At 35.2% G+C, this 57,671-nt stretch carries 39 protein-coding genes (2 of these 39 cut by a window edge); 19 read left to right on the top strand and 20 right to left on the bottom strand.

Going from position 1 to position 57,671, the window contains the following annotated elements:
- Window positions 1-332, top strand: partial view of a T9SS type A sorting domain-containing protein gene (locus ACHRV3_RS09075; protein WP_395434014.1) — the final stretch only. The gene continues 757 nt to the left of window position 1, outside the view; only the last 332 of its 1,089 coding nucleotides appear in the window; its start codon lies off the left edge, out of view; it ends in the stop codon at window positions 330-332.
- 1,243 nt (window positions 333-1,575) lie between these two features.
- Here the strand turns inward: ACHRV3_RS09075 and ACHRV3_RS09070 are convergent.
- From ACHRV3_RS09070 to ACHRV3_RS09055, 4 genes are all read right to left on the bottom strand, one after another.
- Window positions 1,576-2,478, bottom strand: coding sequence for a glycerophosphodiester phosphodiesterase family protein (locus ACHRV3_RS09070; RefSeq protein ID WP_395434013.1), 903 nt, complete (start codon window positions 2,476-2,478; stop codon window positions 1,576-1,578).
- Window positions 2,479-2,584: 106 nt separating this feature from the next.
- The gene (locus ACHRV3_RS09065) at window positions 2,585-3,982 is read right to left on the bottom strand and encodes a RagB/SusD family nutrient uptake outer membrane protein (RefSeq protein WP_395434012.1); all 1,398 of its coding nucleotides are present in this window, start codon (window positions 3,980-3,982) and stop codon (window positions 2,585-2,587) included.
- 11 nt (window positions 3,983-3,993) lie between these two features.
- Window positions 3,994-7,269, bottom strand: coding sequence for a SusC/RagA family TonB-linked outer membrane protein (locus tag ACHRV3_RS09060; RefSeq protein ID WP_395434011.1), 3,276 nt, complete (start codon window positions 7,267-7,269; stop codon window positions 3,994-3,996).
- Window positions 7,270-8,168: 899 nt separating this feature from the next.
- Entirely contained in the window at window positions 8,169-8,897 is a 729-nt protein-coding gene (locus ACHRV3_RS09055) for a hypothetical protein (protein WP_395434010.1), read from the bottom strand.
- A 333-nt stretch (window positions 8,898-9,230) separates the two neighbouring features.
- Between ACHRV3_RS09055 and lysS the strand changes: the two genes are divergently transcribed.
- Window positions 9,231-10,934 (top strand): lysine--tRNA ligase, encoded by a 1,704-nt coding sequence (lysS, locus tag ACHRV3_RS09050; RefSeq protein WP_047777948.1) that lies wholly within the window; start codon window positions 9,231-9,233, stop codon window positions 10,932-10,934.
- Between the two features lie 91 nt (window positions 10,935-11,025).
- Here the strand turns inward: lysS and ACHRV3_RS09045 are convergent, their stop codons facing one another.
- A complete protein-coding gene (locus ACHRV3_RS09045; protein WP_395434009.1) occupies window positions 11,026-11,628 on the bottom strand; it encodes a hypothetical protein in 603 nt (200 codons plus the stop codon).
- A 53-nt stretch (window positions 11,629-11,681) separates the two neighbouring features.
- Window positions 11,682-12,701: a 2-hydroxyacid dehydrogenase gene (locus ACHRV3_RS09040; protein ID WP_395434008.1), complete on the bottom strand. Its 1,020-nt coding sequence runs from the start codon at window positions 12,699-12,701 to the stop codon at window positions 11,682-11,684.
- Between the two features lie 195 nt (window positions 12,702-12,896).
- Here ACHRV3_RS09040 and ACHRV3_RS09035 point away from each other — a divergent pair, with 195 nt between their 5' ends.
- Window positions 12,897-13,331, top strand: a complete 435-nt coding sequence (locus ACHRV3_RS09035; RefSeq protein ID WP_047777954.1) for a hypothetical protein — start codon at window positions 12,897-12,899, stop codon at window positions 13,329-13,331.
- A gap of 46 nt (window positions 13,332-13,377) precedes the next feature.
- On the opposite strand, the gene ACHRV3_RS09030 is transcribed toward ACHRV3_RS09035, so the two are convergent.
- The 5 genes from ACHRV3_RS09030 to ACHRV3_RS09010 form a co-directional block, all read right to left on the bottom strand.
- Window positions 13,378-15,852, bottom strand: coding sequence for a zinc-dependent metalloprotease (locus tag ACHRV3_RS09030; protein WP_395434006.1), 2,475 nt, complete (start codon window positions 15,850-15,852; stop codon window positions 13,378-13,380).
- A 180-nt stretch (window positions 15,853-16,032) separates the two neighbouring features.
- On the bottom strand, window positions 16,033-17,319 hold the full coding sequence (gene hemL / locus ACHRV3_RS09025; protein WP_047777958.1) for a glutamate-1-semialdehyde 2,1-aminomutase: 1,287 nt from the start codon (window positions 17,317-17,319) through the stop codon (window positions 16,033-16,035).
- Between the two features lie 91 nt (window positions 17,320-17,410).
- Window positions 17,411-18,310 carry a glucosaminidase domain-containing protein gene (locus ACHRV3_RS09020; RefSeq protein WP_395434005.1) on the bottom strand — a complete coding sequence of 300 codons (900 nt, stop codon included), beginning with the start codon at window positions 18,308-18,310 and terminating at the stop codon, window positions 17,411-17,413.
- On the bottom strand, window positions 18,303-19,199 hold the full coding sequence (locus ACHRV3_RS09015; protein ID WP_395434004.1) for a 1-aminocyclopropane-1-carboxylate deaminase/D-cysteine desulfhydrase: 897 nt from the start codon (window positions 19,197-19,199) through the stop codon (window positions 18,303-18,305). The genes ACHRV3_RS09020 and ACHRV3_RS09015 overlap by 8 nt, the downstream gene beginning before the upstream one ends.
- 3 nt (window positions 19,200-19,202) lie before the next feature.
- Entirely contained in the window at window positions 19,203-19,544 is a 342-nt protein-coding gene (locus tag ACHRV3_RS09010; protein ID WP_395434003.1) for a hypothetical protein, read from the bottom strand.
- A gap of 112 nt (window positions 19,545-19,656) precedes the next feature.
- On the opposite strand from ACHRV3_RS09010, the gene ACHRV3_RS09005 reads away from it, so the two are divergent.
- The 6 genes from ACHRV3_RS09005 (at window position 19,657) to ACHRV3_RS08980 (ending at window position 26,991) form a co-directional block, all read left to right on the top strand.
- Window positions 19,657-19,839: a DUF5522 domain-containing protein gene (locus tag ACHRV3_RS09005; RefSeq protein WP_082210652.1), complete on the top strand. Its 183-nt coding sequence runs from the start codon at window positions 19,657-19,659 to the stop codon at window positions 19,837-19,839.
- Window positions 19,840-20,112: 273 nt separating this feature from the next.
- Window positions 20,113-22,089, top strand: coding sequence for a urocanate hydratase (locus ACHRV3_RS09000; RefSeq protein ID WP_395434002.1), 1,977 nt, complete (start codon window positions 20,113-20,115; stop codon window positions 22,087-22,089).
- Between the two features lie 46 nt (window positions 22,090-22,135).
- Entirely contained in the window at window positions 22,136-22,681 is a 546-nt protein-coding gene (locus ACHRV3_RS08995; protein WP_230004714.1) for a DUF4136 domain-containing protein, read from the top strand.
- A gap of 586 nt (window positions 22,682-23,267) precedes the next feature.
- Window positions 23,268-24,512 carry a threonine ammonia-lyase IlvA gene (gene ilvA, locus ACHRV3_RS08990; protein ID WP_047777968.1) on the top strand — a complete coding sequence of 415 codons (1,245 nt, stop codon included), beginning with the start codon at window positions 23,268-23,270 and terminating at the stop codon, window positions 24,510-24,512.
- Window positions 24,513-24,593: 81 nt separating this feature from the next.
- Window positions 24,594-24,986 carry a group III truncated hemoglobin gene (locus ACHRV3_RS08985; protein ID WP_047778025.1) on the top strand — a complete coding sequence of 131 codons (393 nt, stop codon included), beginning with the start codon at window positions 24,594-24,596 and terminating at the stop codon, window positions 24,984-24,986.
- Between the two features lie 247 nt (window positions 24,987-25,233).
- Window positions 25,234-26,991 (top strand): aromatic amino acid hydroxylase, encoded by a 1,758-nt coding sequence (locus ACHRV3_RS08980; RefSeq protein WP_395434001.1) that lies wholly within the window; start codon window positions 25,234-25,236, stop codon window positions 26,989-26,991.
- A 266-nt stretch (window positions 26,992-27,257) separates the two neighbouring features.
- On the opposite strand, the gene ACHRV3_RS08975 is transcribed toward ACHRV3_RS08980, so the two are convergent.
- The 6 genes from ACHRV3_RS08975 to ACHRV3_RS08950 all read right to left on the bottom strand — a co-directional run bounded on the left by ACHRV3_RS08975 (window position 27,258) and on the right by ACHRV3_RS08950 (window position 39,015).
- Window positions 27,258-27,887 (bottom strand): DUF4230 domain-containing protein, encoded by a 630-nt coding sequence (locus ACHRV3_RS08975; protein ID WP_395434000.1) that lies wholly within the window; start codon window positions 27,885-27,887, stop codon window positions 27,258-27,260.
- Between the two features lie 489 nt (window positions 27,888-28,376).
- The gene (locus tag ACHRV3_RS08970; RefSeq protein ID WP_395433999.1) at window positions 28,377-30,692 is read right to left on the bottom strand and encodes a BamA/TamA family outer membrane protein; all 2,316 of its coding nucleotides are present in this window, start codon (window positions 30,690-30,692) and stop codon (window positions 28,377-28,379) included.
- Complete coding sequence (locus ACHRV3_RS08965) at window positions 30,676-35,793, bottom strand: translocation/assembly module TamB domain-containing protein (RefSeq protein ID WP_395433998.1); 5,118 nt, start codon at window positions 35,791-35,793, stop codon at window positions 30,676-30,678. The genes ACHRV3_RS08970 and ACHRV3_RS08965 overlap by 17 nt, the downstream gene beginning before the upstream one ends.
- 161 nt (window positions 35,794-35,954) lie before the next feature.
- Complete coding sequence (locus ACHRV3_RS08960) at window positions 35,955-36,911, bottom strand: GSCFA domain-containing protein (protein WP_395433997.1); 957 nt, start codon at window positions 36,909-36,911, stop codon at window positions 35,955-35,957.
- 97 nt (window positions 36,912-37,008) lie between these two features.
- Complete coding sequence (locus tag ACHRV3_RS08955; protein WP_395433996.1) at window positions 37,009-37,818, bottom strand: hypothetical protein; 810 nt, start codon at window positions 37,816-37,818, stop codon at window positions 37,009-37,011.
- A 390-nt stretch (window positions 37,819-38,208) separates the two neighbouring features.
- On the bottom strand, window positions 38,209-39,015 hold the full coding sequence (locus ACHRV3_RS08950; RefSeq protein ID WP_395433995.1) for a hypothetical protein: 807 nt from the start codon (window positions 39,013-39,015) through the stop codon (window positions 38,209-38,211).
- A gap of 418 nt (window positions 39,016-39,433) precedes the next feature.
- Here ACHRV3_RS08950 and ACHRV3_RS08945 point away from each other — a divergent pair, with 418 nt between their 5' ends.
- Complete coding sequence (locus ACHRV3_RS08945) at window positions 39,434-41,179, top strand: ABC transporter ATP-binding protein (RefSeq protein ID WP_047777981.1); 1,746 nt, start codon at window positions 39,434-39,436, stop codon at window positions 41,177-41,179.
- 116 nt (window positions 41,180-41,295) lie between these two features.
- On the opposite strand, the gene alaS is transcribed toward ACHRV3_RS08945, so the two are convergent.
- Complete coding sequence (gene alaS, locus ACHRV3_RS08940) at window positions 41,296-43,944, bottom strand: alanine--tRNA ligase (protein ID WP_395433994.1); 2,649 nt, start codon at window positions 43,942-43,944, stop codon at window positions 41,296-41,298.
- Window positions 43,945-44,196: 252 nt separating this feature from the next.
- Between alaS and ACHRV3_RS08935 the strand changes: the two genes are divergently transcribed.
- From ACHRV3_RS08935 to ACHRV3_RS08900, 8 genes are all read left to right on the top strand, one after another.
- Window positions 44,197-45,174: a M23 family metallopeptidase gene (locus tag ACHRV3_RS08935; RefSeq protein ID WP_230004705.1), complete on the top strand. Its 978-nt coding sequence runs from the start codon at window positions 44,197-44,199 to the stop codon at window positions 45,172-45,174.
- Between the two features lie 48 nt (window positions 45,175-45,222).
- Complete coding sequence (locus ACHRV3_RS08930; RefSeq protein ID WP_047777988.1) at window positions 45,223-45,555, top strand: MerR family transcriptional regulator; 333 nt, start codon at window positions 45,223-45,225, stop codon at window positions 45,553-45,555.
- A gap of 41 nt (window positions 45,556-45,596) precedes the next feature.
- Entirely contained in the window at window positions 45,597-46,181 is a 585-nt protein-coding gene (locus tag ACHRV3_RS08925) for a LemA family protein (protein WP_047777989.1), read from the top strand.
- A gap of 81 nt (window positions 46,182-46,262) precedes the next feature.
- Window positions 46,263-46,700, top strand: a complete 438-nt coding sequence (locus ACHRV3_RS08920) for a TPM domain-containing protein (protein WP_395433993.1) — start codon at window positions 46,263-46,265, stop codon at window positions 46,698-46,700.
- A gap of 3 nt (window positions 46,701-46,703) precedes the next feature.
- Window positions 46,704-47,531: a YgcG family protein gene (locus ACHRV3_RS08915; RefSeq protein ID WP_047777992.1), complete on the top strand. Its 828-nt coding sequence runs from the start codon at window positions 46,704-46,706 to the stop codon at window positions 47,529-47,531.
- A 154-nt stretch (window positions 47,532-47,685) separates the two neighbouring features.
- Complete coding sequence (locus ACHRV3_RS08910; protein ID WP_047777994.1) at window positions 47,686-48,099, top strand: Rrf2 family transcriptional regulator; 414 nt, start codon at window positions 47,686-47,688, stop codon at window positions 48,097-48,099.
- 248 nt (window positions 48,100-48,347) lie between these two features.
- Entirely contained in the window at window positions 48,348-50,894 is a 2,547-nt protein-coding gene (locus ACHRV3_RS08905; protein ID WP_395433992.1) for a TonB-dependent receptor, read from the top strand.
- Window positions 50,895-51,122: 228 nt separating this feature from the next.
- Window positions 51,123-51,860: a DUF2490 domain-containing protein gene (locus ACHRV3_RS08900; protein WP_395433991.1), complete on the top strand. Its 738-nt coding sequence runs from the start codon at window positions 51,123-51,125 to the stop codon at window positions 51,858-51,860.
- A gap of 3 nt (window positions 51,861-51,863) precedes the next feature.
- Here ACHRV3_RS08900 and ACHRV3_RS08895 read toward each other — a convergent pair whose 3' ends face one another.
- Window positions 51,864-54,626, bottom strand: a complete 2,763-nt coding sequence (locus ACHRV3_RS08895) for an outer membrane beta-barrel protein (RefSeq protein ID WP_395433990.1) — start codon at window positions 54,624-54,626, stop codon at window positions 51,864-51,866.
- A 257-nt stretch (window positions 54,627-54,883) separates the two neighbouring features.
- On the opposite strand from ACHRV3_RS08895, the gene ACHRV3_RS08890 reads away from it, so the two are divergent.
- Complete coding sequence (locus tag ACHRV3_RS08890; RefSeq protein WP_395433989.1) at window positions 54,884-56,752, top strand: hypothetical protein; 1,869 nt, start codon at window positions 54,884-54,886, stop codon at window positions 56,750-56,752.
- An 84-nt stretch (window positions 56,753-56,836) separates the two neighbouring features.
- Here ACHRV3_RS08890 and der read toward each other — a convergent pair whose 3' ends face one another.
- A protein-coding gene (gene der, locus ACHRV3_RS08885; RefSeq protein ID WP_047778006.1) for a ribosome biogenesis GTPase Der crosses the window boundary here: on the bottom strand, window positions 56,837-57,671 show its 3' portion. 473 nt of this gene lie beyond the right edge of the window; only the last 835 of its 1,308 coding nucleotides appear in the window; the start codon falls outside the window, past its right edge; the stop codon is at window positions 56,837-56,839.

The following is a 57,671-nucleotide window of genomic DNA, read 5'->3' as shown; positions in this document are numbered from 1 at the left end:
CCACACCTAAAACTATTGAAGCTAAGAATAACGAATTAGGGATAGCACAAACAGAGGATTTAGAAACAAATAATGATTTTGAATTTAAAGTGTACCCAAACCCTTCCACAGCATACTTTAACATAGAAATTAATTCAAAAAGCAATAGTGAAATTAAAGTGCAAATTTTTAATATTCACGGTCAGGAATTGTATTCTAAAGCTAAAAATCTAAATTTAGGTTATAACAAAATTACAATAAACTATAGTGATCTTAGGTCGAGTAGCAATGTGATGTTTTTAAAAATAACCGCAAAAGGCAATATTTATTCTTACAAAATACTGCACAACTAATAATTAGGTACATCCACAATAACACAAACTATCGTTTTACAAAATTACCTTGCAAGAAACAAACCCCGAAATCACTCAAAAAGAGCCAAAAACGAGGTTTTTTTCAAAGATATGACGACAAAAATATTAGAAAAAAGCTTTAATCAGATAAAATCTGTAGTAATTCTAGATTTTAAGAAAGTGCGTTCGGGACTTTGACAAAAAGTTCCTAATCTTAAAGACTGCGAGCAAAAAAAGCACAGATTAAAGAATTAAAAATGATTCAATACTATCTGTGTGAATCTTTTTATTTTAATTCTATCTAACTCTTTTTTAAGTTATTAAAACAAGTTGTTTAGATTCCTCGTTTTCATGACCTTCTTAATCATTTTGCCACGAATTTTACCAATTGGCACGAATTATTTTTTTTGCCACTGATCAAAAGGATTTACACAGATTTTGTAAATCCCTTTAATCCTTTAATTCTATCTAATTCTTTTTAAGTTATTAAAAACAAGTTATTTAGACTCATCGTTTTCATGACCTTCTTAATCATTTTGCCACGAATTTCACCAATTGGCACGAATTATTTTTTTTGCCACTGACCAAAAGGATTTACACAGATTTTGTAAATCCTTTTAATCCTTTAATTCTTTTTAAATTATTAAAAACGAACTATTTAGACTCATCGTTTTCATGACCCTCTTCATCATTTTGCCACGAATTTCACCAATTGGCACGAATTATTTTTTTTGCCACTGATCAAAAGGATTTACACAGATTTTGTAAATCCTTTTAATCCTTTAATCCTATCTAATTCTTTTTAAGTTATTAAAAACAAGTTATTTAGACTCATCGTTTTCATGACCTTCTTTCATCATTTTGCCACGAATTTCACCAATTGGCACGAATTATTTTTTTTGCCACTGATCAAAAGGATTTACACAGATTTTGTAAATCCTTTTAATCCTTTAATCTGTGGCTTTCTTTGCTCATAGGCCTGTAAAGTTATCGACTCTTTGTCAAAGTTGTAAACCCACTTTCTTGAAGTCAGTGGCAAAAAAAATAATTAGTGACAAACTGTAATTGCTTCGCCTGTTCACCAAGCACGTGTGGCAAAAGATCAAAAAACACTGAATACAAACGACTTATTTACCAACAAATTAAAAAAAGAGTTATCGAATTAAAGACACTATCCTGAAATTATCGGCAATTTTTTCAACTTACACGCTTTTAGGATAGTATCTTTTCGTCATGAATTCCGCTAATTTAAAGTATGAAGTCTTTTTCTTTTTAGATACTCTAATAATTCTGCCGGCCTGTCGGTTTGTATCATTGTTGCCCCATGCTCTATAACCCATCCCCAATTTTCGTTGGGGGAATCTAAAGCACGTTCATCTTCATGACCGGCACACATTTCGCTCCATAAGGTGTTTACCCAAATTCTTCTTCCTCTTTGTTTTATCTTTTTTATTTGTTCAAACACAGGTGATTTTTCAAAAGAATATAGTATCTCGAAGGCGATAGGACGGGTCTTATTGAGGTACTCATCAACAAAAGCATTTAGGTTTGTTTGTTCTTCTTTGACAATGGGAATGTAAAAAATATCATTTAACAGTGAACCATACTTAGCATTCACTTCAGTATAAGAATCTTCTCCTTTGATTAATGCCTGACGAAGTGTTCCCGTTTTCTTTAATACGTCAACAATCTTATCTATATATTCCCAACTCTTATCAACGTTTATCAGTATCTTCCCTTTTGCCGTAAGCATAAATTCTTCAAAAGTCGGAATTCGTTCATAAGTCTTTCTGTTTAGACCACCGGTAAGATAAAATTTCTGTAATTCAGCATAGGTATAATCGGATAATTTCCCTTTTCCGGTGGTGGTACGATCAATGGTCGTATCGTGCATTAATACTAAAACACTGTCTTTTGTAAATCTGACATCTGTTTCCATTATGTCGACTCCCATCTCAATAGATTTTTTTAACGCTTTTATAGAATTTTCGGGAGCATTCCTCCAATCTCCGCGATGCGCAGCCACAAAAATATATTTGCTCCCGGAATCTTCTAAAATACCAATGAGCTTATCAGAATGAGTTTGAGCCTGAATAATATCGAAGAATAGTATCAGCAATACTATCGCTATGTGTATTTTTTTCATTTTGTACTTTTATATTTGGATTTAAATAAATTTGATGATCAGAAAAAAAACATAATTTTGACACTTTTTACAATTATCATGCTTCTTTCCTGGTGTTTAATAAAACTTAATAACCCGGATTTTGTTTGATAGCCGGATCCGTGTTTATCTCTGTTAAAGGAATAGGCATTAAGAGATTATGGCTATCAATAGTTATCAATATTCCCTCACTTTTAAACCACTGATTCATTACCGTTATTGCCGTGCCTTTGCGAAGTAAATCAAACCATCTATCTCCTTCTCCCACTAATTCAAGTTTTCGTTCCAAATCAACAGCACTTCGCATATCCGTCTGATTTACAGCAAAAATATTCGCAAGCCCTGCCCGGGTTCGTATTAAATTTAAGTAAGTTGCTGCCTCAGCAATATTACCTTGTTCCGTTTCTATTTCCGCCAACATTAAGATAATATCTGCATAACGAATAACGACTACATTACTTCCTCCATCTGCAGGAACTGTACTGCTTTTAGTCAGTTTTAAAGAAAAAGGAACTCCTGATACTGTAAGGCTAACGTATTTACCTTTACGACTATCTGCGGTTGTATACTCATTATACAGATTTTTGGTCGGAAGGTTATGTCCTTTTGCTCCCGATATTGCTCCTGAGGGGCTAAATATTTGATGCATACTACTTCCTTCACTATTACCATTTATACCGGAAGCAAATTGAACTGAAAATAGTATTTCTTTATTTGTTTCCTTGTTACTATCAAAAACATCTGCAATAGGCACTAAATCATGACTATTAGAATCTTTAACTTTTAGTAACCACATTTTAGCTTTTTGCAGATCATGCAGCGTCAAATAGACTTTGCCCAATAAGCCTTGCGCAGCAGTTTTAATAACTTTGCCCGGTTTAGCGGCTTTTACAGGCAAAAGGACTTCGGCTTCTGTAAGGTCTTTTATAATTTGCTCATATACAACCTTAGTAGATACTCTTCCCTGCCCTAAATAACTATTAGGATTTGTTGTTTCCTTAGTAACTAATGGCACATCTCCATACAATCTTACCAAATTGAAATACAAAAGTGCGCGAATAAATTTCATTTCTCCTATTCGATTATCTTTAGTAACGGCAACTTTAAAGGGAATCTTTTCGATTCTGTTTAACACCACATTAGCGCACTGAATTGCGTTGTAAGAATCTCTCCAGGTTTCACCTATTGAACCGACAATACTTGTAACACTAAAATCATCCAACTTGCCGAACGTACCGTCATCATTTAGTGGAACTTCATCATAAGTCGCATCAGAAGGAATCTCTCCCAGAGCTACCATATTTAGTCCATAAAGGCCATTTAATTGCAAACCATTATAAGTACCGTTAACGGCTTCTTCAATTTCGATTTCTGTGCTATAAAATTTAGTAGCCACTTTTGACGTGATAGGATCCTGATATAAATCATCTGTACAGGAAAATTGCATCATCACACAGAAAAAACTTATTATTTTTATTCTTTTCATAATAGCTATGGTTAAAAAGTTAAATTAATTCCAAAAATTACAGATTTTGTATTGGGATAAATACGATTATTATTAAATCCCATTTCAAGAATATTGTCTGTTTCTGCTTCAGAATTAAAACCTCTGTATTTCGTAATGTTTATGAGATTATTACCCGAAAGGTAAATTCTTGCCCTTGTTAAACCAATCTTTTTTATGGCTGTCTTAGGTAAATTGTAAGCTATTTGTATGTCTCGAAGTCTTATATAATCTGCATTTGTAAAAGTGTTACTTGATCCTCTGGCTGCTTGTCTGTTTGACGAAAAATTTCCCGTGTTGGGTTGGCCCAAAAAACCGTTCGGATTATTAACAGGATGATACCTGTTCTTAAAATAATAGGTACTTGGCATCGAAAAACCTTCACCGGATTCCAAAAACACAGCCGTCTCTTTAGCGAGTTTTTTTCTGCCCTGAATTCCGTTGATAGAGAAGCTTAATTCAAAATCTTTATAAGCAAAAGAAGAATTAAAACCATAGGTAATCTTAGGAGCATAACTTCCAAAGCCTTTTTTATCTTTGTTGTCAATAATTCCATCGTTATTACTATCTTCCATAATGTAGTCCCCTGTTAGAGTACCTGGTATATGGGGTGTTGCTGCAATTTGTTCATTTGTTTTATAGACTCCCAAGATATTATATCCATAAAGTTCTGCAATAGGGCCTCCGACTTTTGTTCTGTAAGATCCTTGATAACCTGTTATTATTTCATTCTGATTATTACCCAATTTTAATACTTCGCTTTTATTGGTTGTAATATTTCCTCCAAAATTCCATTTTACTTGCCCCAGATTAATTCCATTTCCTTCAAATGAAATTTCAATACCCGAATTTTTTAATTCTCCGGTATTTTGAGTAGAAGTTGTAAACCCTGATTGCTGCGGTACTGGCACATTTAGAAGTAAATCACTGGTAATAGATGTATAAAAATCAGCCGTGAAATTAAACTTTCTATAAATAGTTAGATCCAGTCCCAGATTGGTTGACGCTCTGTTTTCCCATGATAAATCCGGATTAGGGGAACTGGTAGTTGTAAATCCGGGACTTAAATCATTTCCGTATACATAATTTTGAGAATTTACTAACGCAATAGACCCATAAGACCCAATTTGATTATTTCCCGTTTTCCCCCAACTGGCGCGTATTTTAGCAAAAGTAAAAATCGTCGTTTCAGGGAAAAAAGTTTCTTTACTTACTATCCAACCTGCTGCTATCGAAGGGAAAAGACCCCATTTTGAATTAGAACCAAAACGAGAGGAACCATCACGTCTTAAAGTCCCTGTGAGTTGATACTTTTGTTTATAAAAATACTGAGCACGGCCAAGATAGGAGATCAACACCCATGCCTCTTTTGAGCTGGAAACTTTATAAGCACTGGCTCCGGCAATATTTGGGAGATTATCATCTGAGATCCCTGTACCGGTAATATCTGATGAGGTTCCTTCTTCTCTTTGGTACGTATATCCTGCCAATAGTTCTATTTGATGCTCTCCAAAATTTTTAGTATAATTTAATGTATTCTCGGTAATAATATTTTTTGCAATTGAAACCGTTTCAGAAGCTATAGGCGCCTTGGGAGCGGGCATTCGATAATACCCTACTGAGGATGGGCTATAGAATTGTTTTAAAGGATTTCTGTAATCTCCACCAAATAATGTTTTAAATTGCAGTCCATCACTAATATCATAGGTAACAAAAGCATTTCCGAACAGCCTGAAATAACGCTCCACATTTGAGTTTAGCTTTATGATCGCAACCGGATTTTCTGCCAAAGCACCGTCTTGAGGAGCATTTGCGGCAAGTTGGTCGCCAATAGCTAAGGAACCATCTTTAGTATAAGGGCTAAAAAACGGATAGGAAATAATAAGTGAGAGAACAGGGTTGGTGTTAAATCCATCATCCTGATCGTACTTATTCTGAACCGAATAAGATGGGTTCAAGCTAATACCAAATTTAAATTTATCGGATAGTTCCGTATTAAACCGAATCGAAGAAGTATAACGTTCATAATCTGTTTCGATAACGATTCCTTGTTGTTTGAAATAATTTGTAGAAATGTAGTAATTTGATTTTTCATTTCCTCCGGAAATTCCGAGCGAATAATTCTTCATAAGTGCATCTCTAAAAACTTCATCCATCCAATTGGTGTTTGCTAGTCCTGATAATCCGGGGTTTTTCAGGTAATTAAGTCTAAGCTCACGCTTGCCTGCTCCCTTTGCTATTCTTGTGGCTTCGTCATCATTTTCACTGCGGGTGGTTGGTTTTTTAGAGACATATCCCCAATCCCGGGCTTCATTAAAAAATTGAGCCGCCTGATTTGCATTTACTAATTCTACTCTGGATGCCTGTCTCTGGATACCGGTATAATAATCTAATGATATTGTTGGAGCCCCTTTTTTTCCTTTTTTTGTAGAAACCAGAATAACTCCATTTGCCCCCCTTGAGCCATAAATAGCGGCAGAAGCAGCATCCTTTAGCACATTTATAGATTCAATATCATAAGAATTTATACTGTTTAATGTTGTTCCCTCAGAAAGAGGAACACCGTCTACAACAATAAGAGGATTAGAGCCTGCAGTTAATGTGCCTGTACCGCGAATAATTATCTTTGAAGAGGATCCCGGTTGTCCTGATGTTTCATTCACTTGAACTCCTGCCATTTTTCCACTTAATTGTTGTGCAAAATTGGCTCCTGCTACCTTATTCAGTTCATCTGTTTTTATTTGAACCGAAGCCCCCATTACCTTAGTTTTTGACTGTTTTCCATAACCAATAACTACTACTTCGTCCAGAACTTTAGAGTCTTCCTGAAGTATAATACTAACCGTGTTTTTGTCTGATACTGTAATTGATGTGGTGATATAACTTATACAGGAAATCTCGAGTATATCCCCTATTGAAGCTTCTATATCAAATTTACCTTCGGAATCAGAAATTGTGGTTTTACTGGTTTCCTTATTTTTTATAGTTGCTCCGGCAATGAATAGCCCTTTACTATCTGTAATTATTCCTGTAATTTTCTCCTTAATCTGATCAATAGGTTGATTTACTACATCAATCGAAATCCTTCTTTTTGTATCAAAATCATCTGATTCAAAAACAAAAGAGTACCCACTTTTCTCTTTCAGAATCCCTTTGGTTTCTTTAACACTTATACCATTATAATTCAAACATATAACTCGAGAATAACACGTTAAATTTAGAAAATACAGTGCCATGGTCAACAATGTGACCTTTATTTTGTTATTCATAAAATTGGTTTTTATATTAATTTTTGGATATCTAATCCTGAAGAAGAGATAATTTTTACTTTTATATCTTGTTTCAGAATTTTCTGGCTAGACGGTTCAAAGTATAGAACTCGAAAATGCGGCTATTTTTTGATTTTTTATTTTGATTTTTTTTTAAATACTGCTCCTTTTTTCTCCATAGTTTTTGTTTTTAAAATACACTTTCTGTATTTCGAATTAAAACTACATCAATTTATGTATCGCCCTTAATTTGCTTTATTACTGTATACCATAAAACTATAATCGATCATTAGCTTATTATTATTTGTTAAGACAACATGTCATTTCCAAATAATAATAAGCCGCGTGAGTGTCGAATTCTATTGTTACAACAAAAAAATAGCGCTAAGCAGTTGTCATCAGAAGCTGTTCTTTTCTGCCTTTCTCCTCCTATCCAACCACTCCATTTAAAAACGATTTTGGTTAAACCATCTTCAACCGAGATATTCTTTACTTTCTGCAAAAAATATATAATTAGTATAAAATCGAATAGGGTCTATGAAAGAAAATGAACTCCATTGTGAAAAAGTTTGTGCTTATCCTATTGCAATGCTGAACATTACTAATAGTACAGAATAAAGAAAACATTTCATAGAAGTTGGAAATGCTTTCACAATAGATTTTCCGGACGCTTCAGTTCGCCGGAACATGGAAAAAAAAATATTGCAGTATAACGCGCCAGAATTATACTTAACATCTAAGAGAAAAGTTGGATTTTACTTATATAATAGAATGCAATTAAGAAACAAATTTCTACCACATTATCAAATCCTTAAAATTTAAATGGGTTAAATATCTTTGTGTTCTTAAAAATTTCAGGCTGTTCTAAAATAATTATATCTTATTAGGTTAGATTAACCTTATTGCTCTAAAATCACTTCCAGATTGGAAGTTTCTGGATTTTGAAGACAATCTGAAAGCTGCAAAACCAGTTTTAGTGACTTTTTATCAGAGCTGACAATTGCCTTTTCATTAGAAACCGTTTTTATTTTCCGGGGAAAATGATACTCCAGATTATAGGTTTGTACTAATTTAAAACCAGAAGTTTTCTTTTTAAATTTCTCAATTTCTTCCTGTTTTTTCTTTAGTTCTTCTGGATTTGTAATTTTTATAACTCTTTTAAAAGTGATACCATCAAAAGTAAAACTGACATGGTAATAATGTTCCTCAGCACTTAAAGCATAATTATGTTTCAAATCATCGGCATATTCTGTTGTTTTATGTAAGTCCGGAATAGCTTCTACTTTGCTAAAATGATGCGTAAATGTATTTTTGACTTCTTTCTCAAAGGAACTTTCCTTGAGATGCACTTTGACCTCTTTGTACTGATTAAAAACAGCTTTTTCAGCTGCAGGAAGTTTTGCAAAATTCTCCGCATATTTTGTGATGTATTCCTGAAAAACATAAGTGGTATCCCGGAATCTTTCTTCTCTTGAATAATTCTCACCAGCCAATTGCATATAACTGTGTTCGTCACGAGTTGCTACGGTTTCGATCGTACCGCTTCCGTCTGAGTTCAGGTTTATCGTTTCGGTAATTTGACAGCTTGCAAAGAGAATTAGGGGTAAAAGGGCTAGTAGTTTTTTCATTTACTTTTTTAGAGATGCTAAGGTACTGAGTGGCTAAGATACTGAGATTTTTAGTTGATTTACTTCGAATTTATTTTAAGTTTTAAGTTTTCACATTCTTCTCGTAGAAATGCTCGAAAGGCTTCTGAAAATGAAATTTCTGGTTTAGCCCCGATAGCAGCGGCATCCTTTTTCCGGTTTCTTTAACCGAGAAAAGATACAGCGAATAGCGGGACAAATGGTGCTGAAAAACCCTTTTTTTGTGCTCCTGAAAAAACTGGAATTATTTTCAAATTTTGAAATTGTCATTTTTTCAAAATTGACTATCTTTGCCCACTTAAAAAACAGTATATAATGGCCTTATCTGAACAAGAAATCATCCGAAGAGAGAAACTTCAAAACTTACGCAACTTAGGAATCAATCCTTATCCTGCTAATCTTTTTCCTGTAAATCATACTTCAAAGCAAATAAAGGAGTCGTTTGAAGAAGGTAAGAAGGTGATCGTTGCCGGACGTTTGATGAGTGTGAGAGATCAAGGGAAAGCTTGTTTTGCTGAATTGCAGGATAGCGAAGGACGTATACAATTGTACGTAAATCGCGATGTTTTGTGTGAAGGCGATGACAAAACTTTGTACAATACGGTTTTTAAAAAATTGACCGATTTAGGAGATTTTATTGGTATTGAAGGGGAATTGTTTACGACTAAAGTTGGTGCACAATGTATTCGTGTTGACGGTTTTACTTTTTTGAGCAAAACGTTACGCCCGCTTCCTTTACCAAAAGTGGATGAAGATGGAAATGTACACGATGCTTTTAACGATGCTGAATTGCGTTACAGAATGCGTTATGTAGATTTAACGGTAAACCAAAACGTAAAAGAGACTTTTATAAAACGTACGAAATTGTTTAACGCCATGCGTGACTTTTTTAATGGTGCGGGTTATCTTGAGGTTGAGACTCCGGTTTTACAACCTATTGCAGGTGGTGCTGCGGCGCGTCCGTTTATTACGCACCATAATTCGCTTGACATTCCGCTATACATGCGTATTGCCAACGAATTGTATTTAAAAAGATTGATTGTTGGTGGTTTTGAAGGTGTTTATGAGTTTTCTAAAAACTTCCGTAACGAAGGAATGGACAGAACACATAACCCGGAATTTACCGCTATGGAAATATATGTAGCCTACAAAGACTACAATTGGATGATGAACTTTGCCGAAGATCTTCTGGAGCATTGTGCTGTTGCTGTTAATGGTAGTTCTGATGTGGTTTTTGGAGAACACACCATTAATTTTAAGGCTCCATACGCTCGTGTAACGATGACTGATTCGATCAAACATTTTACCGGTTTTGATATCTCAGGTAAATCGGAAGAGGAGCTTTACGAAGCTGCCAAAGGAATGGGAATTGACGTTGACAAAACAATGGGGAAAGGAAAATTGATTGATGAAATTTTTGGAGCAAAATGTGAAGGAAATTACATTCAACCAACTTTCATTACGGATTATCCTAAAGAAATGTCTCCACTTTGTAAAGAACACCGCGACAATCCTGAGTTAACAGAGCGTTTTGAGTTAATGATTTGTGGTAAAGAAGTAGCCAATGCTTATTCTGAATTGAACGATCCAATTGACCAAAGAGAGCGTTTTGAAGATCAAATGCGCTTGTCTGAAAAAGGGGATGATGAAGCAAACGGAATTATCGATGAGGATTTCTTAAGAGCTCTTGAGTATGGTATGCCTCCAACTTCAGGTATGGGGATTGGAATGGACCGTTTGATGATGTACCTGACTAATAATGTGTCTATTCAAGAAGTTTTATTGTTCCCGCAAATGCGTCCGGAGAAAAAACAAATCGCTATTGAATTGACTGACGAAGAAAAATTTATCATCGATCTTTTGAAAGGAAACGAAAATAAAGTTGAATTAACGCAGTTAAAAATAAAAGCTAATCTAAGCGGTAAAAAATGGGATTCTGCAATGAAAGGTTTATCGAAACATGGCTTGACTAAAGTTGCCGTTGAAGGTGATTTTAAAATGGTTGAATTGGTGGAATAATTTTTTATCTGATTTAAATATAAATTCAAACCCGACAGGTTTTAAAAACCTGTCGGGTTTAATTATTTTATGTATATATTTTTTTAAGTTTCTAAAACGAATACTTCTCCAATTTCCCTGACTGAATATCCAAAATTTTCGGAGAATTTTCAGGTGTTTTTCCTTTCCAAACTTCCTGAACAGAAGGATTAGAAGGATATTTTCCGTTTTTCATTTTCACAAGATGAACAGCACTCCCACTATTAACAATAAGATCCTGAAATTTCTCTGAAGAAGTTGCTGCTGTAAGAATAGGAAAATTAGTTACCGTAAACGAATTTAGCACACTTCCGTCATTGTTCAGAATATAACCGGAGCAACCTCCGCTTCCGCAAAAGTAGGGATTGGAAAAGCCAACAAAATATTCGTTTTTCTTGTCATTATTTAAATCGAAAGCTTCGTAATAAAAGAACCTGTCGTCTTTTGTCATGGCTTTAAGATCATCTTTTAATAAAATTAGAAGTTGCTTTCTGATCATTTCGACCGCGTTATCATCTATATCAGGAACATCTCCTACATCCGCAGAACCTGTAGCAGTCTTTGTTAAGGTATCTTCTGCAATTGTTTTAACGATATTTTCCTTTGCCGGTTTTTCTTTATTCTGGCAAGAATACAGGGCCAAAATTGCACAGGCCATTAAAATTTTATTTTTCATATCTCTATTTTAAATTTATAACATTCTGCTTAAAATCAATTAACAACTCGGTTTTAAACCAGCAAAGCAGCTTTGTTTTTAATATCATTTTCAAGCAATAATGACTTAATATTATCAAAAGTGACTAAAGCAATTTGTGTTAATGCTTCGTTAGTAAAAAAAGCCTGATGGGCAGTAACCAGAACATTCGGAAAACTCATTAACCGCTGAATGGCATCGTCCTGAATAATGTCGGCAGAAAGATCTCTGAAAAACAACTTTTCTTCCTGCTCGTAAACATCGATCCCTAAATAACCTATTTTACCCTCTTTTAAACCTTCAATAACACTGGCTGTTTCTATTAATCCTCCCCTACTGGTATTGATGATCATCACTTGGTTTTTCATCAAAGCAATTGAGCTTTTATTGATCAGATGTTTCGTTTGTTCATTTAACGGACAATGCAGTGAAATAATATCACTCTCTTTAAAAATAGTTTTCAAATCGGTAAAAACAATACCGTCTTTTTCCATTTCCGGATCCGTTACAATATCGTAAGCTACTACTTTACATCCAAATCCTAAGGCAATTCTAGCGAATGCTTTACCAATATTTCCCGTTCCTATAATTCCGATTGTTTTTCCGAACAAATCGAAACCTAACAATCCGTTTAAGGAAAAATTCTGTTCCCGAACTCTATTATAAGCTTTGTGTGTTTTTCTGTTTAATGTCAAAATCATTGCCATGGCATGTTCTGCAACTGCTTGTGGCGAATAAGCGGGAACGCGACAAACCTTAAGATTGTATTTTTTTGCTGCTTCTAAGTCAACGTTATTAAAACCGGCGCAACGCAAGGCAATAATTTTCACGTTCTTTTCTGCCAATTGTTTGACAACGGCTTCATTGACAATATCATTCACAAAAACACAAACGATAGCGCACTCCTGAATTAAAGTTGCCGTTTGCGAATTGAGTTGGGTTTCGAAAAAATCCAATTCAAAACCAAACTCATTGTATTTATTAAAGAACGTTTTATCGTAAGGCTGCGTTGAAAAGAAAGCTACTTTATTTTCGCTCAAAGATCCTAAATCCATATACTTATCTGTTATTTATTCGCATTTATAAATTTCTTAAATTTAATGATTAATTCCGAATTTTCTTAAAAACAGAAAAGACGCTCTTATAAAACAATGAAGCCTAACCTGTTAAATAATCCATAATTATTGACACGCCATTAAACCTAATAAATTTTATAAAGTCTAATTGCTATAACCTTTAAAAAACAAATTATGAAAAAATTACTTATCGCAGCTTTGCTATTCGTTGGAATGGTAAGTTTTGCTCAAGACGCAGATCAAACTTCTAAGCCACAAAGAGAGAAGCTGACACCGGAACAACGCAATGACAAACAATTAAAAAAATTAACATCGGAACTGAATCTGGATGCCAGCCAACAAACTCAGGTAAAACAACTTTTAGCAGACAGAAGTGCCAAAGCACAAAGTTTTAAAGAAGCACGTCAGGCGAAAAAAGACAGTAATATGAAGCCAACGGCAGAGGAAAAAGCAGCTTTCAGAAAACAAATGACTGATGAAGTCGAAGCCAATGATGCCAAAATGAAATCGATCTTAAAAGCAGACCAATACACCAAATGGAAAGCAATTCAGGAAGACAACAAGGAAAAATTCAAAGAAAAAAGAAAAGAAAGAAGAGAGAATCCATAACAAAAAAAAGAGGCCTAAAAGCCTCTTTTTTCGTTAGTATCCAATTTTATTTCGGATTAAGTATCAAATCTATTCTTTTGATACAATCTTCATAATGGTATTTTGTTTCCGTATTCACAGCTGTTGCTTTTGCTACTGAAAGTGTTTTTCTTAACGCACTTAATTCACCACGAACCAAAGCTCTAACATCAGACTGAGACACATTATAGTAAGTCGCAGATCGATCCGTTGGTTTAATTTCTTCGGTCATCAAAAACCCCATTCGGTCAATGAAAGCACGTTGTAAATTTCTTCTGTAAATCGTTACATTACCTGCTGTACCTGCTTCTTTCCAAATTCCTTTGCGAATATCTTTAAACAAATCTAATGCTTTGTAAGTATCAGCTCCCAAAATTTCGTTATCCATTAGCCTTCCGATACGTCCTAAACTAAGCAGACTATTCAATTGTCTCACTTGTATCCCTCTGAATCTTTCTGTATAACCTGCGAAATCTGTATTTTTTAACGTCGTTACATTTACAATCCATGTTGGAGAAGCAAAAGCATTCGTTTGAAGCCAATTCATCGCCTCTATTTGTTTTGCTTTTGGAACTACCTCATAAACATTTCCGGATTGATTTGGGTTTTTAGTATTCTCATAAACACCTCCAACATTCGTAACCACGTGACCTACATAACGGCTCCAAACGTCTAATAATTCTTTATACAATTCATCTAAATCGTCATAGTTGTTGGTAACATTACTCGTCCATTCGTTTAAATGAGCTGCCACATACTCCAAATTTTTAAGTCCGTATGAACTTGCTTTCATTGAATTATTACCAACATCTTCTGTTTGAGAAGTCGGGTCAAATGAACTGCTTTGTTTCCCGTATTTATAAATTGGATTTCCTGCTTTTTCCACAATCCACTTATCTAATGTCGGTAATTCGTCTTGTGTCGTTTTTGCATTCGGAATTACTCTGTATCCCCAATTTAATGCATAATGATCGTAAGCACCCATTTTACGAATAAAACGTATGTTTTTATCACCTGGTTGCGCGATATAGTTGTAACGGGCATAATCCATTATACTTGCTGCAATACCATTTTCCTGAGTGAAATCTCCATTTCTGTAGCTTTCTGTATCGTAAGCACAACTTGCTCCCATATTATGTGGAAAACCTAATGCATGACCTACTTCGTGTGCAATAACCATTCGCATCATTTCTCCCATTTCCTCATCACTTGTTTGTAATGTTCTTGCCGATGGATTTGCTGCTCCGGTTTCAAGTAAATATCTGTTTCTGTACGAACGCAAATGATTGTGGTACCAAATAACATCACTCTCTATAATTTCTCCCGTTCTAGGGTCTGAAACGCTTGGACCTACTGCATTTCTGGTTGTGCTTGCCACATAACGAATTACAGAATAGCGAACATCTTCAGGGCTGAAATCAGGATCCTCCTCTTTTGTTGGAGCATCTTTGGCAATAATAGCATTTTTAAACCCGGCAGTTTCAAACGGTTTCTGCCATTCTTCAATTCCTTGTTTAATATACTTTCTAAGTTTTACCGGAGTTGCCGGATCTAAGTAATATACAATTGGTTTTACAGGCTCAACCAATTCTCCTCTTGCATACGCTTCAGGGTCTTTAGGTTCCATTCTCCAACGACGGATGTAAGTTTTAAGATCTGATTTTAATTCATTACTTCCATAATCGTATTGGCTCATTGTAAACCATCCTACTCTTGGATCTGCTAACCTCGGCTTCATAGGAACTTCCGGCAACAAAATCATAGATTGATTCATCTGAACACTAATCGATTCTGTTTCTTCCAGCATTGACGGCTTAGAAGCATTATAAGTCATGTCCTGAACCACCTCGATATTCATTGGAAAACTTTTCATCGTATTCACAAAACTTCTCGATTCGTCCAAACCTTTTACTTTGTAAACCTCTCTCATTTCCGGAGATATTCCGCTAATCGCTTTTACGTCTGTACTGTAAAATTTAGTAACATCCACAACAACATTAGCCGAATCTTTACTAAAAGAAACGATATCAAAAGCAAATAATGTAGGGTTGTAATTGTTCGCTTTAACCGAAATACTGATCGGCAAGCTGTCGTTTGCAACAGAATTATAAGATTTTGATTTGATTAAAATCTTATCCTGAAAACGTTGCCAAACCACTAATTGTTCATTTGTTTCTGAACCTGCGTTTACATATCCTCCTCCCAAATTAGAAGGCAACTTAGACAATCTGCTCACCAGAAGCATGTCTTTATTCAAATATTTATTCGGAATTTCGAAGTAGTATTTTTTATCCACTTTATGTACTGTAAAGAGCCCTTCATCAGAAACGGCATCTTTAGTAATGACTTTACTGTACTCTTTAATAGTTGATTCCGGCTTTTTTTCCGGTGGGGCAACTGCAGCTTCGCCCTTCTTAGATTTCTCTTTTTTAGATTGTGCAAATTGGCTTACAGGAAACAGTAAAAAAACTGTAGTCGCAGCGAAAATGTAAAATTTCTTCATTAATGGTAAATTTAATAGTGATTTGATAAACAAAAATAATTTTTGATGCTAATATTTAAGGATTTATATTTAATTTAACTTTTAATTAACTGTTAAAAATTAAAATACGATCCATAAAAAAAGCCTGACTTTACTTAAAAAATCAGGCCTAATTGTATATTTCGTTTCTAACACTTTGGTTTAGAACGTCTTTGAAACCTTATCAATGGCGTTAATTGTAAAATCTAAATCCTCGTAGCTTAAAGCATCTGTAATAAACCAGGTTTCGTAAGCAGATGGTGCGATATAAACACCTTCCTGCAATAATCCGTGGAAGAACTTTTTGAAAGTTTCGTTATCTCCTTTTGCAGCCGTTTGAAAATCGGTTACCGGATTTGCATCAAAATGCACCGAAATCATCGAACCTACTCTGTTGATCGTAAATACAACATTATTCGCTTTTAAAACCTTATCAATTCCTGCTTCCAAATAGGCCGTTTTTTCTTCCAAACGATCAAAGATAGCACGATCATTATTTAAGGATTGTAACATTGCCAATCCTGCAGCCATCGCCAAAGGATTCCCTGACAACGTTCCTGCCTGATAAACCGGACCAAGTGGCGCTAAGTAATTCATGATTTCTTCACGTGCAGCGAAAGCCCCAACCGGTAAACCTCCACCAATTACTTTTCCGAAAGTGACAATATCAGCATCAACATTAAACAACTCCTGAACACCACCACGAGCCAAACGGAAACCCGTCATAACCTCATCAAAAATCAATAGAATTCCGTTTGCGGTACATAGTTCTCTTAAGCCTTGCAGAAAACCTTCATGAGGAGGAATACAGCCCATATTTCCGGCAACTGGCTCGATAATAATAGCCGCAATTTCGTTTTTATTCGCTTCGATTAAAGTCTTTACATTCTCTAAATCATTGTATTTTGCCAACAAAGTATCTTTTGCAGTTCCTTCTGTAACCCCCGGACTATTTGGAGATCCGAAAGTTACCGCACCACTTCCTGCCTGAATCAAAAACGAATCAGAATGCCCGTGGTAACAACCTGCAAATTTTATAATTTTATCTCTTTTTGTAAAACCGCGAGCCAAACGAATCGCACTCATACACGCCTCTGTTCCTGAGTTTACAAAACGAATTTTATCAATATTCGGAACCATAGAAACGGCCAAAGCAGCGATTTCTGTTTCCAATTCCGTTGGCATTCCAAATGAAGTTCCCAACTTTGCTTTTTCGATTACAGCATCCACAACAGGCTGATAGGCATGACCTAAAATCATTGGCCCCCATGAATTAATGTAATCAATTAATTTATTTCCGTCTTCATCATACAAATAAGCACCTTTGGCACTTTTTACAAAAATTGGAGTCCCTCCAACGGCTTTAAAAGCTCGTACTGGTGAATTTACTCCTCCGGGAATTACTTTTTCTGCTTCAGCAAAAAGCTGACTACTTCTTTTATAAATCATATTTTAGATTTCTGAATTTAGATTTTAGATTTTTTTAATGTTTCCAACCCAACTGAAAACTGAGACTGAGACTGAGACCGAGACTAAAAAACTACCTAACTTTCAACTTCTGCCCAATAGAAAGCGCATTATCAGTAAGATTATTTTTCTGCTTCAAATCCTCCACCATTAAATTGAATTTTTTGGAAATCGAATACAAAGTATCTCCTTTTTGTACTTCATATAACGAAGGATCATTGGAATTGGAATTAGAGTTGGGACTAGAACTTGTATTGGTAGAAGAAGTTCTCACCGGAGCCGATTTATTATAAGGCGTATAGGCTTTTCCCGTAACCTGACAATCGTACTGATGCAGATTGTAACGTTCAATATAACTAATTAATTTATCGGGATAATTAGGATCTGTGGCGTAACCCGCTGCCCGTAATCCTTTTGCCCAGGCTTTATAATCGTCTTTTTCGTAAGTAAATAAGGTAGCATATCTATTTTTTCCAACTAAAAACAAAGCATGATCCCGGTACGATTCTGAAGCTTCTGTATATTTCCTAAAACATTCCTGAGCCGAATCATCGTCATGACGAACACTATCTCCCACCCAGTCTTTATGACATTTTATTCCGAAATGATTATTAGCTTCCAAAGCCAGATCGCCTCTTCCCGCACCCGATTCTAAAATTCCTTGTGCCAAAATAATACTGGCAGGAATACCATATTTCTGCATATTACCTACTGCAATATCCTTGTATTGCAACACATAATTATTGATTAAATCACTGGTAACAACGGTTTTTGAAGTAGACTGAATAACTTCGCTTGTATTATTTTTAGAAGGATTTTTGGCTACTGGTTTAGAATTAGCCGTTTTTCTTGTCGAAGCGGTTCTGGGTTTTTGAATTGCTGCTGCTTTTTTAGTTGTTGCAATAGCAGGTTTGCTGGAAGAACAGCTTGCCAACGCTGCAATCAGGAAGAGTATTATTATTTTCTTAAACATTCGTTTTTAGTATTGGTAATTTTTTCTGCTTCAACTTTAAATTCATTCCATCAATTCCCTGTAGTCCTCCGGTGTGAATGAGTAAAATTTTTGAATGCGCAGGAAAATAGTTTTTATGGATCATATCTATAACGCCAAAAACCATCTTTCCTGTATAAACCGGATCTAAAGGCACTTTATTTTCTTCAAAAAAAGCATTAATAAATTCAACTAATTCTAAATTTATCTTGCCATATCCTCCAAAATGATAGTCAGAAATCAAACTCCAGTTCTCATTTTTGACAAAAATACGAATTTCATCCTTTAAAAAGTCACCTTTTAACGCTGGAAACCCTAAAATTTTCTGATTTGGAAAGGCACTATTTATCAATCCCGAAATTGTTCCACCTGTTCCAACGGCACAACAAACGTAATTAAAATCGGCATCTTCGGCGGTTAAAATCTCTTCACAGCCCTTTACAGCCAATTCATTTGTACCACCTTCGGGCACCAGATAGAAGTCACCAAATTGCTGTTTTAAATTTTGTAAAAACGAAATTTCATTCTTAAGCCGATAATCTTCTCTGGAAACAAATTCAAATTGCATTCCGTTTTCCTGAGCAAATCTTAAAGTTGGATTTTCTTCCATTTTATCAAAAAGTTCTTCCCCACGAATCACTCCGATTGTTTTAAAACCCTGCTCTTTTCCGGCATAAGCAACCGCAGCAATATGATTGGAAAAAGCACCGCCAAAAGTCAATACTGTTTCTTGATTCTCGGCTTTCGCCTGAAGTAAATTGTATTTTAATTTTCTAAATTTATTTCCGGAAACAAACGGATGGAGTAAGTCTTCGCGTTTTATCGTCAAAGAAATATGATTGGGAAGATCGATATGAATTTGTTGGTTCAAAATCTATTTTTGTTTTAAAGTTAAGTAGTTCCAAAATTGAAAAAAGGAACGGGTTTTTAAATAATCCAAGTCGGTTTCGTTGGCATAGGCTTCTCTTTCAAAACTAATATTTCGATAAGCCTTTTCTGCATTTTTGTATTGAATTAAGCGTACTAAATATTCTAAAAAATACCAGACAAAAAAAGGGATAACAAGCATTTCTAATTGCTGTCGCAAATGAATTTTTTCATGATTTAAAAAAACCTTGTTTCCTTTATCCAAATTATATTTAACAATAACGAATGGAAATACAGCCATGCCGCGATATCCATTCGGAATTAAATATTTAGCAACAATCAGAAACATTAGCTGTAAAATTTATAAATTTGTAAAGGCAAAATTGTTTGTTTTCATTAAAACCATAATCAAAATAGGGCTTTAATAAAAAAACAAATAAACATTGCGTCTAAACAGGATTATGAAAGAGCAAAGTAATGAAAATAAATTAATCGAGGGTGAAGATTTTTATTACACACCCGAAGGTTACAAATGCTTTACCGAAAAACACCATCTAAAACGTGGTTATTGCTGTAAAAGCGGCTGCCGCCATTGTCCCTACGGATATGACAAGCGAACAGGTGAAATTAAAAAAATGAGGTAATGTGACAATTAGAAAATGTGTCAATTAGACAATTTGATAATTAAAAATCAGCAATCTAAAATCTAAAATCAACAACCTAAAATAATTACATGGATATTCTCTTGCGGAAATTTAGGATTAAGATCCACAAATCCTATCACAGGTCGGATATTCGTTATCCCTAGCTTTTTTTTTAATTTAAAATATGTAAATTAAAAAATTGAGAGCTGCTTATTAGTCTTCATTAGGACTTTAGCAACTCCGAATCTTAGCAACTTAGAACCTCAAAAAACAATGACTTTTCAAGAACAAATACAACAAGGAATCCCTTCTATATTACCCTCAAAAAAAGAATACGATTTAGCGATTAACCATGCGCCAAAACGAAAAGAAATTCTTTCTGTTGAAGAAAAAAAACTGGCTTTAAAGAACGCTTTACGTTATTTTGATCCAAAACACCACGCCGAATTAATTCCTGAATTCTCAGAAGAATTAGAAACATACGGTCGTATTTATATGTATCGTCTGCGTCCGGATTACAGAATGTACGCCCGACCAATCGACGAGTATCCGGGAAAATCAGTACAAGCAAAAGCGATTATGCACATGATTCAGAACAATCTGGATTATGCTGTGGCGCAGCACCCGCATGAGTTAATTACGTATGGCGGTAACGGAGCTGTTTTTCAGAACTGGGCGCAATATTTGTTGACTATGCAGTACTTGTCTGAAATGACAGACGAACAGACTTTGACAATGTATTCAGGACATCCGATGGGCCTATTCCCTTCGCATACCGAAGCACCAAGAGTGGTGGTTACGAACGGAATGGTAATTCCGAATTACTCAAAACCTGACGATTGGGAGAAAATGAATGCCTTGGGTGTTTCACAATACGGACAAATGACGGCTGGAAGTTATATGTACATTGGCCCACAGGGAATTGTACACGGAACTACCATTACCGTTTTAAATGGTTTTAGAAAAATAAAACAAAATCCGGAAGGCAATATATTCGTAACATCAGGTCTTGGTGGTATGAGTGGTGCACAGCCAAAAGCAGGAAATATTGCAGGCTGTATTACCGTTTGTGCCGAAGTAAATCCTAAAATCACTAAAATCCGCCACGAACAAGGCTGGATTAATGAAATTGTAACTTCAACCGAAGAATTGGTAAAAAGGGTACATACGGCAAAAGCCAATAAAGAAGTGGTTTCTATTGCTTATTTAGGAAATGTGGTTGACGTTTGGGAGTGTTTCGACAAAGAAAACATCAAAATCGATTTGGGTTCTGACCAAACTTCGCTTCATAATCCATGGGCTGGTGGTTATTATCCGGTTGGAATTTCATTTGAAGAAGCCAACGATATGATGGCTAATAATCCTGAATTATTCAAAGAAAAAGTACAAGAAACATTACGCCGTCACGCAGCAGCAATCAACAAACACACCGCAAAAGGAACATACTTTTTTGATTACGGAAATGCTTTCTTATTAGAAGCTTCCCGCGCCGGTGCTGATGTAATGGCAGAAAACAACATCGATTTTAAATACCCGAGTTATGTTCAGGATATTATGGGACCAATGTGTTTTGATTATGGATTTGGCCCTTTCAGATGGGTTTGTACCTCTGGAAAACCGGAAGATTTACAAAAAACAGATACGATCGCTTCTGAGGTTTTAGAAGAAATGGCTAAAACTGCTCCGGATGAAATTCAGCAACAAATGCAGGATAATATCAAATGGATTAAAGGAGCGCAGGAAAACAAACTGGTTGTAGGTTCACAGGCCCGTATTCTATATGCAGATGCTGAAGGTCGTATTAAAATTGCAGAAGCATTTAATCAGGCAATTGCCAGAGGTGAAATTGGTACTGTCGTTTTAGGACGTGATCATCATGACGTTTCAGGAACAGATTCTCCGTACCGTGAGACTTCAAATATCTACGACGGTTCGCGCTTTACAGCTGATATGGCCATTCAAAATGTGATTGGAGACAGTTTCAGAGGGGCAACCTGGGTTTCTATTCACAATGGAGGTGGAGTTGGCTGGGGAGAGGTTATAAATGGTGGCTTTGGTATGGTTCTTGATGGTTCTAAAGAGGCTTCAAAACGTTTAGCATCAATGCTTTTTTGGGATGTTAACAACGGAATCTCAAGACGAAGCTGGGCTCGAAATGACGAGGCAATTTTTGCAATAAAAAGAGCCATGGAAGTTCAGCCTTTATTAAAAGTTACTTTACCTAATATTGTTGACGAAAGTCTGCTTTAATCTAGAGTTTCTTATTTTAAAATTAGAACATTAAAATTTTATAAATATGAAAACATTCAAATTAGTACCGATTTTTCTGCTTTTAATACTAACCTCTTGCAGTACCGTTAGTGTTTATTCTGATTATGATAAAAACGTAGATTTCACGCCTTATAAAACGTATGCTTTTTTTAAGCCCGGAATTGATAAGGTTGAAATATCTGATTTGGATAAAAGACGTATACTACGTGCCATAGACGAGCAAATGCTGGCCAAAGGTTTTACTAAAAGTGACAATCCGGATGTATTAGTAAACATTTTTACTAAAGCAAGAGAACAGGTAAATGTAAATCAATTTAGTGCTGGCTGGGGTTACGGCTGGGGCTGGGGTTGGAATCCTTACATGATGTACGGAGGACAAACTACAGTTTCTACTTCTACAGAAGGTACTTTATACATTGATTTGATCGATGCCAAAAAGAAAGAAATGATCTGGCAAGGTGAAGGTATTGGAACGCTGACTAAAAACGTGGACAAAAAAGACGAAAAAGTAACCGAGTTTGTTTCTAAAATTTTAGCTCAATATCCTCCGGTTAAAAAAGTAAATAAATAATAAATACAATTTTATGAAACCTCCCAAATCGGGAGGTTTTTTATTTCTAAACAATTTAAAGTTCCCACGAATTACACGAATTTTTCCGAATTATTTTTTTCTACTTGTAACCTGAACTTGATTAATATTCAAACTTAAATACAGCTAATTTTTGCCACAGATTTCACAGATTCACACAGATTAAATCTTTCTAATCATTTTAATCTGTGGCAAAAAATAAAACAAAAAAATGGATCTTTTTAATGAAGTGCTTACCGCTACCTGTTGGAACAGAATCTAGATTTACAACTAAAATTACAATTCGGTACACTCAGATAAAAAAATAATTAATACATTTGTTTTTCAGACAATTAAAAAATGACGAATTTAAATAACATTAGTATCGCTATTATTAACATTATTGCTATTCAGCGATAATGGCGAGGTGTTATATAAAGAAGTAAACAAATACAATTTTATGAAACCTCCCAAATCGGGAGGTTTTTTTATTTTAAATAATTTTAATACAGCTAATTTTTGTCACAGATTCGCACAGATTAAATCTTTCTAATCATTTTAATCTGTGGCAAAAAATAAAACAAAAAACATGGACCTATTTAACGAAGTACTTGCCGCCAAAAAACAACTCGAGAATGTAGTTGCCGCTACCCCACTGACTCAAAATTTGAATCTTTCAGAAGAATTTAAAGCTACTATTTTATTAAAAAGAGAAGATTTACAAATTGTCCGGTCGTACAAAATCAGAGGGGCCTACAACAAAATTTCTTCGTTAAGCGATCCTGAAAAAGCAACAGGAATTGTATGTGCCAGTGCAGGGAATCATGCGCAGGGCGTTGCTTACTCCTGTAACTTACTGCATATAAAAGGCAAAATTTACATGCCCAAAACAACGCCAAAGCAAAAAGTAAAACAAGTACAATTATTCGGGAAATCGTTTGTTGAAATTGTTCTTATCGGCGATACCTTTGATGATGCTTACGCCTCCGCCACAGCTGATGCACTGGAAAACCACAAAACTTTCATCCACCCTTTTGATGATTTGAAAGTGATTGCGGGTCAGGGAACGGTTGGACTGGAAATTCTCGACCATTATAAAAAACCGATAGATTATGTCTTTGTACCCATTGGCGGTGGCGGATTGGCTTCCGGTTTATCTGAAGTTTTTAAACATTTGAGTCCTGATACCAAAATTATAGGAGTTGAACCTCAGGGGGCTCCATCGATGAAAAATTCAATTAAGGAAGATAAAAACACTGCATTAAAAACGATTGATAAATTTGTTGACGGAGCCGCTGTCAAACAAGTTGGTGATCTGACTTTTGAGATCTGTCGCAAAAATCTGGACGATATCATTCTGGTCCCGGAAGGAAAAGTCTGCACTACAATTTTAAGATTGTACAATGAAGAAGCTATGGTTGTTGAACCTGCAGGGGCTTTGACTATCGCAGCTTTAGATTTTTATAAAGACAAAATAAAAAACAAAAATGTCGTTTGCGTGGTGAGCGGAAGTAACAACGACATCGAAAGAACGGCAGAAATAAAGGAACGTTCTTTACTTTACGAAGGATTGATGCATTATTTCATGATTCAATTTCCGCAGCGCCCCGGTGCTTTAAAAGAGTTTGTAAATAACATTCTTGGACCCGACGATGACATCACTTATTTCCAGTTTCACAAGAAAAACAACCGCGAAGTAGGCTCCGTTGTCGTTGGTTTAGAATTGAAAAACAAAAAAGATATCATGTCCATCAAATGGAATATGACTGCAAATGGCTTTGAATTTCAATATTTGAATGACAATCAGGATTTATTTACACAGTTGATTGGTTAAAAACAACGTTAAATGATAAATATCAGAAAGCAAACCCTTAGTTATATTGTATTTTTGCAGGCGAATTTTACTTTTATTAACATGGCAACTCAAGATATTTCAAGCTTAGGCGATATTAAACTTTTAGTAAATACTTTTTATGCAAAGGTGCAGGATGATGATTTAATTGGGCCTATTTTTAATCAAAAAATGTTAGGAAGATGGCCGGAGCATCTGGAAAAAATGTATTCCTTTTGGCAAACTATTTTATTGGAAGAACACACCTATTCCGGAAGTCCATTTCCGCCACACAAACAATTACCTATAGATCAAGCTCATTTTGACCGTTGGATGGAAATTTTCACCACAACAGTCGATTTTTTATTTGCCGGAAAATTAGCTGAAGAGGCAAAAGTCCGTGCGGCCAATATGGCTTATATGTTCAATTACAAAATTGAATACTTCAGGAATTTAGAAGCACAGCAAAAAAATTAGATTTCAGCCAAACGAAACAAATTCACGAATTATAGTTTAGTAAAAGATTCGTGAATTTGTGGCTGATAAAAAAAACTAGAGACACAGATTCTTCATTCCTTAAAAAGACCCAATTCTCCTCCTATCCTGGTTGAGAGAACTTTCACAAAAAACAGCAATAAATAATTTTGTACAAAAAGTTGTGACGAATGCCAAAAAACGCACTGTAAATTCGTAATTTTACATTTCAAACTACAACGTTTTCGAAATGAACCCAACTATTGAAACAAATCCTTTATTAGAGCGATTGCCTAAACACTTAAAGCAATTTATTAAACCTCAAGACTATAGCGATTATACACCTATCAATCAGGCAGTTTGGCGTTATGTGATGCGTAAAAATGTAGATTATCTGTCTAAAGTTGCCCATCATTCGTATTTAGACGGACTAAGAAAAACTGGAATTGAAGTAGATTCCATTCCAAGTATGTACGGTATGAACCGTATTCTGACTGAAATTGGCTGGGCTGCCGTTGCGGTTGACGGATTCATTCCGCCTAACGCCTTTATGGAATTTCAGGCGTATAACGTTTTGGTTATTGCATCAGATATCAGACAATTAGAACATATCGAATATACTCCTGCACCGGATATTATTCACGAAGGTGCCGGCCACGCGCCTATTATTGCCAATCCGGAATACGCGGAATACCTGCGTCGTTTTGGAGAAATTGGTTGTAAAGCGATTTCTTCTCACAAAGATTATCAGATGTACGAAGCGATTCGACTGCTTTCGATTTTGAAAGAAGCTGAAGATACTCCTCAGGACAAAATTGAAGAAGCGGAGAAAGCGGTTGCCGATTTACAAAACAATATGGGCGAATTATCTGAAATGGCCCAAATCAGAAACCTGCATTGGTGGACGGTTGAATATGGTTTGATTGGCACTGTCGAAAATCCAAAAATATATGGCGCCGGATTACTTTCTTCGATTGGAGAGAGTGCTTGGTGTATGACCGATAACGTAAAGAAAATTCCTTATGATATTTCGGCTGCCAATCAGAATTTTGATATTACACAATTGCAACCGCAATTGTATGTAACCCCAAATTTCTCGTATTTAAGTTTGATTTTAGAGGAATTTGCTAATAAAATGGCTTTACGTACGGGAGGTCTTTCGGGAATCAATAAACTGATCCATTCGAATGCTTTAGGGACTATCGAATTGAGTACCGGTCTACAGATTTCGGGAGTGTTTACCAAAGTGATTGAAGACGAAGGAAAACCGGTTTACATTCAGGCAACCGGAAAAACGGCTTTGTCTTACCGCGAAAAAGAATTAGTAGGCCACGGAACGCTAACCCATCCTGATGGATTTGGAAGCCCGATTGGAAAACTAAAAGGCTTCAATTTAGCCATTGAAGACATGAGTCCTAAAGATTTACAAGCTTATAGTATTGTTGAAAATGAAGCTGTAAGACTTGAATTTGAAGGCAACATTATTGTTGAGGGTGAAATCATCACCGGTTCCAGAAACCTGCACGGAGAGATTATTTTAATCAGTTTCAGAAATTGTACCGTAACTCATGGAGAGGAAGTTTTATTCCGTCCGGAATGGGGTAATTACGATATGGCAATTGGTAAAAAAGTGGTTTCGGCATTTTCAGGCCCAGCTGATGTAAATAGTTTTGACTTGATTAATAATGTTCCAAAAACAACCACTATTAAAGCCGTACATACTGACGAGCGTGATGATTTAGAAGCACTATATCAAACAGTACGTACCACTAGAGAAAATAAAAATTCTAAAGCAGAATTGAAACTTGTATTTGAAAAACTAAAAGAAAACCATTCCAACGATTGGTTGCTTTCTGTTGAAATTGCGGAGCTTTTGAAAGATTCAGACGAAACACAGCTTTTACAGGAAGTTTTAGTACACCTGGATCAGTTGAAAACAAAGCGTGCAGAAGTAGCACATTTGATTTCGGGCGGTTTGGATTTGATTTTTGATAAGGAAGCTGTTTAGGATTTTTGCCGCTAAGGCGCTAAGGCACTAAGTTTTTTTTACTGCGTGTTTTTACTGCGGTTTTTTAATCTCGCAAAGTCGCGAAATCGCAAAGTTTTTTTTAATCCTTTTAATATTGGCAAAATAAAAACTTTGCGGCTTTGAGCCTTTGTGGCGCTAACCGCTACATAATCTCGCAAAGTCGCGAAATCGCAAAGTTTTTTTAATCCTTTTAATCTATGGCATAATAAAAACTTTGCGGCTTTGTGCCTTTGCGGCGCTAACCGTTACATTTTCAAATCCTTATTAAAATCCTTATCCGATTCAATCGTTTTCCCATTATATTGCAGTTTCCACCCCATTGAATTCGTCAGAATTAAAATCTTTGATAATTCACTAATCAATCTGTTTTGGGCATTGGTTTTTAAGGATGATTTTTCGATTTTCTTGGCCAGATTTGCCTTTACCGATTTATTGATTTTATTGTAATCGTCTCCTGTAAACGGATTCAATTTGCTTTGTTCCACATCATAAAACTGAATGTCCGGATTGATTGTAATTTCTTCTTTTGGAATATTAAGGATCGTGATTGTTTTATTTTTTTCGTCGATATCGTATTTCATTTGATGTAAATCATACGCTACTGTAACATTGGCATTTACAACAATAAGCGCTTTTTTCTCAAAAGAAACCATGTCCATCAAATACTTCTGCTGGTTTTTGTATGTAATGACTTCAGAGAAATGGCCTTCGGTGACTACCAATTTCCCAACATTTAAGATTTGCTGCTGGATCAAGTTGGTATTATAACCGATTTCTGGCTCCTCCTCTTTTTTAAACCCACAATATTTAAAAGCCAAAATCACAATGACCACGATTACGGCTACAGCTAAAATTCTTTTTATTAAGTTTTGCATTCGATTAAATTAGTTAGACGAATTTACTTCTTTTTTTTAAGAAGTTTTCTGTTGCTATTTTTTTTGACACGAATTTCACTAATTCACACTAATCAATCTTTGCGGATAGCAGTCAATTTCACAAATTTTAATTTGATAAATTCAATTTTAAAGACACCAATCTTTGTATTAATTCGTGTAATTCGTGGCGAAAAAAGGTTTAACACGAATTGCACTAATTTGCACTAATTTGCACTAATTTGCACTAATTTGCACTAATTATTCTTTGTGTTTGCTCCTTAAATTTCACGGATTTTTAATTTAAAAGACACCAACCTTCGTGTTAATTCGTGTAATTCGTGTTGAGAAAAGGTTTGACACGAATTACACTGATTTACACTAATTAATCTTTGTGTTTGCCCCTTCAATTTCATCAATTTTTAATTTGATAAATTCAATTTTAAAGCTCCAACCTTCGTGTTAATTCGTGTAATTCGTGTTGGGAAAACGCTAAAAAGGATATCCTATAGCAATATTAAAAATCAGATTGTCTTTTCTCCAGGAACCACTTCCAAAGTTAATGTCGTCGATTACCCATCTTTGACCTTCGGGCAGATACGGGATTCTTAGCGGGAAAGCAAGATCGGTTCTTAAAACTAAAAACGATAAATCAAAACGTAATCCGGCTCCGGCTCCTACTGCGATTTGTTTCATAAAATCTTTGGTAATCTCGGCATTTGGTCGATTTGGATCAGCATTTAAAAGCCAAATATTTCCTGCGTCTACAAAAACGGCACCTCTTACAATGCTAAAAAGTTTCGCCCGATATTCGGTATTAAATTCCAGTTTTAAATCGGCGGATTGGTCGGGCACGTAATCGCTTGAAGTTACTTCGGCTTTATAACTTCCGGGACCTAACGATCTCGCTCTAAAGGCACGAATACTATTGGTTCCCCCTACTACAAATTGTTTGGATGTAGGCAGGGTGTTTGAATTTCCATAAGCAAATCCGGCACCTAGGATAATTCGGCTTGCCAGTTCGCTTTCTTTACCCAACTTTAAATAATGTCTTAAATCTGCTTTGATTTTTACGTATTGACTAAACGGAACATCAAATACTTTTATCGTATCGTTTTTTTTGATGTTGGCTCCTGTTACTAATCCCGTAATATTCCCCGCTAAATCTAATTCTCCATTAAAATAAAACGTATTCTTTTTACGCTTTTGCATGGTATTGGTGTAGGTGTACGAATAGGTTGGACCAAAAATCAATTGTTTTTCAATCACTCTTCCCAAGGACGCATCTTCTTCAATATCCTCTAAATATTCGGGTGTTACATTATTTGGACTTACATAGGTAATATCCACTATATTGAACTGATGTTCTTTGCGAATGTTTTCTTTCCACAAATATCCGAACGAAGTATTAAACGAATTCAGGGCGTACAATTGGGTTCTTTTTTGATATTCGTATCGCAAAGTGGCTTTCGTTCTGGGAACAAATTCGCTGTTTCCTTCAATGTGGAACGGGGTAATAAATCTTGGCCACGTCAGACTGGTTTCTGCTCCGAGTTTGTAAATGTTTTTTCCGCTGTTTTGTCCGGAAAGCTGAAAATCGGCACCACCAAAAACCGATACGGTAAACAATTCTGCTCCCCGAAAGAAATTCCTATTGTTCCAATTGGCATTAATCTCTGTTCCGGTATAACTCGCCGAATTGGTTTTGCCCAAAACCTCAACCCGAATAAACTTTTTAGGTAAAAGCGTCAGGTAATAATACGAATCTAAAGCGTTTTTTATACTGTCTGATTCTTTGAATTCATTTTTCACAAAATTAAAAGTACCCAAATTCACAAAACGGTTTAAGGTAAGATTATGGTCCTTTCTGTTGTATAAATCCCCCTTTTTGAAATATATCGTTCGGTCAAAAACTCTTGGCTTAAAAGTATCTGCAGTATCAATAATCGTAAAATCATTGTATTGTTTGCGATCTTTTTTGCGGTACACGGCACTATCGTTGGATAAAGAATAATTCGGATACACCAATATCTTATCTATTTTGTAAGCTACAGTTGCTTTTACAGGGGTTTCTTCTTTGATTTTCAATTTAACTTTCACCTCATGATCGCCTTTACTGCTGTCAACCTGAGCCAAAATATAATCCGGATTAAAATAATAGTATCCCTTTTCTTTCAGTCGTGCATCAATTCGCTCTCGTTCTGCTTTTATAACATCTAAATCATACGGATTACCCACTTTCAACAAACTTCTTCGACTTGTTTTGCTGATCACTTTTGCAATTTCCGATGAATCTTGGGGAAAAGTAACGCTCTTAATTTTATATTGTTTTTTAGGAATAACGATGTATTCTGCCGTTACTCTTTTATCCTTAACAGTAGAATCGGTACTTACTCTGGTTTTAAAATAACCTCGATTTTCTGCAAAATTTCGCAAAACGGATGCATTATACTCTAAATCCACTTTACTGAAAAGTACAGGAGCTTCCCCTACTTTATTTCGAAGCCAATATCTAATTCCTTTCTGCTTTTTAGGTTCTCCGGCAATATTATAAAACCATAATTTGGGTTTTAATCCCAGTATTTGTTTATTGGGTTTTGGGCGCAATAAGGTTTCTAATTCACTCTCCAGCGCTTTTCTGTCTTTCTTATTAAGTATAGTGTCTTTTACTGTTACAGTGCCTCCTGTATACAGCAAATCACCTTCGGGCAGGTATTTTGTGTTGCTACATCCAAAAACAAAAAATAAGGACAGCACGACACAATACCTCATAAAATAGGATTCTATATAGCTATGTTTTTTGCTCATTTCCTTCAATTTGGTTTTTCTCTTTTTCCTTCTCTTCTTTTTCTTCTTTTTCTTCTTTTTCTTCTTTTTCTTTTTGTTTCCTTTTCTCTTTACGGACTTTTTCTTCTTTTATCAATTGCTTTTCGGCTTCAGTGCGGTGAAAAAGTTCACGGAATTTATTGTAACTCATCGTAATAACAAAGGCAACTCCTGTTTCTACCACCTGGCCTTCAACCGCAACCTGATATTGGTTTTTTCGATAGGCGCGAACCATATAACGTCCGTCTTTTGTGAGTTGATAGTCTAAGGCAACGTCTCCGGCTATGTTGGTACTTTCTTCATTGGCACGCTCCTGCCCTTCTACGCCAAAACTGCTTCCAACAGTAACCTTCAATCGATCATTGAGCAATTTTTTAGAAACGGCTACATTCAGATCTGTTCTGTTTTGCATCGTTCCTGTTGTATAATCTTCCGTCGATTCTAAACCAAATTCTAATTGAACTCCTGATATCAATTCTCCCGCAAGATTGTTTAATTGCTGTGATAGAATTTTACTCACACTTTGTCTCGCTAATGTTCCCGCATTTGTACCGCCACTTTCGCTTGCAAACGGGTTTTCACCAACAAACCGGTTCAGTAATAAAAGAGCAAAAACCTGTTTGTTTAGTTCCGCAGGATCTTGTTGCAATTGTTTCAATTTGGTTTTCGTAAGAGAAACGACATCTGAGGAGACATCGTAATTGTCGTCCGGCAATACAATATCAAAAGAGATTTCGGGTTTCATCAGTTCTCCATTCATCTTTAATAAAGTCTGAAACGGAAGCTTTTGTTTATAGGTGTTTTTTTCTGCCGCCGATTTGCCTGACAATTGATTTCCGAGTAAATCAATTGGTGCCGTGTTGACTTTATAAATGGCCGTAATATTCAGGTCTGCCATTGTTGGTTCGCCATTCCAGACGATATAACTTCCTTTCTTAATATCGAATTTTCGTCGGATTCCATTAAAATTCATTTCGTAAGATCCGTCTGTAAACTCATACTTTCCGGTCAGAGTAGTTTTTCCCGATGGATCAATTCCACCAACAAGCTCTGCTTCTCCCTTTAATTTCAGGTAATCACCGTTTCCTTTATCAATAATCAAAGTAAATTCTGCTTCCTTGTCTATCGCAACTGCAACACTAACATCCATTCCTTTTAACTTCGACTGATCGAGTTTGCTTTGCAATTCGACTGTTTGTTTCAGATACTTGTTGTCTTCGTCAACAAACTCTACAATTCCCTCTCTGTCTGCAATAGAAGGATCTGATTGTGGCATAACAACCGTAAATTTTGTTTCTTTATTTATTTTGATTGTTCCATTAACAACGGGATGGTCCAGATCTCCTTTGATATTTAATTTTGAATTTAAAAACAAGTCTCCATAAAACAATTCATTGTCTTTTTCTTTCGAATGTATGGCTCTAAAATCATCTGCCTGAACAAGCAAATCAAAATTAAATTCTCTAAAATTTACCGATTGGATGTTTCCGTCTACAAAAAGTTCATTGTCATTTTCATCAAAAAGAGAGAATCTGTCAAAAGAAATGGATTCATTATTAAAAGCAATTTTCTCCTTATTTATTTTAAAATACGAATTCAATTGTGTTACTCTGAAGCCGGTATCGTTAAAATTCAATTCTCCGTTAACTCTTGGTGCAGCTGTATTTCCTGTAATCTTAAAATTCCCTGATAAAAAACCCGTTCCGTCTTTGATATTCCCCATACTGAACCCCTGAATGCTTTTTAAATACAATTTATCAAGCACTACATCAAAATCAAAACTGCCTTCTTCAATTTTATAATCGCCGGTAAGGTTCACATCATTTCCTTCTCCGCTTAGATTTACGTTTGCATTTAGGGTGTTTTCGGTTTTATTGTCCACTTTTACGGTAATATCACCAACTGGTTCTCCTTTAAAAGCAAAAGCATCAATTTTTAGGTCCGAAGTAAAAGTTGGTTTTGTCATTACATTATCAGCCAAAACAGAACCATTAATTAAACCCTGCATCAATAATTCTTCTTTTTTGACCATATTCAGAATCGTCTCGATTTTGAAGTTTACAAACTCCATTTTTAACGGTGCATTGTCCTGATTTCCTTCGGATTGTATTTTGAGTTCGTTCCCTGAATTCTCCAGATTAAACTTGTTTACATACAGTCTTTTACCTCCAAATTCTATTGTGTTTTCAGGATCGATGTTCCACTTATCGTAATTTAGAACAAAGTTGTCGGCATCTAATTTCAGTACATTTTTATCGGCATCATGCTGCAATTCTCCAGCAATAAAATACTGTTGTTTTTCTTTTCCGTCTTTTACTTCCAGCGCATACGATAGTATATTGTTTTCTACTTTTCCTGCTAAACTTGTAAACGGAATTTTCAAAGAAGTACTTTCTACTGAAGCGACAGAAATTTGATATTCTAAAGCATTTTCTTTGGCTTCTATATTAATTTTTCCGTCAGAAATGGTGTTTTCTGCATATACAATTCTCGGAAAAGTTCCTTTTATTTCTAATGAATCGACGACATTGTTGTATTTTCCGGTAATTCTAATGGGCTCCAAACTTGTCAGATTTGGAACTAATTGAAACAGAATCGGGTCATTTTCTACACTCAGATTAAACGTTAGATTTTGTTCGTCTAAAGCCGCTTTTGATTTTGGCGTTTGTAAATCAATATATTTCGAAAGTGATTTCTTTAGACTATTTGAAAGCGTTGTCAATTTGTATTTCCCATCCATTTCAGCTTTTAAAAACTGAGAAGAGATTTTGATATTATTATGGTTCTGATCTGTAACAGCAATTACTTTTATAGAGTCCAAAACAATTGGGGCCGCATTCTGCAACATTTGAATATTCGACAAGAAAACTTTTCCGTTCAGAAAATCAGGATTGCTGTTGGCGATATCGGCATCAACGTTTCCTCTTAGTTTCATTGGGCCAGCGTGTAGATTTAGCTTTTCCAGATCGGCAATATCAAGATTCAATTTAATCTGTCCCGATGGGTATTGCTCTTTTGTACTTCCGCTTGCATCCAATTCAAAATTCAGATTAGGGTCTTTCATTCCCGCTTTTACAGCAAAAGAGCCTTTTTTTATTTCACCATTTAAGGCTAAATCCCGATAGGTATATTTATTGTACACCGCTTTCTGAACGATTCCATCCAAATGAGCTTGTGCTGTTTTGGGATCTAAACCTTTTCCTTTGACTTTCGCTTTAAGCGTAATTTTTCCAACCGAGTCATTTTTAATTAATCTGCCTAAGTCAAAATCCAATAAATAAACCTGAGCATCATATTTTTCTGCTTTCTTTACCCTTTGATCCAATAGGGCATCCACTTTTGCATTTCCGAAACTACTGTTTAAAGTCAGATTGGTTTTGAAATTTTGAACAGAACCCTTAAATTTTCCCTGCACATTAAATTGAGAAGGTAATTGAATACTTTTCGGAATCGTTCCTTTCGGCACAAAGGAGGCTATATCTTTAGCAGAACTTGCCATTTTTTTGATATTCAGATCGAAATAAGCTTTGTCTGTATTTGGCATTCCTTTGATTATTCCGGAAAGTGAAAGTTTGGTTGTTCCGAGTCCGCTCACATCAAATTGATTGATTGTAAGGTCATTCACTTTTCCATTCAAACGAGCATTCAAAAGCAAAACTGCATTTGGGTTTTTCCTGAAAATTTCCTGCTTTTGCAAATCCGGAACAAACAATAAAATGTCTTTAAAGCCCAATTTTGATTGGTTCAAATTGGCATCTAAACTTAGTGTTTCGATATGCTTAGCCACTTTTGCAATCGACGGGTATTGTACTTTTATCCCCTCTTTTAAGAGTGTTTGCGGGGTTTTTACATATAGATTTTTCAAGTAAGCATTCTTGGGACCGTAAAAGAAATCTGTTTTAAAAGATTGAAGTTGCAAACCGCTCTTTTCGTTTACCGTAAATGTTTTTATATTTCCCGAAATGGTATCCGTCGTGTAATAGAATTGCTCGGCTTTCAAATTAAACTGACTCAAATCAAGGTGACTGTAATCAATTCCTTTCGAAACGGGTTTTGACTGCATATCGTCAAATTTAAAAGCTACATTTTCTACATCAATATTTTGAAGTTTTACTTTCCAGCCCGCCTGAGCAATAGCTGTTGTATCTAAATCGGGCGTTTTTATTTGCTTGTCTTTTACTCCTAGTTGCAGATTCCCTTTTAAGTTTTTTAATTGAAAAGTATCAAAATCTAACAGTTGCTTTTTCATGTCGATTTTATTGACTTTCAGATTCAGATTTTCCAGAACCAATCCTGAAGCCAATTTCGAATCTTTATTATCGTATAAAACATCAATTTTAGATAAACTGATTTTGTCTAATTTTAAACTGAAATCACTTCGTTTTGAAATTGTATCGACCGTCTTAACAGAAACTTCAGCGATTTTTTCTACTAAATCCTGATTCAGCACCAGTTTAAAACCGTTTAAATTGATATTCGGAATATCAAAATCCATTTTATCTAAGTCGAATTTCTTGAATTTGGTATCAAAATGAGTCAGTTTTACATGGACATCATTTTTAGAAAAATCGTCTTTAAAATTCAATTTGACATGATCCAGGTTTACTTTTACAACTGCTATTTTAAAAGGTTTAGCGTTTGGATCTGTGGGTTTTTCTTCCTTTGATTCGAAAGCTTTTAAGATGTAATCAAAATTAAAAACGCCTTCTTTGTTTCTTGAAATATTGGCGGTTGTGTTTTTAAGAGCAATAGCATTTATTTCGAGTTCACTGCTGACCAATTTAAACAAGTCAATATCGAGTTCAAGACTTTTACCACTCAATAAAGTGTCTTTGTTTTGGTCTTCAAAATAAAAACCTTCCAGAACTACTTCTTTGGGAAAATTAATCGCGATTCGGTCTAACGAAACTTTGGTTTTGATCTTTTCCTGCAGATACGTAATCGCCTTATCTTTTGCATAATTCTGAACGGACGGAATCTGAATTAGAATAGTGAGAAGTAACGCTAACACAATAACCGAAACCATGCACCAAAGAAGTACACGAAGTGTTTTTTTTAGAAAATGAATGGGTTTCTTATTCATACGTCAATAAAACACGTTAAGTAATAGCGTAGCTGAATTTGTTCAAATACAAAATTGTAAAAATTATACTTCAACAATTTACATAATTACAGCCAATTATTTTAAAATTTCAGTGATAAATAATTATTTCAAGACTACTTCTAAAAAAATAAAGTCCTGTTTTAAAACTTAATATGGGGCAATTTCGTCTCCAAAGCGGCTATTTTTTGACGCAATTTTAATAAAAAAGCCTGATGTTGTTCTGATTCGGGATTGAAACTTCTATGGGTTAATCCTTTTTGAATTTCTGAAACTTCTTTCATAATCGGAATACTTTTTTCAGCAATGAAGTTTTCACTGAATCGTTCCCAGATATAATCAATTGCTATCTGGTTGGGGTGTAACATATCTTCGTTATAAAAACGATAATCACGGAGTTCATCCATCATAATTTCATATGACGGAAAATAGGTTAATTTTAGATTGTTGATTTTAGATTTTAGATTCGCATAAAGTGCCGCAAACAAATGCGATTTACTTAATTGATTTTCTGCAAAACCATCTTTGATGTGGCGCACCGGAGAAATGGTAAAAATGAATTTGATATTTGGATTTAAAGTCAAAACCAGATCGATTGTATTTTGAATACTTTGCTGTAACACTTCAACCGACACTAATTCTTTTGAAAATTGCTTTTGCGGCACTTTGTGACAATTGGCAACAATTTGGTTGCTCTCGTTATGGCGATAAACCCAAGAAGTGCCGTAGGTGATTATTAGGTGTGTTGCTTCTTGTAATCGCTGCTTTGTTGCTTGGAGAGTTTGGTTTAAGTTTTCAATTAATTCTTCTTTATTTGAAGCGCTTAAATCGGAATGTATTTCAAAACAATGCCAGCGTTCGTTATGAAAGAAAACCTCTTTTTCGGTAAACAATTCTTGCTTCGCAACCCTTTTTATAATCCGCTCAATCGAAACAGGATTGAAAATAATCCCAAATGGATTACAACTGTTATCAAACTTAAAATAATCCAGTTTTTCTGCCATATTTACTGCAAAACAGGAACCTAAAGACATAATTTTAGAAGTATAGTCTATTGGATTGTTTGTTTGCGAAATTGGGATCTGGGTTCTGAATTGCATAGGATTTTATTAAAACACGAATTTCACCAATTTTCACCAATAAAAAAACCAAATACAGAAGTATTTGGTTTTTGCAATGTTTTAAGATTTTATGTTCTTAGTAGGTATATCTGGTTTCCGAATCGATTTCGGTACCATATCCCTTTGTTTCTATACTTAAGATCGGATACCCCTTGTCATTGTAAGTAAAAGTATTTCTAAAAATTGTTTGGTCAACAATATTTTCAATAGTCGAGCTGCCTCTTATCACATTATTATTTCCGGCTGCGCTAGTCTTAACCTTCAATGACCTGTAACCCAAAACATTTTTAAAAGGATTGTTACTTGTATCATATTCGTATTGAAATGTTCCTGTAAGTGTTGGTGAATCCATGAAATACTGTTCATACTTTACAAGATTCCCATCTTTAAAGGTCAAAATACCTCTATCAACTATTTTCTCTTCCGGAGTACCGGTAGTTACTGAATATTCCACATAAGAAATCAAATTATCTGAAGTGTGTGTGTAAACTATTTTGCTCGCATATTGTCCATTAGGATTAGCTGCCGTAAATAATCTCATCAGGATACTGGTCTTTAATTTACCGTTTTCATAAGTGTGCAAAATTTCCCTTGTTTTTCTTTCCTTTACTTCCGCATTTGGATCTAAAATAAAAGTTTCTTCTTTGGTAATTAAATTGCCTTCATAGCTATATAATATCTTGAAATTTCCTGTAATACTGCTTACAATTTTATTTCCGGAAAAGGTATTAGTTGTTAACGTTTGATCAACCGGGGAACCAATTTCTTTCAGAATAATGGTTTTAGGCAAAATATAATTTTCGTCAGGCGAAGATTTAGCATCATCACTTGCACATGAAGTAAACGTTAATATTAAAGCACTAAAGAAGAGTAAAAAAAATTTCATTTAAAGAAAGTTAAAAGTTAATATTTACGCCAAATTTAAAGAAAAGTAAATTGAATTACTCAATATATTCTGACGTTTTTTTAGCACTAAAAACTAATTAATAACAAGAAATCATTGCTTACACAACAATAAACTAATAACCACCTAACAATCAACAACTTCAATAATTATTAACGAATTTAAAAGAATCGCGTTTATTCCCCCTATTTACCGCAAAGCAAAAACCTAAAGAAATAATTTCACATTTATAATCTATTGATTTATTGCTTGAAGAGATTGATATTTCTTTTCTTAAATTATATGGCTTTGTTTCCTGTAAAACTTGGCCTTTTTAGAAACAAAAACCAGATGTTATTGCATCTGGGCTTCAATTATGTTAAGTTCAAAAATTTAGTAATAAAAATATTCCGTTTTTGCATATTCAACTCCTGTATCATCAACATGTCTGGCAGCTACCGGAAAACTATTTTCATCATAGTCGTAGGTAGTAAAATAACTTACACTAAAATTATAAATAGATTTTGTTGTCGTTTTTGTTTTATTATGTACCAAATAGTTAAAATCTGAATAACGTAATAATAAATTAAAACCTACTACATTTTTAAAAGGATTATTCCTCTTATCATATTCTATAGCTATAAATTCAACTCCTGTGGGGTCATCGAAACGTTCATCTTTCACAATAGCACCATTAACATAGATCAATCTGCCATTTCTTATAGAGCTTTCTTCATTGGTATCTTTATCAACCGTAGCTATTACAAAAGAAACTGTCCCACCAAGATTATGAGTATAAGTTGTTTTGGTTAAAAAAACGGTACCATTTTTTAAATCAATTCTTTTTTCAAATAGCGTTTTCAATTTATTATTTTCATATGTTAAATCAGTTACAGTACTATTATACTTTCCCCATATTTGCTCATATCTAGTAATTAAATCTCCAGTATAATAGTAATTTTTTGTGTAGTTTAAAAATCCCGTGCTACTTGCAACTTCTTTTACCAGTTTTTTTCCATCATAAGTAAAATTAATTTCATGAACACCTTCGGAAGTATTTGTTAAAATCATTTTTTTTATCAAAACATTTGATACATTGGAGGGATTGGAAGGAGTCGACGGAGTCGAAGATGAATCATCACTCGAGCAAGATGTTAATATCAACACTAAAGCACTAAAAAGGCATAATATTTTTTTCATTCTAAACAAATTACTAGTTAATAGTTGCGGCAAATGTATTGCATTCAAATTATAAATTTGAACTAAAAATCAGTCCATTCTAAATAGTAAAAAAACGAATCTTATCCGCCGAAATCGTAATAAAAGCATTTCATCATTTAACTCTCTAAAAAACAAACTTGTACTAAATTACACCAATTACATTCGCCGATGAAATTTAAAAAAAGGCTTTATTTCTAGTATAGCACCCATATAAGACAATTCTTTCTTTAAAAATTTCCCATTCTATTGAGTACTCCTTTCAAAAAACAGAAATCTAAAATCTCGTTATATTAAGCATACATAATTTTACAAAAAATTGGCTTTTTAATACTCAAAATTAAGATTAGCGAATCTATCAATTCACTACTTTTACACTTCTAAAATTTTAAATCTAACTATGAAATTACTCTATTCATACATAATCAAACATAAGTTACTGTTGTTTTTCGCCTTAATTATGGCCACAATAAACATCTGTTTTAGCTTATCAGACTCTATTATTACCGGTAAATTAATGCAGGATTGCGGGGTTGGACTGGCGAAATACAAAGGAAATGAAATTGGTTTTATAAAATCTTTGTCCTTCTGGTTAGCGCTTTCGCTGGGTGCCGCAATGATCTCAAGAATCACCAAAAACTTTCAGGATTACTTCACTAATATCGTTATTCAGAGAACAGGAGCTCAAATGTATACTGATGGTATTAAAAAATCACTCGATTTACCTTATGCCGAATTTGAAGATCAACGAAGTGGAGAAACTTTAAGTAAACTGACCAAAGTACGTTCTGATTCTGAGAAATTAATTACACTTTCGATCTCTTTAATTTTTCAAACCATTATTGGGTTTGTATTCGTGATTTTATATGTATCCCGAATCGATTATCGTATTTCTATAATCTTTTTAGTTACAGCTCCGATTATTGCTTTGGTAAGTTCTTATCTGGGAAAAAAGATCAAAATCGTTTCTAAGAAAATTGTAAATCAAACCAATGCTCTGGCAGGCTCTACAACTGAAAGTTTAAGAAACATCGAACTTGTAAAAAGTCTTGGTCTAACCTATCAGGAAGAAAAACGTCTGAACTTGAACACTTTTAAAATCCTTCAACTTGAATTGGAAAAAGTCCGATTCATCAGAAGTTTAAGTTTCATACAAGGTACTACGGTTCATTTTTTAAGAACCTGTGTTGTTTTTACGTTGTACTATTTCTTGTTTGGAGGAAAAATTATTGTGGGTGATTTATTGACCATGGTCTTTTTTACATTCTTTATTTTTGGTCCGCTTCAAGAGTTAGGGAACTTTATCATTGCCCTAAATGAAACAAAAGTTTCCATGGAAAATTTCCGAGTGCTTTTAAATGCTCCAAAAGAATTCCGTCCAAAAACACCAAAGCATGTTGGAATCATTCAATCCCTGCTTTTTTCTAATGTTAGTTTCAAACATAAAACAGCCAAATTCAAAGCCGTAGAAAATATTAACTTCGAAATTAAACAAGGACAAACTGTTGCTTTCGTCGGGCCATCAGGCTCCGGAAAAACAACTTTGGTAAAACTATTGGTTGGATTATATACTCCGGAAGAAGGTCAGGTGCTTTACAATGACATTGATTCAACCGAAATTGATTTATTGGACTTAAGAAAACAGTTAGGTTTTGTAACACAGGATGCGCAACTGTTTTCAGGAACAATTCGGGAGAATTTATTATTCGTAAAACCATCTGCAACAGACGAAGACTTATACGACGCCCTAAAAAGAGCCAGTTGTGAGAAACTGCTAAAACGTGCCGAAGATGGCTTAAACACCACAATTGGTGAAGGTGGAATTAAAGTTTCCGGCGGAGAGAAACAGCGTTTATCGATTGCCCGTGCTATTTTAAGAAACCCGAATTTATTGATCTTTGATGAAGCCACTTCTGCCTTAGATTCTATAACAGAAGAAGAAATCAACGCAACAATCCGAAACATATCCGATAAAAACAGAATCACGGTTTTAATTGCACACCGCTTATCTACCGTAATGCATGCCGATAAAATATTTGTTTTAGAACAGGGTAAAATTATTGAGCAAGGTAAGCATGAGGATCTAATTGTTGAAAAAGGGTTGTATTATGCTATGTGGCGTCAGCAAATTGGAGAGCGCAAATAAATTACATACCCTTAACAAAAAGCCGGTTTCAAAAATCTTAACTTTTAAAATAACAAACCCGACAGGTTTTTGAAACCTGTCGGGTTTAATTAAATAATAATATTATTAAGTTTTAACTACTTTACAAACTCGATCGCCTTAGCTAAAGCCTCTTTAATCCCATCAGTATTTTTACCTTTTCCGGATGCAAAGAAAGGTTGTCCTCCTCCATTTCCTTCAATATACTTTCCTAATTCTTTAATAACAGCATTTGCATTCAAGCCTTTACCTGCTACTAATTCTTTAGCTATGTAACAGTGAATATTTGGCAAACCGTCTTCTGTTGAAGCTAAAAACACAAACGAATCTGCTTTTGAACTTCCTAAAGCTGAAGCTAGTTCTTTTGTAGAAGCCATGCTTAAATCTACTTGTTTCGCAAGGAAATGTACGCCGTTTACAACTTGAAAATCTTTCTCCAGTTCGGTTTTTAAAGCGCCAACTTTTTCTTTAAGCAACTGCTCAATTTGTTTTTTCAGTTTAGCATTATCATCTTGCAATGTAGCAACCGATTTTAAAACATCCTGTGGATTTTTAAGTGCTTCTTTTATCTCCGTTAACGTATTTTCTTGATTCTCATAGAAATTCTTCACAGCATCACCCGTAATCGCTTCAATACGACGAATTCCTGCTGCAACCGCTCCTTCAGAAATGATTTTGAAATGCCAGATCTCAGCAGTATTCTTCACGTGAATTCCTCCACATAACTCCTTACTGTCACCAAACTCAATCATACGAACATTATCGCCATATTTCTCTCCAAACAAAGCCATTGCACCTTTTGACAAAGCTTCCTGAATCGGAATATTTCTGTGTTCAACTAATTGCAATTGCTCTTCTATCTGAGCATTTACACTTGCCTCAACCTGACGTAATTCAGCATCAGAAACTTTGCTGAAATGTGAGAAGTCAAAACGCAGATAATTTGGATTTACCAATGACCCTTTTTGCTCTACATGAGTTCCTAAAATACTTCTCAAAGCCAAATGCATCAAATGCGTAGCCGAGTGATTTTTGGACGTTGACGTTCTTAAATCTGTATTTACTTTTGCTGTAAAACCAGCCTCAATATTCTCCGGCAATTGTTTTGCAAAATGCAAAATCAGATTGTTCTCTTTCTTGGTGTCGATGATTTCAATCGTTTCATTTGCAGAAACCAAGATTCCTTTATCACCAACCTGTCCTCCTCCTTCCGGATAAAATGGAGTGTTGTCTAAAACGATTTGATAAAGAATTCCATCTTTTTTAGAATCTACTTTACGAATTCTGGTAATTTTTACTTCATTCTCCGTTTGATCATAACCTACAAAAGTTTCTACATTTCCGGGAATTAAAACATTCCAGTCTTCCGTTGAAACTTCAGATGCTGCACGAGAACGCGCTTTCTGTTTTTGCAATTCACTTTCAAACTCCTCTTCGTTGTACGAATACCCTTTTTCTTTCAGGATTAAAGCCGTTAAATCTTTTGGGAATCCAAAAGTATCGTATAATTCAAAAACTTTAGCTCCCAAAACTTCTTTTCCGTTTGTTTCAGAAACTACTTTGTCTAACAATTGTAATCCTTGATCTAAGGTTCTTAAAAAAGAAGCCTCTTCCTCACGAATTACATTGGTAACCAATTGTTGCTGCGCTTTTATTTCAGGGAAAAATTCTCCCATCTGATTCGCTAAAACTTCAACCAATTTATTAATAAACGGCTCTTTTGTATTTAAGAAAGTAAATCCGTAACGAATCGCACGACGCAAGATTCTACGAATTACATAACCCGCTCCTGTGTTTGATGGCAATTGTCCGTCTGCAATAGCAAATGCAACCGCACGTACGTGATCTACAATTACACGAATCGCAATATTAGTTTTATTCTGTTCCTCACTCTCTTCGACTCCGCTCAGAGCGACATCATTCGGTGTATATTTTAAACCTGTGATTTGTTCTACCTTTTCAATAAGTGGCGTAAACACATCTGTATCGTAATTAGATGTTTTTCCTTGTAACGCCATACACAAACGCTCAAATCCCATTCCGGTATCTACGTGTTGCGCAGGAAGTTTCTCCAAAGAACCATCCGCTTTACGGTTGAATTCCATAAATACATTATTCCAGATTTCAACTACCTGTGGATGATCATTGTTTACAAGACTTTTTCCTGTAACCAATGCTTTTTCTTCTTCAGTACGTAAATCAACATGAATTTCTGAACATGGTCCGCATGGTCCCTGATCTCCCATTTCCCAGAAATTATCCTTCTTGTTTCCAAGAATAATTCTGTCCTCGTCGATTAACGTTTTCCAAATATCCCAAGCCTCCTGATCAAATGGCACATTGTCTTCCTTGCTTCCTTCAAATACAGAAACATAAAGATTTTCTTTTGGAATTTTATAAACTTCTGTCAATAAAGTCCAGGCCCAATTGATGGCTTCTTTTTTGAAATAATCTCCAAAAGACCAGTTCCCAAGCATTTCAAACATGGTATGATGGTAGGTATCAAAACCTACATCTTCAAGATCGTTGTGTTTTCCTGAAACACGAAGACATTTTTGCGTATCGGCTATTCTCGGACTTTTTGGTGTTCCATTCCCTAAAAAATATTCTTTAAACTGGGCCATCCCCGAGTTATTGAACATAAGGGTTGGGTCGTCTTTAAGTACAATTGGAGCAGATGGAACAATTAAGTGTCCGTTACTCTTAAAAAAGTCTAGGAATTGTTTACGTACGTCTTGTGATTTCATATTTTTATTAATGCGATATTTTGAAAATGTGTCAATTTGATACTGTGTCGATTAGATAATAAAACAATTAATAATGCTTCATTTAAAATTAAAAATTTACCGTTCCAAACAATAAATGATCCAATTACCACATTATCTAATTATCTAATTGATTTCTTTAATTCTTGAAAAAAAGCAGGGAACAACTGAAACATTTATTAAATTTGTTCCACTAACTATTTTACAAGCTGCAAAAATAGGGTATTTTAAAATATGGCGAAAGTAAAATATTATTACGACTCAGAAAATCTGGCTTATACGAAAATAAAAACCAGAAAGAGAATCAAAATTGGTTATGCATTACTGTTTTTGCTGGCTTCAGCGCTGTTTGGATTTTTAATTTTTGTTCTTCTACTCAACACTCCTTATTTCGAAACGCCAAAAGATCGCCTACAGGCACGTGAAATTGAAAACTTGAAGTTACATTATTCGATTTTGAATAAAAAAATGGATGAAATTAATGAGGTAACAGAAGCACTCGAAGACCGCGATAACAACATTTACAGAGTCTATTTTAATAAAGCCGAAATTCCGGATTCTATACGAAAATCAGGTTTTAGAGACCTCAATCGATACAAAGACTTAGAAGGATATAATAATTCGCAATTGGTATTGAATACCACCAAACGAATTGATAAACTCTCCAAACAACTGGCCATCCAATCCAAGTCATTGGATGAAATTTTAAAATTGGCTAGTGCCAAAGGAAATTTGTTATTGGCAATTCCTGCCATTCAGCCAGTCCGAAATGAAAATTTGAAACGTATTGCTTCCGGTTTTGGATATCGAATTGATCCTTTCACGAAGGTGCGAAAAATGCATAACGGTATGGATTTCACCGCTAATACGGGTGCTCCCGTTTATGCAACAGGTGATGGAGTAATCGCCAGAGCTGACAATACAGCGTCAGGTTTTGGAAATCATGTAGTCATCAGGCACGGTTTTGGATATGAGAGTTTGTATGCGCATTTAAGCAAATACAACTGCAGACCCGGACAACATGTTAAAAGAGGCGATATTATTGGATACGTTGGAAGCACCGGAAGATCAGAAGGACCACATTGTCATTATGAAGTTCATAAAGATGGTAAAGTCGTAAATCCTTTGAATTTTTATTACGGAAATATTTCAGCAGTAGAATATGTTGCTATTTCACACATGGCCAATCAGGAAAACCAGTCATTAGATTAATACTGTAAAAAGTAGTAAGTTTGAAGTACTAATAGAAAAATACAAATCATGCATATTGAACTTTCTAAAGATAAAAGATATTACAGCATTGGCGAAGTTGCCAAAGCTTTTAATGTCAATGCCTCTTTGATCCGTTTTTGGGATAGTGAATTCGATATTTTGAAACCCAAAAAGAATGCTAAAGGCAACAGAATGTTTACTCCGGATGATATTACCAATTTACAATTGATTTATCATTTGGTAAAAGAACGTGGTTTTACACTCGAAGGCGCCAAAATCCATTTGAAAGAAGGGCAAAAGAAAACATTAGATAAATTCGAAATAATACGTAAATTAGAGTCGATAAAAATACAATTAACAGAAATTAAGAACGAATTATAACAGCATTTTAAAACTAAACACAAATTTAAATCGAAACAAATATGAAAAAATGGTTAATCCCCGTAGGAATTATTGTAGTACTGGTTGCTATTATAGCTTTTTGGTCAATTGGAATTAAAAACACCGGATTAAAATACAGCCAGGCTGTTAATAAAGAGTGGGGAAATGTGAATACTGCCTACCAAAGAAGAAATGACCTGATCGGAAACTTAGTAAACACGGTAAAAGGTGCAGCTGATTTCGAAAAATCGACTTTGACAGCGGTTATCGAAGCGCGTGCAAAAGCAACCTCAGTAACTATTGACCCAAGTAATGTTACTCCGGAGCAATTGTCTCAATTTAACCAAGCACAAAGTGGTGTGTCTTCTTCTTTATCAAGATTATTAGTTTCTGTTGAGCAATATCCAACCTTAAAAGCAAATGAAAATTTCCTAAAATTACAAGATGAATTAGCGAGTACTGAAAACCAAATTTTAACAGCAAGAACTCGTTTTAACGAATCAGTTCAGGAGTACAATGGTTATATTTTATCTATTCCGAACAAATGGTTTTTAGGTGAATACAAAGAAAAACCATACTTCCAAGCTGTTGCAGGTGCTGAAAAACCGGTTGAAGTAAAATTCTAAAAAAAGATTCGCTATTATGATTACCGGTTTTAGATTGCAATTAAATCTAAAATCAACAATCTAAACTCTAAAATAACTCAAATGTCAAAAGTAGAAGATTTTTTATCCAAAAAAGAAGAACAAGAAATTGTTAAAGCTATTGGTATGGCTGAAAATAATACTTCGGGCGAAATTAGAGTGCATATAGAACAAACTACTTCTAAAGTCCATTTTGACAGGGCTTTAGAAGTTTTTCACGAATTAAAAATGGATGAAACGCAACTTAAAAATGGTGTTTTATTCTACTTTGCCGTGGCAGATAAAAATTTTGTCATTTGTGGAGATAAAGGTATAAATGACCTTGTATCATCAGACTTTTGGGATTCGACCAGAAACATTATGGTCACCCAATTTAAATCCGGAAACTTCAAACAAGGTATTGTCGATGGCATTTTAAGCGCCGGAGAACAATTAAAAAAATACTTTCCACGATTGGCTGACGATACTAACGAATTATCAAACGAAATCTCAAAAGGATAAACAATGAATATTTCCAAAAATAAAACTTCAAATTCTAAAGGAATCTTTCATTTATCCTTTCTGTTAATCGCTTTTTTTACCGTTAATTGTGTTTTTGCCCAATTTACTATTCCGGAAAAACCAAGTTTTCAAACCTCTGTTTACGATTATGCAAACGTTCTGAGTGCAACTGAAAAAACACAGTTAGAACAAAAGCTCATTCGGTATTCGGATTCTACCACTACTCAAATTGTAGTGATTACCATCGAAAGTTTGCAAAATGAAGATGTTAGTCAGCTCGCTACAAAATGGGGACAAACATGGGGAATTGGCGGAACAGCAAAAGACGACAATGGTGTTATTATTTTATTAGCCAAAAAGGAGAAAAAAATTGCCATTAATCCAGGTTATGGTTTAGAAGATCGTCTGACTGCTGGAATTGGTGGTGAAATTATCAGAAATATTATTATTCCAGAATTTAAAGCAGGTAGTTACTACAACGGACTTGACAAAGGAACTGACGCTTTATTTGATGTTTTTAAAGGAAAATACAAAGGTGAACGCAAGCAACAATCAAAAGGAAAAAATTTTCCTATCCTCCCTTTTATTGTTATTGTTGTAATTGTATTATTTTTGATCTCCAGAAACAAAAGAGGTGGCGGAGGAAATTCAGGCAATAACGGTGGAGGCCCTAGCCTTATGGACGTTATTATTCTGAGCAGCTTAGGGCGCAGTAGCGGAGGAGGCGGTTTCGGAGGCTTCGGTGGTGGATCATCAGGCGGAGGTGGCGGTTTCGGCGGTGGATTTGGAGGCGGAGGTTTCTCCGGTGGAGGATCTAGCGGAGGATGGTAGACTTTTGGTCGCGGGTTCTAGTCGCAGTCGCAGTTTTAAGTCGCAGGAACTGGGGGCGGTTTTGAAGTTTCAGGTTTCAGGTTTCAGGTTTTTTGAAAAGATATTTTAGGTTACATTTTACAAGTCACATTTCACAATTTATAATTCAATTTAAATGTTATCACATAAAGCAAAATACGCCCTTAAGGCCTTACTTTATTTAGCAGAACAAGACGAAAATCACATTTCTAAAACAATAGAAATTGCTGATGGAGCGAACATTCCTAAAAAGTTTTTAGAACAGATTCTATTGGATCTGAAACGAGGACGTTTTGTGAGCAGTAAGCAGGGGAAATTTGGCGGATATTATTTGATAAAATCTAAAAACGATATTACTTTGGCCGAAATTCACCGTTTATTTGACGGTGCCATTGCACTTTTACCTTGTGCTTCATTAAACTTTTACGAACCTTGTTCTGATTGTAAAACAGAGTCAGAATGCAGCTTACATCACGGTTTAGTCCTTATTCGAGACAAAACTTTGAAAGCTATGGAAGGGATCACTATCGCTTCACTGGTGAAGAAATAAAAAAATATTTTTTAAATTCGACTATTTTTATAGAATTTATATATATTTGCAGAAAAAATTAGCAAACCAGTCCAAAATTAAAACCTTATGAAAGTACATTCGAATCGATCAGGTGGATCAAAAAGTTTTTTGCAAAAAAATAGAAATAGTCAATTCACTGCTGTGAAAAACAATTCTTTTTGTATGTGTATGTGTTGGTAAAAAAAATTTAATTTAAATTCTACTAATCACATATAATTAATATAAAAATGAAAACTACTATAAAAAATATACTTACAATACTATCCTTTTTAACTTTCTCCATCTCTTTCGCACAAAATATAGAAGGTGTGGTAACAACAGATGAAAACATACCCTTACCAGCGGCTAATGTGGTCATAAAAGGAACTACTTTTAATACTACTACCGATGCCAGCGGAAAATTCAGCATAGACACTCAGGGAAGACTTCCTTTAACACTATTGATTCAATATGTTGGTTATACAACTGCTGAATTTGCTATCACAACTTTACCAAGCTCTCCGCTATTGGTAACATTAAACGAAGAAAACAAACTTATAGAAGTTGTTGTTTCTTCCAGACGTCGTATCGAAAAAGTACAGGATGTACCAATTGCTATTTCGGTAATTACCGGTAAACAAGCGGAGCAAACAGGCGCTTTCAATGTCAATCGTATCAAAGAGTTGGTACCTTCTGTGCAACTCTATTCTTCAAATCCAAGAAATACAGGAATCAACATCAGAAGTTTAGGTTCTCCTTTTGGTCTTACTAATGATGGAATTGATCCGGGAGTTGGTTTTTATGTTGACGGTGTTTATTACGCCCGTCCGGCAGCAACTACTCTGGATTTTATCGATGTAGAACAAATCGAAGTATTACGCGGACCACAGGGATCATTGTTTGGAAAGAATACCACTTCGGGAGCTTTTAACATTACGACCCGTAAACCAAGTTTTACTTCGGGTGCAGACTTTGAAGTTAGTTACGGAAATTTTGCCTTTTTGCAAGCCAAAGCATCTATAACAGGAGCTTTAAGTCAAAAAATAGCCGGTCGTTTGTCTTTTTCAGGTACACAACGTGACGGTTTAATCGATAATGTTGCCACAGGAAGAGCTACAAATACCTTAAACAACCAAGGAATTAGAGGTCAATTATTGTATACTCCGACAGCAAATACGAATATTACCCTTGCGGCAGATATTACAACACAGCGCCCTGACGGATATGCGCAGGTTGTAGCGGGTGTTGCTCCTACTCAAAGAGCTCCATACCGCCAATTTAATGCTATTATTGCCGATTTAAACTATCAGCTTCCAAGTCAGAATGCATTTGATCGTAGAATAGATCATGATACACCGTGGCGTTCCGGACAAGACTTAGGAGGTATATCACTTAATGTTGATACCAAAATTGGAGGTGGAACACTTACTTCTACAACAGCTTGGCGTTTCTGGAACTGGGATCCTTCAAACGACAGGGATTTCACAGGATTACAAGTACTTGCTAAATCACAAAACCCAACCAGACAAACACAATTCACACAAGAAATACGTTATGCAGGACAACTTAGCTCAAAATTGAGCGGTGTTGTAGGGGTATTTTTTATTGATCAGACTTCAAAAACCAATGGTACTGAGGAATCCGGAAATGCACAATGGAGATTTTCACAAAGCTCAACAAGTCCGTTATGGAAAACTCCGGGTCTTTTTGAAGGATATGGAATCAAAACAGATGCTCGCATAAGATCTTCCAGCGCAGCTGTTTTTGGACAATTAGACTGGGCTGTAACCGAAAAATTGCATGTATTACCAGGTTTACGTTACAACTTTGACAAAAAAGATGCTGATTATACCCGTACTACTTACGGAGGACTTCAGACTACTGATCCTGCATTGCTTGCTTTGAAAAAACAAGTTTACAGCGATCAGGCCTTCACATCAAATACAGATGATACCGATTTCTCCGGAAATATAACCGTGTCTTATAAAGCTACGGACAAAATCAATGCTTATGCTACATTTGCAAAAAGCTACAAACCGGTTGGAGTGAATGTTGCCGGACTTCCGACCAATTCAGCTGGTCAACCCTTACTTAATCTTGCCGTAATTAAACCGGAAGAGGTAAATCATTATGAAGTTGGTGTAAAAACTTCTCCATTTAAGAACTCGATTTTTAACGTGACTTTCTTTAATACTGATATCAGAAACTTCCAAACCAATGTTCAAGCTGCTGAATTGGGAGTAAACAGAGGTTATCTTGCCAATGCGGATAAAGTTCGTGTAAGAGGTGTAGAATTGGACGCCAGTTTTGTAGTAAATCAAAACTTAACAATTAACGGAGCGGCTACGTATACTGATGGTAAATATGTTAAGTTTACCAATGCACCACTTCCATTAGAGGAAACGGGAGCTCCGGTTGCTTATAAAGATGTGTCCGGAACTGATCTGCCGGGCGCATCCAGATGGGCAGGATCTTTAGGAGGGGAACTTTCCGACAATGCAAAATTCTTCGGAAATGCCGGTAAAGTGTTTCTAGCCTTAGATTCTTACGCTCGTTCTGAATTTTCATCAAGTCCCTCTGCGTCAAAATATTTAGTGGTACAAGGTTATGCAATTTTTAATGCTCGTTTAGGTTTCCGTGCTACTGATGGTCTATCAGTACATTTCTGGGGACGTAATCTTTTAAACAAGGATTATTATGAGCAATTATTACCTGCAGGAGGAAATACCGGACAATATGCTGGTGTCTTGGGTGACCAGAGAACGTACGGAATCACTTTGAAATATTCTTTATAAAGTGACCCTGCTGTAACCCGTTGCTTTTTTTTTAACACATAGAAACATAGAGTTAGATGGAATAGATACCAAAACGAGGCCCGCTTTAAGTAGCAGGTCTCGTTTTTTTATTAAAAAAGTTGTTGAAAATCACAAAATTACTTTCAAAGCAAATTTAAAAAATGATCTTAACTTCTACAAATTCGCTCTGATTTGTATATATTCGCAGCCTGAATTTATACAGCTTAGATGAAAATCCTCCGAATAGTACTCTTTTTAAGCCTCACAAGTCCCTTTTTGCAGGCTCAGAAAAAAACGGATCAACAAACCCTGACCTGGATACGGTACTATAATATCTTTCCTTTAACTGAAAAATGGTCCATTCATTCTGAACTAGACAATCGAAGTTTTGTCAATCCCATTCATGAGAATCTTTTTGTTGTCCGTGTACAGGGACGTTACAGAGCCAATAAAACAATCGATTTAGGCGGTGGATTTGCCTATTTTAATGTCAATACACAAGATCCGCGTATTGACCCTAATTTTTCGGTTCCGGAATACAGAGGCCAGCAGGATATTACTTTAATCAATGATATAGCGAAAATCACTTTCCACAATCGCTTTCAGATTGAGGAACGTTTTATGCAAAAAGCCAGCAGAACAGAATTACTGGATGATTTTTCTTTTTCGTGGCGATTCAGATACAGACTGCAATCTACTTTTACGCTTTGGGAAAAAGACAAACGCAATCTGAAAGGGACTATTTCAGACGAAATTTTACTCAATTACGGAGAAGACAATAAGAGAAATACGTTCGATCAAAATCGGATCTACGCTGCCTTACGTTATCATTTCAACCCCAACATCGGATTAGAATTGGGTTATATGAAAAGCTTTCAAAGACGTGCCAGCGGTGTTGATTTTTACGATCGGGATATTATTCGATTTACGGTTTATCATAAGATCAACCGCAAAACTAAAGCTTAATAGTTACATTTCTCTTTCTCTTCGCCCGCCTCTTTTTTCTTTAGCAGCAAAATTCCCAATTTTATAAGCTACAGAAAACATTAAATATCGTTTTAAAACAGTATTCTCTTCGTCGCGAATTGAGGTTGCAGAAATCGTCCTTGTAGCACTTTGGTTCTGATTTAAAACATCGTACACTTTTACTTTCAGGTACATTTTCTTATCGAAAAAACCATAGGACAAACTGGTATTCCAAAGGAAAAAATCTTTCTTGAAATCGTCCGAAATATTAGAATTATACGTGTATCCAAAGTCATTTCCAAAAATCAAATTGGCTGGCCAGTATGTCGTGGTCTGCAAATTAATTTTGTGAATTACATTTGAAGTAGCCTCTCTCGAATAGTTCTTATATTTTGTTTCATTATAAGACAAATCATAAGATGGCGCTATGGTAAGCAATTCTCCATATTCGTAACTTAAATATACTTTTGGTGTAACTCCAATTGATCTTGCTTCATACATCACCGCATTTGTAAATCCTTTATCAAAAGAATAGCTCGAGTTTAATGCTAACCCATATCGTAGCACACTGGCATCCTTTTTCACAGATTGATTCCAATTTGCGCCAACAGAAGTCGTGTACGTTCCCGAAATGTTTGCATAAGTAGTGTTTCGTTTACCACTGTTATCGTAAATCGAAGTAGTAACCACATCATTGTTATAATAATCTGTTTTAGCAAAAACACTGTACCCCGAACGCGTACGGAAATCAAAATTCCTAAAATTAATGCTCACACTGTTTTTCTCTATCGGATTCAGATTCGGATTTCCAACAATACTATTCAATGGATTAGACAGGTCTATAACCGGTAATAATTGCGTTGCCGTTGGAAGTGCGTTGGAATAATCGTATCTAAAAGTCAGATTTTTAGAACGACTAAATTTATATCTAAGCTGCAAATTCCCAAAAGGCAACACATATTTTTTGTTTAAATCGGTCGCTTTGTTTAAGTATAAGGAATGATTATCATAATCGATAATAGAAGTTTGAGAATTCAAATTAAGCGTAAATTTCCTCTTTTGCCAGGTGATTCCAAACTTAGGACTAATACTGTTCTGACGTGAAGAAATATAATTCGTTAAAGACAAATCTAAGTCCGAATACGAATCGGTACTTGCATTATAATTGAACGTATTTTTATCGTTTACGGTCTTTTCCCAATCAAAATCGGAACCAAATCTGATTCTTAAGGAGTCCGTTATCGGCTCTGTGTACTCCAAATCAACCGTGTAAGAATCCGTGATAACATTGTTCTTGCTATTCTGGTTTCGTTCGTCATTGGGTTTGTTGCCCTGATAAAAAACAGTTTCGGAACGGTTTAAAACATTCCCGTCACTCCTTGTATTATTATTGTTAAAAACCACACTGAAATTTCGCGCTTCTTTTTCGAAGGTTTTATTAAAATTGATACCGTTCGAAAAATTAGTGTTCTCATTTTTACTATTAGATTCTGAACTACTTTGATTTAAAGCCTGCCCATTTTCATCCTCAGAAAAACTGGTCGAATTCGAAGTATTGTCCGATTGGGTTAGATTTAATTTCGGCACAACAACAAGTCGCATCGTAGGACTGATTTTGTACTCCAATTCGAAATTAGCTTTGTTTCCCGTATTTTCATTTCTTGTAGTAACGTCAGACGCCGTCAAAATATTTCCTTTTGGCAAAAAACTAATCTGATTGGCTTTACTGTTGTTCGTAGTATTGGAGTTCGAGAAATTATAACTTCCCATTGCTGCTAATTCTTCAGACCAATCATCAGAATAGTTTATTCCGGCAAGATTAGATTGGGTAATTCCTTTACTGGTACTGGCGGAGCTGTTGTTGGCGTTTCTTCCGTTACTGTTTCTTCCTCCCCCCATATTATCAAATACATCATCCATCGAAAATCCGGTCGAATTAATATTATTCGAAGAAGCCAAAACACTTATTTTCTGTTTATTATTGAAAAAATTCATCATCAGACTACTTTCATAGCGCTCATCAGAACCGTATCCTCCTAGTATTTTCCCAAAGTAACCTTTGTTTTTTTTCTCATCAATTGTCAAATTAATACTCGAATAATCCGAAGTAGATTCTTGTTTTGACAATTCTTCTTTTTTGGTTTTAAAATCCGAAACCTGAACTTTTTTTATGATTTCTGCGGGCAAATTTTTCAAAGCAATAGCACCGTCTTTATCAAAAAAGGTTTTTCCGTTAACCAAAAACTGTGTTACTTCTCTTCCGTTGACGGTAACTTTCCCATCGTTATTTACATCAAAACCGGGTAATTGTTTTAGTAATGTTTCAACATTCGAATCCGGGCGGACTTTAAAAGAATTCGCATTAAACTCCAACGTATCTTTTTTAATGGTAATTGGAGGTGCCTCACTTTTCACTACTACATTATTAAGCGCATTTACACTTTCAAGCAAGTATATTTTTCCGAAGTCTTTGCTTTCCGTAAGTCCTTTATGTTCCTCTAAATAAGTTTGATACCCAATATAATTCACCTTTAAAAAAACAGGCTTATCATATTTCTTAATGTTCAGACTAAAGAAACCATTTTTATCGGTTGTAGTATATTCAATTACTGTAGAATCTCTAACGGTCGTAAAATAAACCGTTGCTAATTCTAAAGGCAACTGCGTATTGATGTCAATAACAGTTCCTTTCACAACAATATCATTCTGTGCATTAGCCGTATAACAGCAAAGCAAGAGCAAAACAAAAGAATATAATTTAATCATAAGGCTTTTAATTATAACAATAAGACTCTAAAAATACCAAAAGGTTTAGTTGCAATTGGGTACGTTTTTACTTCAAAACACAAAAAAGGGGAAATATGCCCCTGCAAAAACAGTCTTTCTCCTGACTTCTTTTACATCTAAATACAAAACCTTTGTTAACTGTAATTAAAGAAAATAAGGAGAATTCAGAAAATCCTGAAAAGAGCAGGACAGAAAAGTCAAAACTGATTAGAGTAAGCAATTTAAAACGCATTATCATGAAAAATATTTTTAAAGGTTCCTTAAGAGGATTTATATGTGAAGACTGTCTGGAGTCTATCTCTGACGTTGAAATTTTACTGTATCATCCGTACAGAAAAGAAACTGTTGCCGCTAATGCAAATCTAAAAGAAACATTCCGTTTTGTTTCTAAAGAAGAGGTAAAACAAAGAGAGCAATTACTTATCACCAGAAAAAAAACAGATGAGAATGGGAATTTTGAAATTGAATTGGACGAAAGATTTGTAGTTGGTGATTACGATATTGATTTTGTTTGTGGAACTGTACCGTTCAAATTTCCAAAACCAAAAAGAGATGAAATTATACAATTTCACCTTACTTCTATCTCAATGCAGTCTGAACTTGAAAAACAGGAAAAAGATCAAAATTACAGATGGAGGTATACTATAGCACATAAATGGTGGTGTTATATAAGAGGTCACTTTTTTGATGCCTGGACGATTTGTGGGCATTTGATGAACTGTGAAACAAATACGCCAATTGCCAACGCAGAAGTAATCGCAATGGATGCTGATCTTCTTACTGATGATACCTTAGGAACCGCAACAACAGATTCTCACGGACACTTTAGAATTGATTATTCTTCGGCCGACTTTAAAAAGACTTTTTTATCGCCGTGGTTCAACATAGAAACAGACCCCTCTTTTCTTTCTTTCAAAAGTGGTCCCGATGTTTATTTTAAAGCTGAACTGGGAGGCACAAAATTAGTTAAAGAGACCAAAGCCAATGCACGCAAAAATGTCGGATACTGTTTGTGTGTGACTTTATGCTCTGAAGTAAAGGTAACAGATCCCGGAGTTTCTTTCCCAAGTGCATGGGCAGGAATTGGATCTCAGTTCACTGCTTCTTACGGATTAGGTCCCAACGCCTTTGACGCTGAAGGTTTTGCCGGTTCAGGTAAACACGTCCTGCATTCCATCATCAGATTAACAGGTCAGGCGGCCTTAAAATCAATAGCCGGAAACCCAATCGAATACCGATTCAGAGTTAGTGATGTAACAGCTCTAAATAACACACCTCCTGTAGATAAAGACAACTTCACAAAAATTGTCGGCAAATTGGACAACAACCTATTTGTTCCGAGTACCGTTTCTAAACTATCCAGAAAAATCCCTATTTTATACCTTGATGATATTTTTGTCGACAGCGCTCAAAGTGATTTTGATTCAGATGGCTGGTTTGATGTCAATCATGCGATTGAGCGAACTTTGATTGCCAATGGTTTAACCCTAGCAGATTTAGATTTATATAATGTCATTGAAGAAGATACACTTATTTCTATCAATACAGCAGAATTAACCAATGCACCGAATGTACCGGACCTCTTTAGTGCCGGACAACCAATTCCTGCAGCAAACGATATTCTGATCGAGAAATTTGCCATTCGTTTTGAAATCAGAGAAGTAATTGATAAAGCTGCAAATAGTTTTGGAATAATTGAAGGCGATGGAAAAACGCTTAATTCTATTGTCATGAACAACAATCCGATCTATAGAAAATTGGCCATTAAAGAGCTTGAAGAAAGTACGCTTTGCAGTCCAATAAAAGGTACAATAAATGCCAAATACACGCTTTATCACCCGTATTTAGCTTCCGGTAGTTTGCATTTAAATAATAACAGTTATACTATAAACAGGTACATTTCTGATGGAGTAATAGACTCTGTATTACTAAAACGAATAAAAGACGAATCACCGCTCAACGCTCCACCGAATAATAACCTGACACGTTGTACCTATACGCTGAAACTGGCTTCTTCTACCAGAAAACATAATGGGGATGTTGACGACTCTGACGGAAGTCCAGCATTAGAACAACTTTTCTTCTATGATGAAAACCAACCGTAAAACATACTTTTACATTAAACTAAAAAAAGCAACCTTTCAAAGTTTGAAAGGTTGCTTTTTTTTGTCTTGTTTAAAAAGAAAATTCTATTTCTCTCTAATATAAATATCAATCGGAACTCCTGCGAAATCCCAATTTTCTCTAATCTTATTTTCAAGATATCTCTTGTATGGTTCTTTAACGTATTGTGGCATGTTAGCAAAAAACACAAACTGAGGTGTTAAAGTTGGTAATTGCATACAATATTTAATTTTCACATACTTTCCTTTTGTTGCCGGTGGTGGATAAGCCTCGATCACTTTCAACATATATTCGTTGAATTTTGACGTTGCAATTCTTTGTTTTCTGTTTTCAAAAACCTGAACTGTAGCTTCCAATGCCTTCAATAAACGTTGTTTCGTTAAAGCCGAAACGAACAAAATTGGCACATCTGTAAAAGGCATTAATTCTTTTTTGATTTTCTCTTCGTAATCTCTTGTCGACATAGTATCTTTTTCTACTAAATCCCATTTGTTTACCAAGATTACAACCCCTTTACGGTTTTTCTCTGCCAACCAGAAAATACTCTGATCCTGACCTTCAAATCCACGGGTGGCATCAATAACCAATATACAAATATCTGCATGCTCGATCGCACGAACCGAACGCATTACAGAATAAAATTCTAAATCTTCTTTAACTTTAGCTTTACGACGAATTCCCGCCGTATCTACCAAGTTGAATTCAAAACCAAAACGGTCAAATTTAGTATCAATCGCATCACGGGTTGTTCCTGCAATATCGGTTACGATATAACGATCCTGACCGATCAAAGCATTGATAAAACTAGATTTACCTGCGTTTGGACGTCCTACAACAGCAAAACGTGGTAATTCTTCGGTAACTTCAACTACTGGTTTCTCCGGAAATGCATCAATTAAA

This window comes from Flavobacterium sp. FlaQc-49, assembly GCF_044005985.1.
Taxonomy (GTDB): Bacteria; Bacteroidota; Bacteroidia; order Flavobacteriales; family Flavobacteriaceae; genus Flavobacterium; species Flavobacterium cupriresistens.
Note: the sequence above shows the minus strand (reverse complement) of the source record. Positions and strands in the feature narration are given on the sequence as shown.

Coding starts and splice junctions, on each gene's coding strand:
- ACHRV3_RS09070 (WP_395434013.1), bottom strand. CDS start 2,478: ATGAAAAAAATACACATAGCGATAGTATTGCTGATACTATTCTTCGAT.
- ACHRV3_RS09065 (WP_395434012.1), bottom strand. CDS start 3,982: ATGAAAAGAATAAAAATAATAAGTTTTTTCTGTGTGATGATGCAATTT.
- ACHRV3_RS09060 (WP_395434011.1), bottom strand. CDS start 7,269: ATGAATAACAAAATAAAGGTCACATTGTTGACCATGGCACTGTATTTT.
- ACHRV3_RS09055 (WP_395434010.1), bottom strand. CDS start 8,897: ATGAAAAAACTACTAGCCCTTTTACCCCTAATTCTCTTTGCAAGCTGT.
- lysS (WP_047777948.1), top strand. CDS start 9,231: ATGGCCTTATCTGAACAAGAAATCATCCGAAGAGAGAAACTTCAAAAC.
- ACHRV3_RS09045 (WP_395434009.1), bottom strand. CDS start 11,628: ATGAAAAATAAAATTTTAATGGCCTGTGCAATTTTGGCCCTGTATTCT.
- ACHRV3_RS09040 (WP_395434008.1), bottom strand. CDS start 12,701: ATGGATTTAGGATCTTTGAGCGAAAATAAAGTAGCTTTCTTTTCAACG.
- ACHRV3_RS09035 (WP_047777954.1), top strand. CDS start 12,897: ATGAAAAAATTACTTATCGCAGCTTTGCTATTCGTTGGAATGGTAAGT.
- ACHRV3_RS09030 (WP_395434006.1), bottom strand. CDS start 15,852: ATGAAGAAATTTTACATTTTCGCTGCGACTACAGTTTTTTTACTGTTT.
- hemL (WP_047777958.1), bottom strand. CDS start 17,319: ATGATTTATAAAAGAAGTAGTCAGCTTTTTGCTGAAGCAGAAAAAGTA.
- ACHRV3_RS09020 (WP_395434005.1), bottom strand. CDS start 18,310: ATGTTTAAGAAAATAATAATACTCTTCCTGATTGCAGCGTTGGCAAGC.
- ACHRV3_RS09010 (WP_395434003.1), bottom strand. CDS start 19,544: ATGTTTCTGATTGTTGCTAAATATTTAATTCCGAATGGATATCGCGGC.
- ACHRV3_RS09005 (WP_082210652.1), top strand. CDS start 19,657: ATGAAAGAGCAAAGTAATGAAAATAAATTAATCGAGGGTGAAGATTTT.
- ACHRV3_RS09000 (WP_395434002.1), top strand. CDS start 20,113: ATGACTTTTCAAGAACAAATACAACAAGGAATCCCTTCTATATTACCC.
- ACHRV3_RS08995 (WP_230004714.1), top strand. CDS start 22,136: ATGAAAACATTCAAATTAGTACCGATTTTTCTGCTTTTAATACTAACC.
- ilvA (WP_047777968.1), top strand. CDS start 23,268: ATGGACCTATTTAACGAAGTACTTGCCGCCAAAAAACAACTCGAGAAT.
- ACHRV3_RS08985 (WP_047778025.1), top strand. CDS start 24,594: ATGGCAACTCAAGATATTTCAAGCTTAGGCGATATTAAACTTTTAGTA.
- ACHRV3_RS08980 (WP_395434001.1), top strand. CDS start 25,234: ATGAACCCAACTATTGAAACAAATCCTTTATTAGAGCGATTGCCTAAA.
- ACHRV3_RS08975 (WP_395434000.1), bottom strand. CDS start 27,887: ATGCAAAACTTAATAAAAAGAATTTTAGCTGTAGCCGTAATCGTGGTC.
- ACHRV3_RS08970 (WP_395433999.1), bottom strand. CDS start 30,692: ATGAGCAAAAAACATAGCTATATAGAATCCTATTTTATGAGGTATTGT.
- ACHRV3_RS08965 (WP_395433998.1), bottom strand. CDS start 35,793: ATGAATAAGAAACCCATTCATTTTCTAAAAAAAACACTTCGTGTACTT.
- ACHRV3_RS08960 (WP_395433997.1), bottom strand. CDS start 36,911: ATGCAATTCAGAACCCAGATCCCAATTTCGCAAACAAACAATCCAATA.
- ACHRV3_RS08955 (WP_395433996.1), bottom strand. CDS start 37,818: ATGAAATTTTTTTTACTCTTCTTTAGTGCTTTAATATTAACGTTTACT.
- ACHRV3_RS08950 (WP_395433995.1), bottom strand. CDS start 39,015: ATGAAAAAAATATTATGCCTTTTTAGTGCTTTAGTGTTGATATTAACA.
- ACHRV3_RS08945 (WP_047777981.1), top strand. CDS start 39,434: ATGAAATTACTCTATTCATACATAATCAAACATAAGTTACTGTTGTTT.
- alaS (WP_395433994.1), bottom strand. CDS start 43,944: ATGAAATCACAAGACGTACGTAAACAATTCCTAGACTTTTTTAAGAGT.
- ACHRV3_RS08935 (WP_230004705.1), top strand. CDS start 44,197: ATGGCGAAAGTAAAATATTATTACGACTCAGAAAATCTGGCTTATACG.
- ACHRV3_RS08930 (WP_047777988.1), top strand. CDS start 45,223: ATGCATATTGAACTTTCTAAAGATAAAAGATATTACAGCATTGGCGAA.
- ACHRV3_RS08925 (WP_047777989.1), top strand. CDS start 45,597: ATGAAAAAATGGTTAATCCCCGTAGGAATTATTGTAGTACTGGTTGCT.
- ACHRV3_RS08920 (WP_395433993.1), top strand. CDS start 46,263: ATGTCAAAAGTAGAAGATTTTTTATCCAAAAAAGAAGAACAAGAAATT.
- ACHRV3_RS08915 (WP_047777992.1), top strand. CDS start 46,704: ATGAATATTTCCAAAAATAAAACTTCAAATTCTAAAGGAATCTTTCAT.
- ACHRV3_RS08910 (WP_047777994.1), top strand. CDS start 47,686: ATGTTATCACATAAAGCAAAATACGCCCTTAAGGCCTTACTTTATTTA.
- ACHRV3_RS08905 (WP_395433992.1), top strand. CDS start 48,348: ATGAAAACTACTATAAAAAATATACTTACAATACTATCCTTTTTAACT.
- ACHRV3_RS08900 (WP_395433991.1), top strand. CDS start 51,123: ATGAAAATCCTCCGAATAGTACTCTTTTTAAGCCTCACAAGTCCCTTT.
- ACHRV3_RS08895 (WP_395433990.1), bottom strand. CDS start 54,626: ATGATTAAATTATATTCTTTTGTTTTGCTCTTGCTTTGCTGTTATACG.
- ACHRV3_RS08890 (WP_395433989.1), top strand. CDS start 54,884: ATGAAAAATATTTTTAAAGGTTCCTTAAGAGGATTTATATGTGAAGAC.